32 protein-coding genes and 1 pseudogene are annotated in these 40,379 nt (G+C 39.6%); 23 read left to right on the plus strand and 10 right to left on the minus strand.

What is annotated here, in order from left to right; all coding sequences use genetic code 11:
• Positions 1-255: helix-turn-helix domain-containing protein (locus tag ACFIKX_RS02670; protein ID WP_375629149.1), on the minus strand; the 255-nt coding region annotated here is incomplete at its 3' end.
• A 1,021-nt stretch (positions 256-1,276) separates the two neighbouring features.
• Here ACFIKX_RS02670 and ACFIKX_RS02675 point away from each other — a divergent pair.
• The 3 genes from ACFIKX_RS02675 to ACFIKX_RS02685 all read left to right on the plus strand — a co-directional run bounded on the left by ACFIKX_RS02675 (position 1,277) and on the right by ACFIKX_RS02685 (position 4,181).
• Positions 1,277-1,432: a hypothetical protein gene (locus tag ACFIKX_RS02675; protein ID WP_375629151.1), complete on the plus strand. Its 156-nt coding sequence runs from the start codon at positions 1,277-1,279 to the stop codon at positions 1,430-1,432.
• A 465-nt stretch (positions 1,433-1,897) separates the two neighbouring features.
• On the plus strand, positions 1,898-3,133 hold the full coding sequence (locus tag ACFIKX_RS02680; RefSeq protein WP_375629214.1) for an MFS transporter: 1,236 nt from the start codon (positions 1,898-1,900) through the stop codon (positions 3,131-3,133).
• 652 nt (positions 3,134-3,785) lie between these two features.
• Entirely contained in the window at positions 3,786-4,181 is a 396-nt protein-coding gene (locus ACFIKX_RS02685) for a hypothetical protein (RefSeq protein WP_375629154.1), read from the plus strand.
• A gap of 1,872 nt (positions 4,182-6,053) precedes the next feature.
• On the opposite strand, the gene ACFIKX_RS02690 is transcribed toward ACFIKX_RS02685, so the two are convergent.
• Complete coding sequence (locus ACFIKX_RS02690; protein ID WP_375629156.1) at positions 6,054-6,422, minus strand: helix-turn-helix domain-containing protein; 369 nt, start codon at positions 6,420-6,422, stop codon at positions 6,054-6,056.
• Positions 6,423-7,387: 965 nt separating this feature from the next.
• A complete protein-coding gene (locus ACFIKX_RS02695; protein ID WP_375629159.1) occupies positions 7,388-7,759 on the minus strand; it encodes a helix-turn-helix domain-containing protein in 372 nt (123 codons plus the stop codon).
• Between the two features lie 1,119 nt (positions 7,760-8,878).
• Here ACFIKX_RS02695 and ACFIKX_RS02700 point away from each other — a divergent pair.
• The 15 genes from ACFIKX_RS02700 (at position 8,879) to ACFIKX_RS02770 (ending at position 24,131) form a co-directional block, all read left to right on the plus strand.
• Positions 8,879-9,205: a hypothetical protein gene (locus ACFIKX_RS02700; RefSeq protein WP_375629162.1), complete on the plus strand. Its 327-nt coding sequence runs from the start codon at positions 8,879-8,881 to the stop codon at positions 9,203-9,205.
• A gap of 155 nt (positions 9,206-9,360) precedes the next feature.
• On the plus strand, positions 9,361-9,522 hold the full coding sequence (locus ACFIKX_RS02705; protein WP_375629165.1) for a hypothetical protein: 162 nt from the start codon (positions 9,361-9,363) through the stop codon (positions 9,520-9,522).
• A 163-nt stretch (positions 9,523-9,685) separates the two neighbouring features.
• Entirely contained in the window at positions 9,686-9,937 is a 252-nt protein-coding gene (locus tag ACFIKX_RS02710; protein WP_375629168.1) for a hypothetical protein, read from the plus strand.
• A 729-nt stretch (positions 9,938-10,666) separates the two neighbouring features.
• A complete protein-coding gene (locus tag ACFIKX_RS02715) occupies positions 10,667-12,028 on the plus strand; it encodes a PBSX family phage terminase large subunit (RefSeq protein WP_375629170.1) in 1,362 nt (453 codons plus the stop codon).
• Complete coding sequence (locus ACFIKX_RS02720) at positions 12,013-13,863, plus strand: portal protein (protein WP_375629173.1); 1,851 nt, start codon at positions 12,013-12,015, stop codon at positions 13,861-13,863. Before ACFIKX_RS02715 ends, ACFIKX_RS02720 begins: the two co-directional genes overlap by 16 nt.
• A 109-nt stretch (positions 13,864-13,972) precedes the next feature.
• Positions 13,973-14,233, plus strand: a complete 261-nt coding sequence (locus ACFIKX_RS02725; RefSeq protein WP_375629175.1) for a hypothetical protein — start codon at positions 13,973-13,975, stop codon at positions 14,231-14,233.
• Between the two features lie 66 nt (positions 14,234-14,299).
• Positions 14,300-15,073, plus strand: a complete 774-nt coding sequence (locus ACFIKX_RS02730) for a hypothetical protein (RefSeq protein ID WP_375629178.1) — start codon at positions 14,300-14,302, stop codon at positions 15,071-15,073.
• A 393-nt stretch (positions 15,074-15,466) separates the two neighbouring features.
• On the plus strand, positions 15,467-16,585 hold the full coding sequence (locus ACFIKX_RS02735; RefSeq protein WP_375629180.1) for a N4-gp56 family major capsid protein: 1,119 nt from the start codon (positions 15,467-15,469) through the stop codon (positions 16,583-16,585).
• A gap of 83 nt (positions 16,586-16,668) precedes the next feature.
• The gene (locus ACFIKX_RS02740; protein WP_375629183.1) at positions 16,669-17,364 is read left to right on the plus strand and encodes a hypothetical protein; all 696 of its coding nucleotides are present in this window, start codon (positions 16,669-16,671) and stop codon (positions 17,362-17,364) included.
• A gap of 39 nt (positions 17,365-17,403) precedes the next feature.
• Positions 17,404-17,532: a hypothetical protein gene (locus ACFIKX_RS02745; RefSeq protein WP_375629185.1), complete on the plus strand. Its 129-nt coding sequence runs from the start codon at positions 17,404-17,406 to the stop codon at positions 17,530-17,532.
• 377 nt (positions 17,533-17,909) lie between these two features.
• Positions 17,910-19,373: a hypothetical protein gene (locus tag ACFIKX_RS02750; protein ID WP_375629191.1), complete on the plus strand. Its 1,464-nt coding sequence runs from the start codon at positions 17,910-17,912 to the stop codon at positions 19,371-19,373.
• Between the two features lie 350 nt (positions 19,374-19,723).
• Positions 19,724-20,176, plus strand: coding sequence for a hypothetical protein (locus tag ACFIKX_RS02755; protein ID WP_375629193.1), 453 nt, complete (start codon positions 19,724-19,726; stop codon positions 20,174-20,176).
• Entirely contained in the window at positions 20,173-21,312 is a 1,140-nt protein-coding gene (locus ACFIKX_RS02760) for a tail fiber domain-containing protein (RefSeq protein WP_375629196.1), read from the plus strand. Before ACFIKX_RS02755 ends, ACFIKX_RS02760 begins: the two co-directional genes overlap by 4 nt.
• A complete protein-coding gene (locus tag ACFIKX_RS02765; RefSeq protein WP_375629199.1) occupies positions 21,309-22,313 on the plus strand; it encodes a phage tail protein in 1,005 nt (334 codons plus the stop codon). The genes ACFIKX_RS02760 and ACFIKX_RS02765 overlap by 4 nt, the downstream gene beginning before the upstream one ends.
• A gap of 1,332 nt (positions 22,314-23,645) precedes the next feature.
• Complete coding sequence (locus ACFIKX_RS02770; RefSeq protein WP_375629202.1) at positions 23,646-24,131, plus strand: hypothetical protein; 486 nt, start codon at positions 23,646-23,648, stop codon at positions 24,129-24,131.
• Between the two features lie 1,162 nt (positions 24,132-25,293).
• Here the strand turns inward: ACFIKX_RS02770 and ACFIKX_RS02775 are convergent.
• Both ACFIKX_RS02775 and ACFIKX_RS02780 read right to left on the minus strand, forming a co-directional pair.
• Positions 25,294-25,587, minus strand: a complete 294-nt coding sequence (locus tag ACFIKX_RS02775) for a hypothetical protein (protein WP_375661199.1) — start codon at positions 25,585-25,587, stop codon at positions 25,294-25,296.
• A 184-nt stretch (positions 25,588-25,771) separates the two neighbouring features.
• A pseudogene (locus tag ACFIKX_RS02780) lies at positions 25,772-25,867 on the minus strand (DUF4102 domain-containing protein); the annotation flags it as partial.
• A gap of 492 nt (positions 25,868-26,359) precedes the next feature.
• On the opposite strand from ACFIKX_RS02780, the gene ACFIKX_RS02785 reads away from it, so the two are divergent.
• Both ACFIKX_RS02785 and ACFIKX_RS02790 read left to right on the plus strand, forming a co-directional pair.
• Positions 26,360-26,803, plus strand: coding sequence for a hypothetical protein (locus ACFIKX_RS02785; protein ID WP_375610680.1), 444 nt, complete (start codon positions 26,360-26,362; stop codon positions 26,801-26,803).
• 1,692 nt (positions 26,804-28,495) lie between these two features.
• A complete protein-coding gene (locus ACFIKX_RS02790; RefSeq protein WP_375611688.1) occupies positions 28,496-29,269 on the plus strand; it encodes a DUF4167 domain-containing protein in 774 nt (257 codons plus the stop codon).
• A 1,534-nt stretch (positions 29,270-30,803) separates the two neighbouring features.
• Here the strand turns inward: ACFIKX_RS02790 and ACFIKX_RS02795 are convergent.
• The 4 genes from ACFIKX_RS02795 to ACFIKX_RS02810 all read right to left on the minus strand — a co-directional run bounded on the left by ACFIKX_RS02795 (position 30,804) and on the right by ACFIKX_RS02810 (position 34,471).
• Complete coding sequence (locus tag ACFIKX_RS02795) at positions 30,804-31,253, minus strand: hypothetical protein (protein ID WP_375629205.1); 450 nt, start codon at positions 31,251-31,253, stop codon at positions 30,804-30,806.
• 44 nt (positions 31,254-31,297) lie between these two features.
• Positions 31,298-31,663, minus strand: coding sequence for a hypothetical protein (locus ACFIKX_RS02800; protein ID WP_375629217.1), 366 nt, complete (start codon positions 31,661-31,663; stop codon positions 31,298-31,300).
• A 977-nt stretch (positions 31,664-32,640) separates the two neighbouring features.
• Complete coding sequence (locus tag ACFIKX_RS02805) at positions 32,641-33,654, minus strand: sensor histidine kinase (protein ID WP_375618002.1); 1,014 nt, start codon at positions 33,652-33,654, stop codon at positions 32,641-32,643.
• Between the two features lie 22 nt (positions 33,655-33,676).
• Positions 33,677-34,471 (minus strand): response regulator, encoded by a 795-nt coding sequence (locus ACFIKX_RS02810; RefSeq protein ID WP_375607013.1) that lies wholly within the window; start codon positions 34,469-34,471, stop codon positions 33,677-33,679.
• A gap of 168 nt (positions 34,472-34,639) precedes the next feature.
• Here ACFIKX_RS02810 and ACFIKX_RS02815 point away from each other — a divergent pair, with 168 nt between their 5' ends.
• From ACFIKX_RS02815 to ACFIKX_RS02825, 3 genes are all read left to right on the plus strand, one after another.
• Positions 34,640-34,843 (plus strand): NepR family anti-sigma factor, encoded by a 204-nt coding sequence (locus ACFIKX_RS02815; protein WP_375610684.1) that lies wholly within the window; start codon positions 34,640-34,642, stop codon positions 34,841-34,843.
• A gap of 7 nt (positions 34,844-34,850) precedes the next feature.
• Positions 34,851-35,405, plus strand: a complete 555-nt coding sequence (locus ACFIKX_RS02820) for an RNA polymerase sigma factor (RefSeq protein WP_375611691.1) — start codon at positions 34,851-34,853, stop codon at positions 35,403-35,405.
• A gap of 224 nt (positions 35,406-35,629) precedes the next feature.
• Positions 35,630-37,060: a sensor histidine kinase gene (locus ACFIKX_RS02825; RefSeq protein WP_375611692.1), complete on the plus strand. Its 1,431-nt coding sequence runs from the start codon at positions 35,630-35,632 to the stop codon at positions 37,058-37,060.
• Positions 37,061-37,959: 899 nt separating this feature from the next.
• Here the strand turns inward: ACFIKX_RS02825 and ACFIKX_RS02830 are convergent.
• Positions 37,960-39,948, minus strand: a complete 1,989-nt coding sequence (locus ACFIKX_RS02830; RefSeq protein WP_375629211.1) for a M23 family metallopeptidase — start codon at positions 39,946-39,948, stop codon at positions 37,960-37,962.
• Positions 39,949-40,379: the final 431 nt, after the last annotated feature.

Below are 40,379 nucleotides of genomic sequence, written 5' to 3' on the forward strand. Positions count from 1 at the left end.
TTCTTTTGTGGGAAGATCTTCTTTTGTGGCAATGTCTGCATAAAAAAAGTTCATAGGAACTTCTAGTTTTTGAGCGATTTCCAGTAAACATTTGGCACTTACACGATTTAAGCCTTTTTCGTATTTTTGGATTTGTTGGAAACTGACGCCTAAATGGCTCCCTAATTCTTTTTGGGAAAGCCCTATTGAAATGCGTCTATGACGGATTCTTTTGCCTATCAAAATGTCGATAAAATGTGGATTTTTAGTTGGCACTTCAAGCCCCCCCTCCGGTTGCGAGCGCCCTCGCATTGGTATTCCGGGAGTTAAAGGTACTGAATCCGAGTCAGCTTTTTGCTTTTAGTGCTGAGAAGCACCTGGACATAGCAAAATCTCCCGGAATCCCGGGACACCCGCAAAGCGGGTTCATTTTTACGCTCGGATTTAGGACCTTTAATCCCTCTTGATCGGTGCGTAGACGATCAAAATTACACTTTAAGTGATAAAGTAATTTCAGAAGATTGGCAAGAAAAATCAATATGCTATAAAACGGCGTTATTTGGAGGGGGGATGATATCAAGTATATCAATTTCCACATTTAGGTGTTTTTTAGAGTGTGTGGTGAATATTTTTGGCTGGGCTTATCTTGTCTGGTCTGATGAAACATTTTCTTTTGAGGGGGGGCGTCTGAAGACTGTAAGGGGTACTAGGCAAAAAGCTGGATTCGTTTATAGACTATTGTTTATAGAGCTGTGCGGGGTGGTGAACCTTTCCTTTAGCTTTATTCTGTAAAGATGTAAAAGCGTAAAAATGTGAATCTGTAAAAGTGAAGTGGGGGGATTTGTGGATTATATATTGTGCGTGTTTTTGGTCATGATATGGAGGGGTGAGAAGGATTGGGGGGAAGTGTCTTCGTGAATGGAGGGAGACGTTTAGAGGAAGAATGCTGTTAAGTTGTTAAGTGTGTGATGGGAGAGAAAAAGGGGGAATGGAGGATGAAGAGAGTGTGCGCATGGATAGGGGGAGAGTGTGGGTAAGGCGTTGGTGCAAAGAGATGCGTGAAGGATGGCGAGGAGATAGGGCTTGATTTGTCAAGCCTGACGAAGTGCTGTCGTTTGAGGAGGGCGTCTGAAGACTGTAAGGGGTACTAGGCAAAAAGCTGGGTTCGTTTATAGACTATTGTTTATAGAGTGGTGCGGGGTGGTAAACCTTTCCTTGGCTTCGTTTTGTAAATGTGGAGAAGCGTAGAAATGTGAATCTGTAAAAGTGAAGTGGGGGGATTTGTGGATTATATATTGTGCGTGTTTTTGGTCACTTTGGGCTTTTGGGGGCGTGGAATGTGGTGCGAGAATTGGGGGGAAGTGTCTTCGTGAATGGAGGGAGACGTTTAGAGGAAGAGGGGTGTTCAGTTGTTAAGTGTGTGATGGGAGAGAAAAAGGGGAATGGAGAATGAAGAGAGTGCGCATGGATAGGAGGAGAGTGTGGGTAAGGCGGGTATTGCAAAGAGATGCGTGAAGGATGGCTTAAGAAGATAGGGCTTGATTTGTCGAGCCTGACGAAGTGCTGTCGTTTGAGAAGTGGTTGGGTGTAAGCTTTATTTTGTGGGGAAAGCTGCTTTTTGACGTGGGATTGTAGATTAGTGCTGGTTGGGAATTTTCATTCTTTGAAACGTGGGGCGGAGGTCAATGTACTAATATAGCAGATTGTGATCTCATAATTTTTACATTCTTTCTTTTTTAAAGATATTACTTGATATTAGAGTAAATGCTTATATCAAGAGGAGTATTTCTTTAAAAATTTTCACTTAACTTATTAAGCGATTTATTAGAATAAAAGACTCTTCTGAAGTTCATATCACCAATTGTATCGAAGGAAGTGTAACTTTAAGTGTAGAAAAGTTTAATATCGGATGGTTGATATGAATTTGTTTTTAAAAAAGAGTCCATTAGCTCTTTTTTGCTCTCTCTTTATTTCCAAAGTTGGTGATTATGCTTATGAAGTTGTTTTTATTTTACTGGTCTTAGAATTAACAGATAACACCTTTTTTACAGGTCTTGTGTATTTTTTTCGATTTATCCCTTTTCTCTTTTTTGGCCCTATAGGAGGTTGGTTAGCGGATAATTTTTCTTTGAAGAAAAATATGATCTTAAGTGAAGTTGTGAGATTATTAGCTTCATTGTTTGTTTTTATAACTTATATAACAGGTACGGCACATATCATTGTTCTTATTTTTGCAGCAATATGTACAACGATAGGAAGAAGTATTTTCCAACCAAGTTTTCAAGCTGCTATTCCCAGAATGTTTTCAATAAAAGATCTTACAAAGGCCAATAGCATTGCTCAAATTATCATGGAAACGGCAGCCGTCATTGGCCCTTTGGTTTGTTCCATACTGCTTTTTTTAGCAAATAAATCGGCAGTACTCATTTTTGATTTTTTTACCTATTTTATATCTATTATCGTGTTATTTAATCTCATGAATTTAAATTCAAGCGAGAATAAATCATTCAATTTTATAAAAATTTATCGAGAAACAGCTTCATATCTTAAATATATTTCTACAGAAAATAATAATTTATTTATTACGCTCGTTGGCTCGTCGTTTGCTATTCTCTTTACGGGTGCTATTTTAAGATTTTTAATTCCAGCTTTTGTTCTTTTTGTGGGGGGAGAGGAGAGCCTTGTGAGTTATATTTTTTCTCTCATGGCTGTTGGAACTATTGTTGGTGGTTTGTTATATAGTAAAATTATATTAAATATTACATCGTTGAAGCTCATGATATTTTGGCTTCTTTATGGGGTTATTCTGTTTGTTATGCCCTTAGCTGCAGAAATTTATTTAAAATTCCTTCTCGTGTTAGCATTTGTTCTAGGATTTATTGGTGCCTTTGTGGATATTGGTTTAGTCTCAGCTATTCAATTATATTCTCGTCGTGAAGATTTTGGTAAGAGCTTTGGAACCTTTTCAACTTTAGCAAACTCTGCGGAAGCAATGTCTGGCTTTATTGCTGGACTTTTGGCTCTCGTGGGATTGTTAAGCTCTTTTTTAGCTATGTCCGCATTAATTATTTCCACCGGAATTATTGGCGTTGTAAAAATTAAGAAAAATAAAGAGTTAACACCTCTTAACACGACAGTCGATGACGACCATTGATATATTTTATATCTCCATGCCGTTTCTTTTTTCTAAAGACGGTTCGCTCATTATCTTATTCATGAGGTAAAAACACAGCTCTTTGAAGGGGGTGATCTGAAACGAATGAGTGGTCAGTGGTGGAAATTTGCTAGGCAAGCATTTGAATTCTTTACAGACCTTTGTTTATAGAGTGGTACGGGGTGGTGAACCTTTCGTTGGCTTTGTTCTGTAAAGATGTAAAAACGTAAAAATGTGAATCTGTAAAAGTGAAGTGGGGATTTGTGGTTTATATATTGTGCGTGTTTTTGGTCATGATATGGAGGGGTGAGAAGGATTGGGGGGAAGTGTCTTCGTGAATGGAGGGGAAATGAAGGGTGCTGTGCGTTGGTTTATGTAATGCAACACACTATGAAAGTAAGTATACATATACTATATGTATACTATATGCTTTACATGTGTTTTTTCGTACTTTTAACATATATATTTTGTGTCTTAAACATAAGCTTTGAGTACTATGAGAGATAGTGGTCGTTTTTTTAACAAGCGAGAAAGTGATTAACTAATGCTTGATAGTAAAGCAGTATGTTGTTAAGGCTATTCTTTGAAAGGAGGCTCTTATTTCTGGTGTAGGAGCTTCTCAGAAGAGAATGCAATTAATAGGGGAGTTAAGATGTCAAAATATTTATTTCCGTTACCGCTTGTATTGGTGGCTGGTTGTGCATCTATCAGTAATTATTCATCAAGTTATGTCAGTCCAAATATTCCGAAAGATGATGTAAAATTAATTGCTAACGATTTTGTTCGTAATCTTAAAAAACCTTTACCGTCCGCTACAACAACACTTATTGTGAAAAAAAATAAAACAGAAGACAACTTTACTCCTGTATTTATTGATCTCTTGCGACGGAATGGATATAACGTGATCTATACAGATCAACCAAACAAACAGCAAAATGGTGTAATCTTGACTTATCAAATAACGCCAATAAAGACAGGTATCATGTCTATGGTTTCTTATGATGAGGTTGGAGTAACCCGTTATTATTTCCGTACTTATAATAGATGAAACCCCTTTGCCGGTTTGTCTCAAAAAAGTAGATAATGAAGAAATGTGTTTCAGGGGAAGTGTTGGGATTAAATTAATCAATAAAAATTTGCAGATATGAAAATTGCATATTCAGACGATAGTTATTCGTCGTCTCGTTTACAATTTCAGTGTTGTAACGAAGAAAGATGTCGTTTTATCTGTTTGCAATTCTTCATGTTCTGTCTCAGTTATATAGCGCTTTTATCGTTTCTGTCTTATAGAAAATTACTTTCTGTTCTACGGCTCTATATGCCAATCTAATAGTCAGATCTAAACAATCAAATTCATATGAACTCTTTACAGAAATCTGTTGTTTGAGATTGTTGGAAAGGTGTTTTGTTTTTATCAAATTGTCGCGTGGTGGTTTGGGAGTTTCCTTTGGCTGCATTCTGTGAAGATGTAAAAGCGTAAAAATGTGAATCTGTAAAATGAAGTGAGGGATTTGTGCTTTGTGTGGGCTTTTATCATGGCATGGAATGTGGTCAGAGAACTAGGGGACGCGTTTGTGAATGGAGCGGGGAAAGTTGGGATGAAGAGGGGTGTTAAGTGCGTTTTCTGGAGAAGAGTGTGTGGAGAATATTTGAGGGCAGGGCTTAATCAGTCTTGTCTGATGACACGGTATTCTTTGAGGTGTCGTGATAACCATATGAAATAATCAGCAGGGGAATTTGATAGACGAGAAATCAGATTGTTGCAGACCAGTGTTTGCAGAGCGGTGCGGAGTGGTGATGTGGAAATTTTATTTGGCTTACGTTCTGTAAAGATGTAAAAGCGTAAAAACGGTGATCTGTAAAATGATGCGGAGGATTTGTGCTTTGTGTATTGTGCATTTTTTTGTCATGGTATAATGATAGATCCATTGAGCACCCCTATCTTTACTCTTCATAAAAGAGCAAGCCGGCACTATCATTATATTTGTGCTAGCTCGTGGGTGTTGGCTACAGCCCTTGGCACTTGAGACGGTTCATAAGAGCCATTTTATTCCTTTCTTAATCGTTTTTTATCCATACGGGCTCTCCCCTGCTTTTGACGTGCAAGCGAGTGATTTTGATTGATTCAACATGGGAGGGATTTGAAATGAGAGAATCTTACGATGTTTGGAACTCTTAATCAGTATCAATAATGCTAAATTATTTCTTATAAATCAATATATTGTCATGGTGTCGAGGGGTGAGAAGGATTGGGGAGGTGAAGAGTGTGTGAATGGAGGGAAATGAAGAGTGCTGTTCGTGTGTTGGCTAGAGAGAAGAGTTTTGGAATAGCTGTGAACAGATTGCAGAGCTGATGTGTAAAGAGATGTGAAGAGATAAAAACTGTGGTTGGCTTTTATATTCTATGCGAAATTTAACAATTATATTTGCGTCTATATTTGTATGGGGGATATCCGTGAAATGGGTGTGAGAAGCATTGAGAGGTGTTTTTTTAATAAGTGGGTGAATGAGCAATACAATGAAAGCCTATTTAGAGGGGAAATCCTATTTTAGCTCTTGTTGTTTTGGACATTGTGTTTTTTATGAGAGACGTTTTGCTGGAAAAGTGTTTTGAGGGATGTGGCTCCCTTAAAGAAAAACACAAAAATATAAAAAGAAAAATATAAAAACTTGACAAGGTAAATGTAAAAAGGTATCATAATGATACAATCGGAATTGTGCGTTTAAATCAGAAGAGATCTCTTGATAAAATTCTGTGAGAGGGGTGGGATGTTTTTCCAAGGTTTTGGTATTTGTTATCCTATGATGTCGTAAACCGGTGCCGTAAACCGGTTTTTTTTTGAGGTGTGGTGATATCAGGCAGGCAAGGCTTTAGGCAGAGGGAGATATTGGCAAAGGATGTCGATGGGTGTGCTTTTGTCTAGTCAGAAATCAACCACAAGATTGCTTTTTGTTTTTTCGGCTGGAGCTCTCTAAAGTTTTTCAAAAGTGCGTGTTCTTTTTCGCTGTATGTGTCTTGATCGTGGTGTAAGAGAGTTTCTTTTGTGGGAATATCTGCTGTTAAAAGGTCCGCATAAAAAAAGTTCATAGGAACCTCTAGTTTTTTAGCAATTTCGAGCAAACACCCCGCGCTTACACGATTTAAACCTTTTTCGTATTTCTGGATTTGTTGGAAACTGACACCTAAATAGCTTCCTAACTCTTTTTGAGAAAGACCCATTGAAATGCGTCTGTGACGGATTTTTTTACCTATTGAAATGTCATTAAAATGTGGATTTTTTGTTTGCAATTCAAGCTCCCCTCCGGTTGCGAGCGCCCTCGCATGAGTATTCCGGGAGGTTGAAAGCACTGAACTCAAATCAGCTTTTTGCTTTTAGTGCTCATGGCACTTGGACATAGCAAAAACTCCCGGAACTCCGGGATACCCACAACGTGGGTTAAATTAACGTTTGAGTTTTCGGGCTTCAACTCCCTATTGATCGCTGCGTAGACGATCAAGGCACCTTTTGAGTGATAAAGTAATTTCAAGGGATTGGCAAGAACAATTAAAAGATTTGGAAAATGAGAGCATTTTTTTGTATCTTAAAAATTATCTCATTATCTTCTTATGCCTTATGCCTTATGCCTTATGCCTTATGCCTTATGCCTTATGCCTTATGCCTTATGCCTTATGCCGTAAAATATTGTCATTTGAGGTAGGGTGAGATGGGGGCATTAGAGGCAAGGATATGCCGTCGATGGACCTTCAAGCGTATCAATTTATACGCTGCTTTTTGTGAGAGTGTCTGGATATTGGAGGGTAGGGGTTATCTGTCCGTTTCTGGTGAAACAGCATTCTTTGAGGGGTGGTGAGAGGTGGTTGCCCAAATGCAATGTGCTCGATAAAAAGTGGGATTGTTAACAGACACTTGTTTATTGAATGGTGGGCTGGTTTGAAATTTTGTTTGGCTGCTTTCTGTAAAGATGGAAAAGCGTAAAAACGTGAATCCGTAAACGTGAAGTGAAGGATTTATACGTTGTAAGTTTTTGTCTTGACATGGAATGTGTTCAGAGAACTAAGGGGACGCATTTGTGAATGGAGCGAGGAAAGCTGGGATGAAGAGGGATGTTAAGCGCGGTTGACTGGAGAAAAGTGTGAGGGAATATTTTAGGGCAGGGTTTATCTATCATGTCTGATGAAACAGCATTCTTTGAGGTGTCGTGATCTGAAGCTTATATTTTAAGGGTGTTGGATGTCGATGGGTGTGCTTTTGTCTAGTCAGAAATTAACCACAAGATTGCTTTTTGTTTTTTCACTTTGAGTTCTCTAAAGTTTTTCAAAAGTGCGTGTTCTTTTTCGCTGTATGTGTCTTGATCGTGGTGTAAGGCATTTTCTTTTGTGGGAATAGCTTCTTCTGCAAAAATATCAGTATAAAAAAAGGTAATAGGAACTGCTAGTTTTTTAGCAATTTCGAGCAAACACCCCGCGCTTACACGATTGGAGCCTTTTTCATATTTCTGGATTTGTTGAAAACTGACACCTAAATGGCTTCCTAATTCCTTTTGAGAAAGCCCCATTGAAATGCGTCTGTGACGGATTCTTTTACCTATTGAAATGTCGTAGAAATGTGGATTTTTAGTTGGCACTTCAAGCCCCCCTCCGGTTGCGAGCGCCCTCGCATTGGTATTCCGGGAGGTTGAAAATACTGAACTCGAATCAGCTTTTTGCTTTTAGTGCTGACAAGCACTTGGACATAGCAAAAACTCCCGGAACTCCGGGATACCCGCAAAGCGGGATAAATTCATGTACGAGTTTTCGGGTCTTCAACTCCCTATTTGACCGTTGCGTGGACGATCAAAAACACAGATCAATTCATAAGGCAATTTCAGAAGATTGGCAAGAAAAATCAAAATAATTTCAAAGACTATAAGATTGGGTACTTTTTAAAAAAGTGCGAAATCTGGATTTTTAGTTGGCACTTCAAGCCCCCCTCCGGTTGCGAGCGCCCTCGCATTGGTATTCCGGGAGTAGTAAAGTACTGAGCTCTAGTCAGCATTTTTGCTTTTAGTGCTTATCACACCTGGACATAGCAAAAACTCCCGAAATCCCGGGACACCCACAAAGTGGGTTCATTCTTACGCTAGAGCTTAGGGCTTTTAACCCCTCTTGGTTGTTGCGTAGACGACCAAAATATCCTTTGAGTGATAAAGTAATTTCAAGGGATTGGCAAGAAAAATTAAAATGTTTGCTATACGGTTATATTGTAAAATAGGGATGCTTGGGGGCGGTAATCTGATGTTAGTAGGGGAGTTTATTGGGTAAGAGGTTGGATGATAGTTTAAAACCGGTGCGGGGTGGAAGCTTTATTCAGCAGAGGAAAATTTGCTTTTTGAAGTCGAATTGTAGATCAGAGCTTATCTGGCGTGTTTGATGAAACACCATTCTTTGAAGTGTGGGATAGCCATATGAAATAATTAGCAGGGAAATCTGATAGACGAGAAATCAGATTGTTGACAGACCCGTGTTTACAGAGGGGCGTGGGGATGGCGGTTTTTGAGTTTCGTTTGGCTGCGTTCTGTAATGATGTAAAAGCGTAAAAATGTGAATCTGTAAAATGAAGCGGAGGATTTGGGCTTTATATGGGCTCTTATCTTTTTGGGTGTGTCCCATTTTTAATTGTTGAATGCTTGGCAAATTTTGTTGCTGATTTTTATGTCATTTTTTGTGTTTGAGGTTTTGGTTTCTCTTTAGTTGGAAGGAACATGATGATGGTAGATGAACATTGTCTTCTCTTACGTCGAAGAGGGCGGAAAAAAGGGGCTTTAAATAAAACAACAAAGCGATTTAATGAAGCTCTTCTGACAGCGGCGGAGCAGGCTGGATATCACTATGGTGAAGATGGGCTGGTGTCTTATCTTCAATATCATGCGTTGAATAATCCTGTTCCTTTTTTTTCGCTGCTGGCAAAAGTGTTGCCTCTTCAGGGGACTGGAGAAGGGCAGGTTAAAACAGTTTCGCGTATCGAGATTGTGCCAGTGAATGCAAAAAATAGTGAACCGGAGAAGCATAATACCTCGATAACTGAGGCTTGAAGAAGGCGCTGTGATGTTTGGGCATTTACTGGAGAGCAGAATATTTCGGTGGGAGATATTTGGGCTTCCTATGTCGAGATGCCGGCTTTTATGGGCGATGACAGAGGGGTGTGTACTGAAGAGCTGATACCCGAGAGGTACAATGCTTAGGGGGCGTGGTTGTTATCTACTGTTTTGGATTTTTTGTAAAGGTTTGGTCTTTTCTCGTTATTGAAGGTGTGGAGATATTAAAAACAGTTTCGCGTATTGAGATTGTGCCAGTGAATGCAAAAAATAGTGAACCGGAGAAGCTTGATGCTTTGGTCACTGAGGCTTGAAGTTACGAGAAAATATTGGGTTGGGCATATGATGTTTAAGGGATATTGTCTTTGAACGGGAATGCTAGATGTTTGTCTGAAAGCTTATGATTAAAATTGCGGTGAGGGGCTGAGTGCTTTAGGCGTGTGAGCTGTGAAGTTGTTGGGCTTTGGTGGGGGATGCATGAGGACGTGGACTGGAGGAGACTTCGGTGCATATGGTGTTTTTTGGGGGGTACATGGTGTCTGGGGTGGTCTGTGTGAAGCGGGCAAGATGCTTTTATGGCGATGCGTGAGGGGCGCGATACCTGAAAGATGTTGGGGAGTGCTTGATGATATTTGTTGTTTTGGACCTCTGGTGAAGGTTTGGTCTTTTCTCGTTATTGAAATGGGGGAGATGTTAAAACAGTTTCGCGTATTGAGATTGTACCAGTGAATGCAAAAAATAGTGAACCGGAGAAGCATGATACCTCGATAACTGAGGCTTGTGATATTGAAAAATGTTAGGCTGAGGTGGGTGATGTGGGGTGATGTCTTGGAAGGGGGCTGCTTTGGTGATTGCCTATCTTGAGGGGCTTGAAGCGGAGGCTATCGTGCTTGTAGGCGCTCGTGATACTGGGAAGGGGCTTTGGTGAATGATGCCGTAAGGGCCCGTGTGCTTGGAGGGTTTGGTGCAGGGTATTTGTGTGGTGGATATGGAACAGTGTTTTGATGGTGAGGGGCATGAAACTTGAGAGAAGTGTTATGCTTGCGGGATGCATGTGTTTTGGGGGGGTATCTTGGGGGATAAAGTGTGAGGATTGGTGATGCTTGAGAGGCATGATCTTGGAGGATGTTGGGCTTTGGATATGTCTGAGAGCCATGTGCTGAGGCTATGATTTGGTTGGGGGGATACCTTGCTTGTGGTTGGGGGAATGACAGGCGCGGTGTTTGAGGGGGTGGGGCTTTTGTGCCTTGGGGGCTTGGGGCGCATAGGTGGGGTCAAGGGGACCTCATGCAAAAAAGTGAAATTTATTGAATATTAGGATGAAGAAAAGATAAAGCGCTGCTTTTGAGAAGGGCGTTTTTCGTTCAATTGCTCTTTTCATTCAATTGCTCTGGGATATTAAACTTGGGATAAGCAAAAGGGTGCAGCGCAATTATTGCTAAAGTATGAAAATTTATAATGACAACTGTTCAGAAAATTTCTCAAAAAATTGAGCAGAAAACGGCTCAAGTGGCTCTTATTCCAAAGCTTATTCCTGTCTTTACTGGAAATGCCGATGTGCGAGCCGCTTGGGGAGGACGCGGTTCTGGAAAAACACGTTCTTTTGCTTTGATGTCTGCTGTGGTGGGATATCGCCATGGAATGGCTGGAGAACGCGGGATTATTCTTTGTGCACGGCAATTTCAAAATTCTCTTAATGAAAGTTCTTTGGAGGAAATTAAACGCGCTATCGAGTCTTATCCTTTTTTACAAGACTATTATGAAATCGGCGATAAATATATTAAGTCAAAAGATGGACGGATCGTCTATGTGTTTGCTGGGCTTGATCGCAATATCGCAAGTATTAAATCAATGGGGCGCGTTTTCCTTTGTTGGGTCGATGAAGCCGAGCCCGTGACAGAAACTGCTTGGCAAACACTTATTCCAACTTTGCGCGAAGAAGGAAAAGATTGGAATGCAGAATTATGGGTGACATGGAACCCATGCCATGAAAATGCAGCCGTGGAAAAACGTTTCCGAAATGTCGATAATCCTCATATCAAAGGGGTGGAAATCAATTGGCGTGATAATCCGCAATTTCCTGAAAAACTCAATCGTGATCGAATGGACGATTTGCAGCAAAGACCAGAGCAGTATAACCATATTTGGGAAGGCGAATATCTCCAAGCTGTCCAAGGGGCTTATTATCAGAAATGTCTTCTCGAAGCCGAGATGGAAGGGCGGATTACCACTGTTCCACGGGACCCTTTGATGCAGGTGAGAATCTTTTGGGATATCGGGGGAACAGGCGCAAAGGCCGATGCTACCGCATTGTGGGTGGCGCAATTTGTTGGACGGGAAATCCGAGTGCTCGATTATTATGAAGCCCAAGGACAACCTCTCTCAGAGCATGTGGGCTGGGTCTTTCAAAGGGGATATGAAAAGGCTCTTATGGTTTTGCCTCATGATGGCGCAACAAAAGATCGTGTCTATAATGTGAGTTTTGAAAGTGCCCTTCAACAAGCCGGTTTTCAAACCAAAATAATTCCTAACCAAGGAACAGGCGCTGTGAAAATGCGTATCGAAGCCGTACGGCGGTTGTTTCCTGCACTATGGTTTAATCGTGAAACGACATGTGCGGGCAGAAAAGCGCTTGCTTGGTATCATGAAAAGCGTGATGAACAGCGCAATATCGGACTAGGCGCTGAACATGATTGGGCTAGCCATGGGGCCGATGCCTTTGGACTGATGTGTGTGGCTTATGAACAACCAAATGCTAAAGCGCGAAAAAAATCTTATCGCTCGTTTCACCATTCTCAAACTTCATGGATGGCTTTTTAATGAATATGTTTACAGATTCTTCTTTTAATCAAATCGAAACGCTTGAAAATCAAGCTCTCTTTAAAAAACTCGTGGGTTGGTATCAGGATGATATTGATCATGTCGAAAAATGGCGAAAAAATGCCCAGGAAGATTACGATTTTTATAATGGACGGCAATGGAATGAGCAAGACCTTGCCGTCTTGCACGAACAAAACAGACCCGTGATGACTTTTAACCGTATTGCGCCTTTAATTAATGCCGTGATTGGGGCTGAGCGCAATAATAAAAGGCAAGTGCAATTTATCCCACGACAAGAAGGGGCTGCCTTTGCAAACCAGATTTTGACAGGGGCGGCTGAGTGGTTTCGTGATGAAGCCGACGGTGAATACGAAGATTCCGATGCCTTTCAAGATGCAATTATTTGCGGCATGGGCTGGACAGATACACGCCTTGATTATGAACAAGATCCCCAAGGAAAACCAATCATTGCACGTTTAGACCCGATGAAAATGGTGTGGGATGCAAGTGCTGTTAAGTCTAATCTCATTGATGCACAACGCTTATGGTATATTGATGAAAAACCTCTTGCTGTAGCGCAGGAAATGTTTCCCAATGTTCATTGGAGCGATCTTCATGCTGATTGGGTTAAACATCAGAGTTTTTTACATTCAACCAGCGATGGGATGACACAAAGTTATCAGTCCGAGAGGGGGTATCAAGGAGAAGAGGGGAGCGGCTATCAACGTCCTAAAATGGTGACATTGGTAGAATGTCGCTGGTTTGAACGCGAGGTGGTTTATAAAGTTCTCGAGCCTCTAAGTGGAAGGTTTGTCGATTATTCAGAGCAGGATTTCCAAAATTTAAGCAAAACCTTTCCTCATGTTCAAGCAACAAGGTTGAACAGAAAAATTGTCAAACGGGCATTTTTAGGTAGAAAGCTGCTTGAAGCGCCTGATAAGCCCTTGGTTCCACCCAATCAATTGGGATGGGAGTGTATTACCGGTACTTTTGATAAGTTAAGTCGGCAATTTTACGGAATTGTGCGCCCTACAAAAGATCCGCAACGGTGGGCAAACAAATATTTTAGTCAAGTAATGCATTTGCTCAATAGCCAATCAAAAGGCGGCATTATGGCAGAACGCGATGCTTTTGATGATGATCGACAAGCCGTCGAGAGTTGGGCTAGAGCTGATAGTATTACTTGGTTGAAAAGTGGTGCTGTGTCTGGCGGAAGAATCCAGCCTAAACCAGTGGCGCAATTTCCGCAAGGGTTTTTCCAATTGTTTAATGAAGCAAAGAGCGCACTCGAACAGGTGACGGGGTTGTCTTCTGAATTTATTGGGACGCGAGCTGTCAATCAGCCTGGCATTCTTGAACAACAACGGCGACAATCGTCACTTAATCTTTTGGCTTCCTTTTTTGATGGGTTGCGTCGATATCGGCAACGACAGGGAAAAATTATTCTCTATCTTATTCAAAATTATCTGTCCGATGGGCGGTTGGTGCGTATTGCTGGTGATGAAAATGCCCAGTATGTGCCGCTGACACGCGAAATGGTGACAAGCTTGGAATATGATATTGTCGTGGATGATGCACCAACAAGTCTTAATGAAAAAGAGCGTACTTTTGCACTGATCATGCAATTGCTGCCTTTGATGCAAAATTTTACAACGCCTGAGATTATGCTCGATCTCTTACGCTATTCGCCTTTACCAGCTTCACTTATTCATAAAATTGCGATAAAGGCGCAAAACTCTTTTCAAGAAGAGCAAAATGCCTCAGCGCAGATGGGGGATAATGTGGGGACAGAGCAGATAATGCAGATGTTGCAGACAGTAAAGGCTCAACAATAGGGTGCTTTGTCATGCGTGACTTCTGATAAACGCCATATATCATAAATTGCTTATCGATACAATTTCCATAGCATAATGTCGTCTTCCTTTATCTTCGAAGAGCTGTTTTATGGGACTATTCCTGTTGGGGAAAACAGGGTGGAGAGGGAGTCTTGCCGTTATGTGGGGTGAACATGGTGGGGAATGGTGGGCGCAAAATGGGCTTATCGATTTCCGTAGTGCATGGGCTTCCTTTTCCCAAAAGAACTGTTTTATAGGGCTGGATTGTTGGGAAAAGCAAGGTGGAGAGAGGGAGTTTTGCCGTTATGTGGGGTGGAGAGCTTTGGGGGAATGCTGGAGCCCAAGTGATGGGAGAGCATTGAGGGAATAAATGCTCACAGGCTGTTTTATCTGAAAAATTTAATTTTATTGTTAAAAAAAAGAAAAGGCTAATGTCATGGATCAAGAACACTTAACGCCGGCAGAACAAAACCAATTGAAACAAGATTTTCTGGTCTCAACACAAGAGGGAGAAGATGGTGAAATTGCAAGAGAAGAAAAAACTCTTGAAGATAATTTCCAAGGGCAAGTGCATCAACAACAGGACTCTTCGCAAAAGGCTGGAAAAGAGGTTCAAGGGGGAGAAGATGTTCCACCAGATCCGCAAAAAGACTTTATGGGCTATATGCAATGGTTGGGAAAAACACTCCAAAAACAAGGGCTTGCACATGAAAAACAACAGCCTTCTCTGGCTCGCGAAGCAGAACAGTTGCATGCGTTTTTTCAGCAGTCTGTTGCCAGTGTTAAACAAAAGCATCATGATTTTGATCAAGCAGCTGATTTTATTTATGAAACGCGGGCTAAACAGTTGGCAGCTTGTGCTTCGCTCTATCCTGAGATGGCAGACCCCAAAAATATTGATGCGTTGATTGGTGATGAGTTGAAGCAGATCTTGCGCGATTGTGCGCAAAAAAATCAAAATCCAGCTGAAGTGATTTACTCTATTGCACAAAAAATTGGCTACACAAATGTTCCCAATAACATGGGTGAAAATTTACAGGAAAGACACAATTCTGCGCGTACTCTTGCTGCTTATAACGGCTTGACGCCAAATGGGCCGATTTCTTTGGATATGCTTGATAAAATGTCAGAAGCAGAGTTTAGCGCTTGGGTTGCTGATCCTAAAAATAAAGCCGCTTTTAATCGTTTAATGGGGGGAAGAGAATTTTAAAAACAAGAATGTGGCAGGTGTTTTTTGCGGGAATGTTAAGAGGCTTTTAGCGCAGGAGAATGCGGGGGGTGTTTTTTGCGGGTGTTAAGAGGCTTTTAGCGCAGGAGAATGCGGGAGTGTTTTTTGCGGGAACGTTAAGAGGCTTTTAGCGCAGGAGAATGCGGGGGAGTGTTTTTTGCGGGAATGTTAAGAGGCTTTTGGCGCAGGAGAATGCGGGGGGATTTCTCAAAGCACGGATGTGGTGAGGAGAGCTCTTATAAGGAGGAGGCAGACGCTAACAGAAATTAGATAAAACTCACGAACAACCTATTCACCATCTGAAATGAAATGTGGTGTTTTAACAACCGGCGCTTTGCCGGGTTTTTTATGTCAATAAAACTTTTAGAGGACAAAATGACTGTAACTTATATCGGACTTAATGACCCAATGGCAGTGCGCACATGGTCTAAATTACTAAACCAAGAAGTCTCAAAAGCACTTCCAATTGCACCGTTGATTGGAAATGATTCAAACAGTATCGTACAATTAAAAGATGAAACCACGAAAGCAAGTGGGGATGCTATTAGCTTTAATTTGCGTGTGCAGTTGCTAGGCGATGGGGTGAGCGAAGGGCAGACATTGGAAGGCAATGAAGAAGCTTTACAGTTTCTCAATGATCGCTTGGCAATTAATGAACTCGTTCATGCTGTGCGTGTCAAAAATGAGGGAACAATTGATCAGCAACGAATTCTCCATGATTTGCGCACCGAGGCAAAAAATGGTTTGGTTGATTGGTATGCAGATCGTCTGAGTATGATGTTCTTCATTCAAGTTTGCGGGTATACCGCAAAAACAATTAACTTTGAAGGACGCACGATTACCCTTAAACCAGTTCATTATGGGTTTAATGCGCCAACGGCACCAACCAATAAACGCGTGGTACGTCCTAATGATAAAGCAAAAGATGAGGACTTAAAAGAAGACGATGTTTTTGATCTCAGCTTGATTGATAAAGCTGTCGAAAGGGCTAAATTGGCAAATCCTAAAATTAGACCTGTGCGGCTCGATGGGGAAAATGTCTATGTGCTTTATCTACATCCAACCCAAGTGACACAATTGCGAACCAATACAGATGCGGGGCAATGGCTCGACATTACCAAGGCAATCTATAGTGGAAGTCGTATCAAAAATCCGCTCTATGATGGATCGTTGGGCATGTATAATGGTGTGGTTTTGCGCGAAGCTGAACATATTACCGAAGGGGTCGAAGCTGGAACCGCTAACAAAGCTGTACCAAATGTGCGGCGGGCTGTTCTGCTTGGTGCGCAGAGTGCTGTGATTGCTTTTGGTAAAGATCGAGGGGCGACACGCTATAAATTGGTGGAAGAACTCTTCGACTATGAAAGAGAATTCGGGGTTGCGGCAAAAACCATTATTGGTATGAAAAAAACTTGCTTTACCTTGCCAGGAAGTACGCAAGGGGCTCAGGATTTTGGCACTATTGTCATTCCAACTTATGGAGCACCCGCTTAAAGCGAACGCTTGCTCTCTTCCCCCAACAAGAGGGATCTGTTGGGGGAAAAATTTAAAATGCTTCCAGAAACAAGGACAGGCTTATGACCACTTTATCTACGGATCCCCAAAATCTAAACCTTACACATTCAGATCATTCTAAAACTTTTGCTTATATGGTCGCGCTTATTCAAGATGAAATTGATGATACAACAGCAGAATATTCCCTGCAAATTCAAGATTCAATTTTTACGGCTTTGCGTTTGTGTGAACGCGAACCCTTTTTCTTTAATGAAAAAAGAGAAAGGACGTTTAAAACACAAAGTGGTAAAACATGGTATGGGCAAGAAGAGGGGGTTTTTATTGAATCAGAAAAGAGTTTGGAGGGCGTCTTTTTAGTAACAAAGGATGCAACACCAACAAAGTTGTTCTTTAAGCCCTTGGAAGTGTTGCATCAACAATATGGTATGCATCCTGCGCTAGGAACGCCATTCTTTTATACCTACCTTGATCAAAAAATAGGACTCTTTCCAACACCAGAACATGTGGAAACTGTACAGCTTTCTTATGCTCTTGTTCATTTTGCTGATGAACAGCTGAAAGAGGATGATAACCCTTGGTTGATTTATGCTTTTGATCTTATTAAAGCACGAGCAAAATATGAACTTTATAAAAATATCCTTAAAGATCCTGAATATGCCGCCGTTTCTTTCAGAGATTTTCAAGAACAGCTTCAAGCTTTGCGCATTGAAACATCGCGCCGAAAAGGTTCTTCAAAGATTCGCCCAATGCGTTTTTAAAAGACTTTTTTCCAAATCGTTTATGGCTGGCGTTGAAGGTTGGTTTGGCACTGGTGGCTGGTTTGTCACTTATGGCTGGATTTGCGCGTTGGTGTTGATGGTGAAGGGCTGGTGGATGGCGTTGGGGTGGCCATTATTTATGGTATCGTTTTTTTTTTGGTGCGTTAAACAACCTAAGGTTGTTTATTTTGTTGAATTTTATGCCTTTAGAGTTTTAAGGGCTTTTGTGGTTTTTTATCCATAAGCCTTGGTATTTTGAATGGCACTGAGCTTTTCAAAGATTTTATGGGGGCTTTTGATGGCTCTTTCTCCCGTCATTGTGGGGGGGGGGATTGCGGGCAGTTGATTTTGGTTTGGCGCTGGTGGATGGCGTTGGGGTGGCTATTATTGATGGTATCGTTTTTTTGGTGCGTTAAACAATCTAAGGTTGTTTATTTTGTTGAATTTTATGCCTTTAGAGTTTTAAGGGCTTTTGTGGTTTTTTATCAATAAGCCTTGGTGTTTTGAATGGCACTGGGCTCTTCAAAGATTTTATGGGGGTCTTGATGGCTTTTTTCCCAATCGCTGATTATCGACCCGATGTGGCGGATATCAATGGAATTTTTACCGATGAACTTGTTAATGTGCTCCCGGCTGATGGCTCCTATATCCCTATGCCAAGTTTTGAGCCTTTATCAGAGCCTTGTCCGGAGCCAATTTTAGGCACTCTTGCGGTTAAAACAAAAAATGGGGTTTCTATTATTGTCGGGACAAGAGAAAAAATCTACTTGCTTGATAATACAACAATGAACTGGAAAGATATTAGCCAAAAAGGAAAACCTTATCTGGCTAATGTTGATGCTCCGTGGTCTTTTGCTTTGTTTGGTGATTCTATCATTGCGGTGAATGCCAATGATAAACCACAAGTGATTGATATTAACCATGATAAAACATTTAGAAATTTAGGAGGAAATCCACCACAGGCAGGGATTGTTCGAATCTGGGGAGATTTCGTTTGTTTGATGAAATTAACCGAGTATCCAAGACGGGTTCATTGGTCTGGATTAAATGATGCTGAATTTTGGACCGTGGGGAAAAAAAGTTGTGATTATCAAGATTTTCCTGATGGCGGATTCGTCCAAGGGGCAACGGAGACAACAAATCCAATTATCTTTATGCGTTCTGCAATCTATGCCGGTTCTTTTATCCCTGGCTCTAAGATTATTTTTAGTTTCCAAAAAATCCACGATAAACGAGGCGCAAAAAATGCTGAATCAATTGTTTGTAGAGGCGATTTAGCATTCTTTGCCGATGAGGGCGGGTTTTATCAAATAACAAATGAGGGACAGATTATACCCATTGGGTTCGAAAAAGTCGATCGAACGATGACCGCAAAATCAAGGAAGGATAATCTGTACACTCTGTCTGCTGCTATCGATGGGGTGTATAATCGTGTTTATTGGATGGTTGATTCTGATGAGAATCTTCATAAACGTATCTTGCTCATTTATGATTGGGGGTTGCAAAAATGGACAAAAGCTCTCGTCGATATCAAAATGATATTGCCTATTTTCTTAGCCGGAACAACCCTGGAAGGTCTTGATTTTGTGACTAAGAATATTGATGACTTGTCCTTTTCTCTTGATAGTAAAGCTTGGAAAAATGAATCGCCTATTCTGGGGGCATTTGATCAACAGGGGAGACTGGGTTCGTTTTCTGGGTGTCCTATGGCTTGTGTTGTGATATCACAAGAAATGGGGCAGACAAATGGCATGATAACACGGGTGAAAAATATTATGCCTCAAGTCAATAGTGGAAAGTTTTATTTGTCTGTGGGAATGCGCTTTCGACAATCTCTTGAAGAGGAAACTGTTTGGTTGCCAGAAAAACAGCCCTCTTATAATACTGGACAAATTCACTGTCGTGCAAGGGCACGGTTTTATCGCTTTAAATTGCGTATTCCTGAAGGGGTGAATTGGACTCATGTCACTGGGTTTGATGTGGAATTGACGCGGGCCGGCATGCGATAGGCATGCCCTTTTGTAATACCATGCGATAGGCTCAAGCCTCTATTATTAAAGAACAAATGCCCCATAGGCTTCCCAAGCCTTTATAAACAAAGGCACAATGCGATAAGCTGTGTCTTTAATAATATGAAGAACAAGGTGGTGCGTTATGTTTCATGCTTTTCTGCGATAAAGGAAAAATAGGCTGCACAATGGTTTATTTTTATAAAGAAAAAAGTTCCCCCTTTGTTATGACAAAGGGATGATGGGGCTTTTTTTCTTTTATTGTGCGGTAAGCATGGAATGCGTGAAGTATGCATGGGGATGCGTATTGCTCAAATGAGGGAAATGACAAAGCTAAAAGAGCTAAAATTATGATACAAGAGAGTCAAGATTTATATTCTGCTTATCTGACAGAGCAGTGGCCATGGGAAAAAATAGCTCCCTATCAAGAGGCTCTCAATGCTGCATTGAAAAAATATGTTCAGCGCTTTCCGGATGATGTTTGTCTGGAAAAAATTGCTGAAGAAATCGCTACAGGACAAGCACAATTGTGGCTGGTCTTAAAAAATAAAATCCAATTTAGTGCTTTTGCAATTACCAAAGTTGAAATAACCCATACGGGGAAAAAATGCGTTGTTCTCTCTGATCTTGCTGGAGAGGGAGGGCTGAAATTGGTCAAGTTGATTGATGAAGTCGAAAAATGGGCGCGAACAATCAATGCTGAAGAAATGCACATGTTTGGAAGAACTGGATGGGCGAAAAAGCTCGCTCATCACGGATATTCTCGTAATCTTATTCAATATAGAAAGGTTCTGAACCCATGAGTAGAAAAACCACACCTCAAGTGCAGACAACAACACAAACAAATGCTCCACCTGCTTGGGCGGCTGATATTCTTAAACAAGCCAGTGCTGATGCACTTGGACTTTATAATAAGGGAATTGGCGGAAACGTTTATCAGGGAGACAGAGTCGCTGGTCTTAGCAATATGACAAAAAATGCGCTGACCGGTTTACAACAAACAGCAGGGCTCTATAACAATCCAACGGTAACGCAATGGTTGAATGCCCCAACCAACAGCGCTACAAATCTTTCCGGTATGGCTAAGGGAAGCTGGATTGGAAGCAATAGCAAATTTAATACTGCATTGCAAAATGCTCTGAATAAAACGTCCGATGCAATTAATCAATCGATGTCGGGAGCGGGACGTTATGGTTCTGGGGCTCATACTGGTGTGCTGGCCGATGAGTTAGGCGCCTTGGCAACAAATGCTGCAGCACAGCAATATAATCAAGATATTAACAATATGATGAATGCAAACCAGATGATTGATCGCTCTCAGAACGATCAAGTTAATGCGGCAAATAGCTATTATCAAGGACAGAGTAACGTGCAAAGCAATGCTTTGAAAGGGGGTATGATTCAAGATATAAACCGCCAAAATGTCTTAGATGCTGAACGCCAAAAATGGTCAGAAAAAGATAATCAAGATTGGAACCGATTGCAAAGTTTGTTACAGGTAGGAACACAGGCTGCTGGAAATTACGGAACGACTTCAGGAAAATCCACGACAATGCCTTCTGTGACAAAAGATCCATTGCGTGATGCGCAGCAAGTACTTGGATTGGTCGGAGGAATTTTAGGGCTTTGTGATGTGAGAGCAAAAGAAAATATTATCCCTGTGGGGCAGAAAAAGGGATATCCACTTTATACCTTTAATTATAAGGGAAATCCACAACGTTATCAGGGCGTTATGGCGCAAGACGTGTTGCGTGTGAACCCTGAAGCTGTTTATGTCAATGCGAAAACAAAGTTATTGCATGTTGATTATGACAAAATAGGACTGAAAATGGAAAAAATGAAAATGGAGAAAATATCGGCATCTAAAAATAAAATTGCGGCTTTCTTTTCTTCATTTTTTGCTCGTTTTCCCTTTTTGAAAAAAGAGTATCTTCTATGAGTTCGATTTATGATTGGTCAATTGTTGCATCAGAAAATGCTTATGTCGACGAGAATATAAACTGGGCAGAAGGGCAACCACCAAGCACAGTCAATGATAGTGCTCGCGCTATGATGCAACGCATCAAAGAATATTTGTTGGATAATGGGGGCGGGATTGAAACACAGTTTACTGTCGATGTGAAAAATGAGACAACGTCACTTCGTTTGGCAACAAAGTCTTTTTTTGAGACTTATATGGATGGCATTGTTGTGCGCTTTAAAGCACAAGGCGTCAACAGAGGAATAACAAATATTTCTTTAAATCAATTGCTACCAAGACCAACTTATATGGCAACGCCAGAGGGTATTATGCCTTTAAAGGGCGGGGAAATTCAAAAAGGGGGGCTTTATGAAGTCGTCTATACGCGTGATATTGCCGGAAAAAATGCTGATGGCTGGTTTTTAACCAATCCTACTATAAAACTTCCTGAAATTCCGCCCTTTCCTCCTTTGCCTGAAACTTTTTCTTCTGGATTTATCGGGACTTTTGCTACAGAAAAAATACCCTCTGGATGGTTACTGTGTGATGGTAAAGAATATTCGCGAAGGAACTATGCCAATCTCTTTGCTGTTTTGGGAGAAACATGGGGAAAAGGAGACGGGAGAACAACATTCAATGTTCCCGATTTGCGTGGAATGTTTTTACGGGGGCTCGATAGTGGAAAAGAAATTGATAAAGGACGTCGCTTGGGAAGCCGACAAGAAGAGTCTTTTCAATCCCATACCCATGAGGGAAAAACAGATTCAACAGGTAACCACCAGCATAGTTATCCAAAGATTGAAAAAAAGATTCTATACTACAATAGCGGGACTTATACAGAGGATGTCGCTATGGTGTCTTGGACTGGTTGTTTGACAGCTCCTGCGGGAGAGCATGAACATAAGGTCTTGTTGCAAAAAACAGGGGGGGATGAAACACGCCCCGTCAATATGGCGGTAGTTTATGCTGTCAAAGTCTGAGAATGAAAGCTGTATGAGAGAAAGATAAAAATGCTAAAATGTTTGTTATGAAAAAAAGTCTTATTGAATATATTGTGTAGAAAGTTTTGATGCGCTTTAGAAAAAACTTAACTCTCTTTATTTTTTGTGCTGCCTTTGTTGAATGTCTAAAGGTAAGTTTGCCTATTGTTCTTTAGAGGATCAAGACAGTGATTATTGAAGGTAGGGGGAGAACAAAAAAACTTTCTTTATTCATGGCGTTTTTTGCTGAGGAATAAAGATTTTATCCCAAATGCCTCTCTCTTGTGGTGTCGTGATCCATTATTTCAAGTGCTGGGTTTAAACCGCTGCTGTGCGATGACAAAAAAACCATGGGTAAATTTTATCCTATTATACTGTAAAACATCGTCATTAAAACACTATTATTGAAGGTGGTGATATCAGTAAGATAGCTTAAAGTATTTAATACATTAGCAACTGTTCTGGGGAGGATTTGCTTGGTTAAGTATTATGCAAGTGAATCATATAAGTGAGCAGCAGACGGAATCCTTTCAGAGGAGTTGGATTGTTTACAAACCGATGTAGGGCTAAAATCTTCGTCCTTTGAGGTGGTGGGAAGAGGTCAACGGATATGTTTATTTAAAGCGAGAAAAGGCAAAATGGAGCGCTTTCTTTTTTTAGCGTGTAGGAAAAAAGCCACTCTTTGTTTTCAAAATGGACGCACTGTTGGCAAGAGCAGCAGGTTGGCGATGCGTTGTAACGTATGGTGAGGCATTGAACTCTCTGAGATGGCATTTTGTGCTTATCAGGCAACTTCTTGAAACAGGATGAGAGTGATACGAGAAAATCTATAAGACAATAGTTTATCCCGTTGTGTTGTAAAATACCATTGTTTGAGATGCGGTTAAAATTTTATGCATGGGGTGTTTTTCGTCTGTGCGTATTCCTAACGCAGCATTTTTTGTAGAGTAACTCTGGACAGGGGATACATTACAAGGATGCGTTTGAAGGGGGAAGCCAAGTCAAATCTGTTAGATAAGAAGCCAGATTGTTTACAAACCATTGTTTATTGATTGCCATTATTTAAAGACCGGTGTGGGCTTTGTCCTTTTGGGAAAGGTTGATACAGCATGCAAGGTGATATGCATTTCTCTTTGGTTTTAGGTGGTAAAATCATCATTTTAGGTGGAAAACAGAGTATAATCTAAAAAAATACCTTGTAAAAATTTTCGATGAGGAAATTTTTTTCAAAAGCTTTTCATATGGTTTTCTGAGAAATGCAAGAGCCGTACAACGAAAAAAGAGATGCAAATGCCTTAATAACGCGTTTAGCTTATCAAAAAGGGGGATATAATGGCACTTTTTCCATTTTCTATTGCTGATATTGATGATCCGGAATGTATTCGTGTGGTTCTTTATGCTAGCGGAAGAATGGGACATGCTCCTTTAAACGCATTGTTGAAGAAAGCATATGAAGATATTACAAAAATTGCAAAGCGCATGGATGCTTTAGAAAAAAAATTAAATGCTCTAGATCTTACCAATGTCGAACAGAAAAAAAATGAGAAAGAAGAGAAGCAAGACAGTATTAATAGTGTTGTGAGTGGTGGAATAACGACACCAAACAGTTTTGTGAGCGCACCAGAAATTAAAACAGAATCATCGTCCGCTGGAGACATATTTTTTTCTCCAATATACGAGGCGCCAAAAATAGACTACAGCTCTTTTATTTCAAAATTTACAGCACATAAACCGCTAGAAATACACAGTAGTGTTACTCAAAACATCAGTGTTGAGCATTCTAGAGAGATTTCTTCTTTGTTAGATAAGGAAAATTAGAATAGAGTGATCATAACAATATGTATGGGGTGAAGCTATAGATCAGATAAACCTAATTTATATCTTCGGTGGAGCCTGGAATTGCACTCTGTTTGAGATGTTAAAAAATGGTAAAAATTGATAGAGAAGCGTTGTTGCTGGATAAGTTGATCATGCGTTGTTGGGGAGAGTAGGGCGCATATTGAAATCTAAGGGTAAGTTTTTAAAGCCTACAGAGCAAGGAGCCATGCCCAAATAGAAACGCATGGCAAAAGAAGCTTTAAAAAGATAAAAAATCTTGCAATCATTTTAAAAAGCTTTTGGATAGAGCGTTTGATGATTTTAACTCTATAAATAATTTGCGGTTTTTACGCTTTTTTAAAAGAGAAAAAGTGCAGATCCTCGCAATTTTAATTTGTTAAAAATCCCATAAAAAGAAAATGTTAATTGCCAAAAGGACAAAAGCAGAAAAATGCCTATAAAAAAATCATGCGTATCGTTGTGTCTTTTCTTATAAAGAAGAGAAATGCTGTACTGTTGGAGCAGGCTTGAAGGCTAACGTTTTACTTGTTTTCTTATCAGACAAGATTGTACAAGCGGTTGTTGATTTGTCTTATCCTGTTTATGCTGTAAAGACTGTCCTTTCAGGTGTGATGATATAAGGCAAGTCTCTTTGTAAGAGCTTCCATGATACAAAAAGTGTTTTTTAAAGGGCGTGGCAAATATTTAAGGCAGGCTTATTTGTTGAGCTTTAAGTTTAAATCAATCACATGTGAGAAAGCCAAATGGACCCCACTGCAATCTGGGCTGTTGATAAATCAGATTGGGTGAAGAATCTTCATCTTTTGAAGTGGTGGATGCAAGTCAAGAAAAACCAGCTTTTACAAGCGTAAAAGAACGGGTCTTATTATAATTATGGACTTAAATCATGTGTGTTTTTTCATGGATTATATTGAAATAAAGCTACAAAGTATTTTGATTTATTTGATACGTTTTTATTTTAGAAAGTGTATTGTTATAAACAGCTCTCCTCAATACGAATGTATCATTATTTATACTCTTTTTGGATATTTTTATAAATATAATTAAAAAGCTTGCAATACTATACGTTTTGTGTATAAGTATTTATTATTGATTTCTTTTGTATTTTATTTAGTTATATCTCTATTCATAAGCCGCGCCTTTAAATGGTGCGGCTTTTTTTACTTTCTAATAACAGGGGCGCTATATATTTGTTATTGAGATGGCTTTGGATATTTTTCTCATTATTGTATTTTGTGATTTCATTTTGCAGTGAAATCTTTAAATTCTTGTGTGTTTTATCCCAATAGGGAAGATTCAAATAAAAATGCAGGCGTCTGGGTTTGGTTTCTTTGCTTTGGTTGGGGGGCGTTGAATAGTTAAAGAATCTTTGTGATTGTTTGACGGAGAATGATATGAGGTGAAGCATAAAATGGTGGCGCATTTGAAGGGCCATTATCATACATGCCAGCATGGTCAAAAATGCAAATGTGTCTTTAACAGTGTTTGTTGATCTCGATTAGAAAGTCCATTCTTTTTTGTTAGGAGTTTTACATCTATAATCTCTTATCTTGTTTTAGCGACTGCTTTTTGAGGGGGCGGTAATAGAAGGCGTATAAGATTTTATATATGAAGTGTTTGTGTGGTGAATAACGGTAAATCCATTGAGCACTCCCATCTTTACGCTTATGTAGAGGCAAGCCCGCACCATTATTGTATTTTCTAGCTCCCAATATTTACGACAGCCTTGGTTCGTGAGATGCTTCATAAGAGCCATATGCCTTTCTTATACAGTTTTTAATCCACATGCTAGCTCCGCTTGTAACTTGTAAGCAACATGGTTTTGATTGTTTCAATAGAAAACAAACTTCGGATGAGAGAATCCTATGGTGTTCGGGTTTCTCATTCAACATGTAAAACAATAAATATTCTTTATAAATCAATATGACATGTCTTAACAAAGACGAATTGTTTATAGATCCGCATGGATGAAGAATCTTCGTCTTTAAAAGTGGTGAGAGAAAATCATCAGCCCTATTTTTTCATAAAGGGCATGAGAAAAGTGTTTCATAAGAATTATATACGATAAGAATTATACGGTAAAAAAGAGAGTCTTTTGACATAAGAGTCTTGATCGTTTGCGGCTATAACCTGTATTGTGTACACAGATACTTCTATCATTTTTTGCTGTAAAAGCTTCTCTTGGGATATTAAAGGGTACAATCTTTATGGAAAAAAGAATCCGAGCAAGACAAAAGGCTTATTTCAAAAGATTATATCGCAAGATTGCTTTTGTTTGCATAATACTTTTTTGTATAGTGTTTTTGTGTTTTGTTGTTGCAAAGGTGGTTAGTTATTTTTCTTCTCATAAAAAAGTAACACAACAAGCACCCGTTGAATTGGTTATTCCTGTTTTTGATCTACGCGTATATTGCAAGGAAATTTCTGCCTCCGTTATGCCCGATATGAAAAGAGAGGTTTATCAGCATTGTCTTAATTTGGAAAGTGAGGCCTATTTTGCTATTCGTGAAATGTGGGATAAGCTTTCTGATAGTGCTAAAAAACAATGTTTGACGAGGGTCCGTCCTGGGGATGGAAATTATTTTCTCTTACGAGACTGTTTTCTGAATGAAAGAGAAAATAAAACAGGCAAAAGGCGCAATTACTTTTAAGTTTTTATATGGAAAGTTAAAAGGATGCGAATTTTGATAAAAAGATAAAAGCCTCTTAAATGACTATCTGCCTCAAAACCAATAGCAGCTTGATTTATTTATCTTGTTATATCGCACTTCTTATTTAAGGTGTGGCGACATAAGGTATGGATGGCCTCCTTGAAATGTTTAAGGGGGCGTGGTGGAGTTTCAGGAGGGTTTGTTGCGCTTTTTGAAGGGAAATAACGAGTGTGGGAAATCCATTTCGTAATGGTTTTGGTGAATGGTATAATGGTAAAACCCTCATGAATGTATAAAATTTATAGAGCATGTTCATCTTTATGGTTTAAAAAAGAGTAAGCTGGTACTATCTCACACTTTGCTCGCTCCCAATGGTGCCTCTCGACAGCCCTTTAGCCTTAGAGACGGTTCATAAGAGGCACTTTTAGTCTTTTTATCGTTTTTACTCCACGCAGGTTTTCCCACATGTAACATGCAAGAAAAAGAGATTGATTCAACAGCAAACAGATTGAGGATGAAAAATCCTACGATATTAATTTTCTTACTCAACACAAAAAATATGAATTATCATTACAAATCAATTCAGTGTATGAATTTTATAAGTATTTTCATTGTTGACAGACCAGTGTGATTTGAGAACCTTCCTTCTTTGAGGGTGTAAGTCAATAGACATGACAAAAATGAGTAAAAAAACATTCCTTTTATAAACATTTGCCGCTTCTTCATGCGTAAAGCGCTGTGCTGGGTTTAAAAATGTGCTTGTTTTATAATTCTAGTGTTCTTTATCAGAAAATTCCTTATCAGAAAAGATAAGTAAGGAAATACGTTAGGCCATTCTTATTGATAGGCTTTGAGGAGGGTATTTTTTTGAGAAGAAGCTGATTTTTAAAAAAGTGTGACATATTGGTCGTTTTTTTCATAATTTGATATTTTTTTGTATTTAAATATTTTGTTTTTAAGCTCAATTTGTTATAAATAAAAACTGTGATTAACTTAAAAACTCTATGGGTTAAAATAAAAATTGATAGTATCATTGACTTGTTTGGGAAAGAAGATTGATCTCTTGGTGATTATAGGGCTTGAATAATACTTCGTGTTAATCTATCTATAAAAGTTAAGAGGTTTTGTGAGGCGATCGTGGATTATCGCTCGCAAGGGGTTGCTTTAGCGATGAAGAGAGGCTATATTTATAAAATAAAGAGGTTCGCGCAGTGACTCGTTGGGATGGAAGTGCTTGTGAGTTAAATGCACGAGGGGGTAGAGAATATCGGCGTTTTTAGGAGCGGTGGTTTTAGAGCAAAAAAGGAAGCTTCTACTATTCTCTGGCAGGAATTTTTTCTTTGTCAGGTGTGTTATATGTGTGTTTTCCTTTTTGTTTTCCACAAGATAATTATTTTTTTAGTGAAATATGGTTTATTTTAAAAAAAACACTTGGCATTTTACGTGAACATCATTAGGTTTCTGCTGTTTGACAGAGAAAAAGGGAATTTTTGATTTACGATTTCCCTGCTGTTTTGTGATTTTCAAGAAAATATATGCTTTTATCAATATCAGTAGGGTTCGTTTGAGTGAAATAAACGCGGATAGCTTGATAATCGTATGTTAAACATGATCAGCATTATCAAAAGATAATGTAATGAGGAAGCGTCAATTAAGACACACATAAGACAAACACTCCAAAAAGGGATAAAGATGAGGCCACAACAAAATAGACGGGTACGCGGTCGCAATAATAACAATAATGGTAATAACAATAATAATCGTCGCGGTCCTAATCCGTTGTCTCGCAATTATGAAAGTAGCGGTCCGGATGTTAAAATTCGCGGGAATGCTCAGCAAATTGCCGATAAATACATAAGCCTTGCGCGTGATGCACAAGGTGCAGGCGATCGTGTTATGTCGGAAAATTATTTACAACATGCCGAGCACTATTTGCGTATTATTTTAGCAGCAGCTGGGCAAATGTCTCAATCGGTTCGGCGTGATGAAAATCGTGGTGATGAAAACGAAAATCGTGATGAAAACAATGGGCAAGAATGCGGTGAAATAAATCTTGATGGTGAAAAAAAGGATGCTGTCGAGGGTGATACAGATGTATTACAAATGTCGTCGCAAAAAAATGGCAATGGCCAATATGATAAAGCGCAAAATGGGGATGCGCGTGAAAACGCTTTAGAGGCTCTATCGGATGAAAAAACAGATCAAGAGCACTGCCTCTCTGAGAAAAATGTTGAACCTGTCAAAAAAATACGTCGTTCTCCTCGTCGACGTACTGTACGGACTCAAGATGAATCATCTCTTGAGCTTTCACTTACAACAGCAGAAAGCTCTAGCAATGGAGATGCATCAACAGCAACAAAAACAGCAACAAAAGAGGATTCTTCTTTGCCTGGATTAGGTGAGGGGATACAGAGAAAACCACGCCGTCGCCGAGTGGTCAATCTTGAGGCAGAGGAAAATGTTTAAACCTGAAGGGTGCTGTGTAAGCGCGCTTATGTGGTGATGTTATTGGTATCATGATAATAAATTATAATATGCTCAAGAAGCTTCTTGCGCTTTCCTTGAGTTTTCACGGGGCTGTATTGAGACTTAACGAAGGCTGTTGACAGAAAAGATTGCCTCTTTGCTGAGATTTAAGTAAGGGGATACAGGGGAAGATGCGTCGTCGCTCAAGTGGTCAATCTTGAAGCAGAGGGAAATGTTTAAACCTGAAGGGGGCTGTATAAGCGCTTGTGGTGATGTTCTTGGTATCATGATAGTAAATTATAATATGCTCAAGAAGCTTCTTGCGCTTTCCTTGAATGTTCACGCGCAGTATCAGGAACTTAACCAAAGGGTGTTGACAGAAAAGATTACCTCTTTGCTGAGATTTAAGTAAGGGGATACAGGGAAAGATGCGTCGTCGCTCAAGTGGTCAATCTTGAGGCAGAGGGAAATGTTTAAACCTGAAGGGTGCTGTATAAGCGCTTGTGGTGATGTTATTGGTATCATGATAGTAAATTGTATATACTCAAGAAGCTTCTTGCGCTTTCTTTGGATTTTCACCGGCAGTATTGAGACTTAACAAAGGGTGTTGACAGAAAAGATTGCTTCTTTGCTGGGATTTAAGTGAGGGAATACAGAGAAAACCACATCCGTGTATTTTAAGAGGCAGTTCTTTTATGAAGAACGCAATGTCGTTGTTTTATTTAATTCACACTTATATTCAATGTATTCATGCCCATTTCGCACTGGTGTTCATGAATTCTATCATGTGAAATCCATCGGTTATCTTTGCTTAATAAAAGATGTAAACTGGGCGTTATTGCTTTAATTTTCAATGTTGCAACAGTTCTTCTTTTGATACCTGATCATTCATAAGAGGTATTTTATTCATCCATTTCCTTGCTGGGATATGTAAAGAAATGATTTTGATTCAGTTTCTTACGAACAGATTTGAAAGGGAGAATCTTACAGTATTTGAGATTCTCGTTTGACATGCAAAATAAATCATCACTATAAATTAATATGTTGAATTTTTGCACTCAAGAAGAGGTATTTCTTGCACGTTTATTAGCTTTTCCCAAGTGATGTCATTTTCTTAAAATGGGAATGCGTTGACAGAAAGGTTTCTTCTTTTCCAAGATTTAAGTGAGGGGATACAGTAAAAAACGCGCCGTCGCCCGTGTGGTGAATATTTAATGCTTATCACATTGATTTATAATAATAATTCATTGTTTTGAATGTTGGGTGAGAGCCCCTAAACCCCTAGGATTCTCTCATTTCCAAATTTGTTCCATGTTGGATCAACAAAAACCATTCGCTTGCACGTTGCAAACGGGGAGAGCCCGTGTGGATAAATTTGTATAAGAAGGAATAAAAATGGCTCTTATGAACTCTCTCTAGGGCCAAGGATTGTGGGCAACATCCACGCGCTGGCAAAGCGTGTGATAATGCCGGCTTGCAGAAAATGTTTAAACCTTCAGGATGCTATGTTAAGCGCTTATTGATGTTAGTTTTCTTAATGGGGCATTATCTTCGCTCTCTCTTTTGTTGTTTCAACAGAAAGAATGGAGACAAGTGCACCGGTATGATAATTGTAAATCATAAATTTTGTTTGTCCGTCAGGGGTTAAAACTTTCAGTACAATATTGTGTTCTGAGAGGCTTTGCGACAAAATCTGTGTTTTTTCCGGTAGAGAGAGCGTATGATGGATAACGTGTGGGTTTTTGCTGAGAGAGGAAGATAGCTCTGTTTGTTTTGGCGCTGATCCGGTTTTTATCACTTTATAAACAATTAAAAACAGTACGGTTAGAATAAGGAAAAGCGTTATTAAAACGGAAATAATCATTAAACCCATAAGTTTTTTTCTCACTCGTTCTACGGCAGGGTCTAAAGGGAGATCTTGAGGCAGAGAATTTTGCTCTGTGTGATGGTCTTTTGAAGGTTGCATTCGCTTATTATCCATCATGTCTTTCATTGATTATTTTTTTGAGATCTGATGGGTTTATGCTTTTAAAGTTTTTTGTGCAAGAGGTTTGTGGAAGAAGAATGCAAAAGAGGAAGCGATGTTGGTAAAATATCTTCTTTGTGGACTGTAGACACCTTGTCCTTTACGTTTTGGCTTTTAAGAAGAAAATTTCCATGGTTTGTTACAGACCAGATCAAGTTTACTTCTTGTTGATGTAAACTGGGTTGTACGTTTATACATTGAGCAAAAATTTGTTGTCCATAAAGTGCAAACTTTTTTGTGGACGGGACCATGGCCTGTTCACAAGCTTGAGCCGTGGGATAGATTTTAACCATTGTATTGTTCGAATAGCAACTATTAAAATCATCTGTACATGAAACTAATAAGAGGATAAAAACAAGGGGATTCATCAATTATTTTCCAAATGACAGGTTGACAGAGCGGACTCCAATTTGTCAGCCTAGGGGCTTCTTCACTGTTAAACGCTTTCACAGTTTTTTAGTTCCCCTTTGAGATGCGGGTTCTATAGTGAATTAATCAAAGTCATTGGCTTGCACGTCATAAAAGGGTGTGTGTGGGGGCTCTATGTTGGTGAGTAATATTTGAAAAAAGACTGAAATGCCTCTTATGGACGCTCTCAAAGGTCAATGGCTGTTGTAACATGAGAGACAAATGGTATGATGATGCTCAGCTACTACTTTTATGAAGTGAAAAGGGGTATGAAGGTAAAGAAGGACGTGGCGTAACAAGGGGCGGTTTTGATGGTTCACTTTACGGGGGCTATTATATCTTATTTACAGATACTGTTTTGAAATGAGCGTGGATGCGCTGGGAAATATTAAAAAAGTGCGTGAATGAGGAACACAAGTGTATTCTGTTTTAGGATGCCCTATTGTAACTGAAGAGGATATCTCCATTAAAGAATGCGATAAATAAAAGCATAAAATGTGTAATTTACATCAATTAATTGTCGTTGTCGTGGATGCTTTAAGCCCGTAAAGCTGAAGAGTGATGATGGATATTAGCTTTACTCCTTGAAATTTCATATTCTGCCAAAATAAAATTATATACGCATTGCGAAAATTACACAAAAAGAGATGGGTAACAGGCTCGCTTTTATTTTGCATATAAAAGCTGAAACGGTTTGCTCTTTATCGTTTTGGTTTCTGTTTTAAAATATGTCGGTTATATGAGGGATGGAAGTTGATTGACAGCGGGAATGGATTTTATGTGGCTTTCAGTTTTTATCGTTAAAGTTTTGGGGAACTATTGGGGGATAATAGAGGTTGGTGTAAAGGGGTTGAAAATATCTTTGTGCTTAATAAACAGATGAGACATTTTGCTAAAAAAGGGGAAAATTCTCTTGTTCATTGTTTAAAATGCTCTTTTAAGAAAAAATATCAAAATAAGTATCAGGAACAGAGAGGCAATAGACAATTCCTTCTTGTGTCAATTTGAGAGAAGCTGAACCATTCACGGAAATGGGAACGATTTTTTCGAGAACGGCACTACCAAAACAGGCTTTTTTATTGTTTGTGGGAGGGATGCCGGATTCAAAATTTTCATGCCAAGTGATGATAAGTTGCGTTTTGCCATTCAGTTTTGTTTCGATTTCACAGCGTACACAGATGCTCCCCTTTTCTTGGGAAAGGGCTCCAAAAGAAAGAGAATTGACAATCAGTTCATGAAAAGCCAAACCGATATGCAAAGCGGCATTGGGAAAAAGATAAGGATCGACGCCTTCAAGTGAAAAACGTTCTGTTTCTTTCATAAAATAACCTAAAGCCTGCGTTTGGACCAATTCGCGAAATTGAGCACCGCGCCAATCGGAATCAGTGATCAGATCTTGAGAATGAGAAAGAGAATGAAGACGACCTTGAAATTTTCGTAAAAAAACCTGAAGAGATTCAGTATAGCGGGCGGTTTGGCTGGCAATACTTTGAATGATCGCTAGAAGGTTTTTAGAACGGTGACTGACTTCGCGAAGAAGGATTTTAAGCACTTGTTCACGGCGGCGTAAGCCGGAAATATTGACACCGGTGGTGATAATACCAATAATGTCTTCGTTATCATTGCGGTGGCAATCAATAGAAAATTTGTACCAAATCTCTTGTTTGTTTGTATCTTCAAAACGTGCTTCAACAGTTTGCATTTTGCCACTGGCTAAAACTTGCAGTTTGATGGTTTCCATATTGTCTGCAAGGTCAAGCGAAAAAAAGTCGCTGTCACGACACCCAACCCGCCATTTATTGTGCAAATGATGTGGCAAGTTTTCAGCCCATAAATAAACCAGATTTGTTGCCTGATAGAGAACGCAAATATCAGCACCACGAATCGCTTGCATGAGCGCACTCATATGAGATCTATCCATGGGAGGCTTTGAAAGAGGCGTAACGATCATAATTTTAAGATGTTACCCTGTTCTAAGCCGCTTTAGAAGCATTCTCTTGAAAAAATAAAGCTTGGGAAATAAGCGCTTTCACCATATCAGGGTTAAAAGGTTTGGTCACTAAAAAAGTTGGTTCTGGACGCTCGCCAGTGAGAAGCCTTTCGGGAAAAGCCGTGATGAAAATCACTGGTATACGGTCATTTTTCAAAATCTCGTTGACCGCATCAATCCCTGAACTGTTATCGGCTAATTGAATATCAGCCAAAATCAACCGTGGTTTTTTCTTATGATACATGATGACAGCTTCATCACGCGTGCGCGCTATTCCTACAACATGATGACCTAGGCTTTCTACCATTTGCTCAATATCAAGTGCAATAAGAGGTTCATCTTCAATAATCATTACTTCAGTGGCAATTTGTTGAGAAATATCAATGGATGCTTGGTTGAGAAGCTTGCGAAATTCTTTCGTATCCAGATTCATGATTTCGCTGGCGTCTTGTTCATGAAATCCTTCAACGGCAATGAGCAAAAATGCTTGGCGTGCACGGGGCGTGAGATAGGATAATTTGGCACTGGTTTTTTGTTCAAGACCAAATTGGGGCAGGGGTTCAGGGATGTTTGGTGTGGTTTGGTCAAAAAGATGGCAAAAAAGCCAATAGGTACCAATTCGGTCAGTGGAGGCTTTGGGAAAAATGGAGATGTCGGCAATGAGTGCTTCCAACATCGCTGAAACATAGGCATCGCCAGAGGATTGGCTACCGGTGACAGAGCGGGCAAAACGCCGAAGATAGGGAAGATGCGGGGCAATGCGCGTTGATAATGACATAATTTATAACTCCTTTGACCTTTCAAGCATTTTGTTGGTTGAAATTCTCAACCGATAAAAAAGTTCCTTGATTTGTATGGAACTTTTTACCGGCAGCTATATTTACAACCATAAGGCGAAAAATTCTTCGCGGTGCTACTAGTAATATATGGATTAGGGGGATGAAAAATGAACGACCGTGATGAAAAAAATCTCACCACACAATTTAGAGTTGGAGATGATCTTCTCGGGGTCAATAGCGAAATAGCACGGAAGTTACGTCAATTTTACATGGAAATTCAAGAAGAAGCACTGCCACGGTGTTTGCTTGAGCTTTTAGAAAAGTTGGAGCGCGCAGAGCAATTTGGCTTAAACAATGTGGAAAAGGTTTGAATCCTTTATGTCAAAGTGCGCGAAAAACTTTAAACAAGAACTCCTTTCTGTGTTGCCGGCTTTACGAGCTTTTGCTGTTTCTTTAAGTGGCAAGCACGATAAAGCCGAAGATTTGGTCCAAGATACTGTTATGAAGGCATGGGCTAAGCAAGATAGTTTTGAGATGGGAACTAATCTTAAAGCTTGGCTTTTTACCATTTTGCGCAATGAATTTTATAGTCAAATGCGTAAAAAGGGAAGAGAAGTTCAAGATACCGACGGCGTGTTTACTCAAAATGTCGCTGTTCATCCTGCTCAATATGGATCACTTGATTTGCAAGATTTCAAAAAAGCCTTAAATTTGCTTTCTGCCGATCAAAGAGAAGCCATTATTCTCATTGGCGCATCGGGGTTTTCTTATGAAGATGCTGCGGCTATTTGTGGTTGTGCTGTTGGAACCATTAAAAGCCGTGTGAGCAGGGCGCGTAATCGATTACAAGAACTTCTTAAAGTCAATGGTGAGTCTGATTATGGTCCTGATTCTTACTCAGCTGGAAGTACATTGTGTTCATTTAACGGCTAAAAAAGCATAATAATTATGATCGATAGCCTTGTTTTTTTTATTCCCGTTATAGCTATTACAGTAAAGTCAGTATCTGAGGGAATTCAGAAGTTTGGCGTGTATCTTTAAGAACACAAGAAAAGCCTGTATAAAACTTTCTCACGGGCTTTAGGTTTTATGTTCCATAAGGTTGCCTTCCTTTGTGCTGAAAAATGACGACTTTCAAGTTCGCCAATGGACATTCTATGACAACAAAAACAAATTTGATGCCTCAAATGCCTTCTTCTGATGCAACGATATCACGCTGGCGGTGGGGTGCGATTGTTGTTTCTCTTGTTATGGCTCTTTTGGCATCGGTTTTTATTATGTTGCTTTCAAATGCCGTTGATCGAGAAGTCGCACAGTTGAATACAAGTTCAGAATTGCGCGAACAGGCTGATTTGGTCCTTATTAGCCTGATTGATATGGCTGTTGCTGACCGCAGCTATGCAAAAACGCGCAAGGCGGAAGATAAAATACGTTTTGAAAATGCAGAGCGGGAGTTGGGGAATATTCTCGACTATATCGCACTTATTGTTTATGCGCATCCGCAGTGGTATAAATGGTTTACGGCTTTTAAAGAAGAGGTTGAAGCACGAAAAGCCTTTATGAATGCCCATATGCGTGCTCTTGATGCGATTCCTGAACAACCTTCTCAACCTTCTCATGCGGACTCTTTGGAAGTATCAAAGATTCCTGTAGCACGTTTAGCTCAATTGATGACAAGCTTTATTAATGGGGATGATGTGGTGCGACAAAAACAGCGTGAGGGTATCGCATTGATGCGGGCGGCTTTGACATTGGCGGCTATTGTTTCCGTTGTGAGTACCTTTATTTCTGCCTATTTTGTTATTAATCGTTTTCATCGTGATATGCGCTCTTTAAAATTGTATCAATTGCTGCTTCATAGTGAAAATATCGCTCTGGAAGCCCGCGTGAAAGAACGAACACAAGAATTAGAAAGAGCACGTAATCACGCTGAAAAAGAACGCCAACGGGTTGAAATATTGTTGCAGGATGCAAGCCATCGCATTGGCAATTCTCTTGGGACGGTGTCTTCTTTGTTGGGGCTCCAGTTAAACCGGAGCAAAAATGAAGAGGTCCGTGCTGTTCTAGGGGCTGCACGTGATCGTATTCAGACAATTTCTACAGCACATCGTCGTTTGCGCTTAAGTGATGATATGGAAACGACACTATTGGCAGAGTTTCTCAGCTCTGTTGTGCATGATGTCGAATTGGCAGTCCCTTTTGAATTGCGTGAAAACATCACCATTCACACCAACTTTAAAGATTGTCGCCTGTCTTCAAGAGATGCGACAACACTTGGAATTATCCTTGGCGAGTTGCTAACCAATTCCTTAAAACATGCCTTTCCTGATCAACGGTCTGGTCATATTTATATCTCCTTTGGTCCCCAGAAAGATGGACAATTGATGCTCATTGTAGAAGATGATGGCGTGGGAATGAAAAGCCAAACTTTAAAACAAAAAACAGGACTTGGTCGTGTGGTCGTGGAACAGCTCTGTATGCAATTTGGTGAAAAACCTCTGTTTGAAACTTCTGCTTTAGGAGGCACAAAGATTGTCATTCCTTTGCCAAAACTTAGCATGAATAGTTCAAAAAAAAGCTCTGACTGATTTTTTAAAAGGGTAAATTTTCTCTTTTCTCGTGGTAAGCTGCCTTTCATTCATCGTGAATGTATGGGGAGGGCATCTTTTCACAAGAAGAAGGAAAAATACGGCTTCAGTAGCGCGAACACAGCACCATTCATATCAGATTGTCAATTGCCTTCAAGAGAAACAACTTTGCTTCTTTATCTTTTGGTGTAATGTTTGATTTTCTCTCTTGTTGTTTTTTTGCTTTGTTGACTCCGATGATCGGCTTTCAAAGTTCTCCTTGTCTGAGAGCTTTGAAGTGCTTAAGTTAGCTTTTAAATTTATTTTGAATAAGTGCTCCTTTAAGCCAATAATACTTATATTCGTAAGCTCTATTGCTTTGCAAAGAGAGAGTTTTTTCAAGTTTTGTTATTTTTTGTAAGGCATGTGAAACTTTAAATATGGGGTGTTTTTGTAAAAGTGTGTAACGAATACTCTTAAGGTAAAACGTGCTCAGAAAGTTCATGAAACACCGTCCTTTAGGGCTATGAACAGCATACATTCAACAAGTGGAATCTATTCAACAAAAAGTCGGGTTGTTTATAGAATGATATGGATTTTAGAATCTTCATCCTTTAGCGGGCACCTCTTTGATTTGAGATTTTATTGCATGGCAAATAAGGACGGGCTATCGTTTTGATAAAATAAACAAAAAGAGTTAGCCTTTTGGGGTTTCATATTTTTCACTTTTCTATTGTGCGTAAACCTGAAAAGGGGAGGGCGTTTTATTTTTAATCATTGTGATGCGACCTTGGGTGGTGGCATCTTTCGGCGTATTCTTTAATAGATATTTAAAATGCGGAAATCTCTTTGAGAAAAGTAAGCGCTCAAGCATATTTTTTAGATGTTTTGAGTCGTAAAAATGCAGATGCTTTCATGCTTTAAGTCTCTTCGGAGGGTGCTATTGGGCTGTTGATCAAGGCATCAATGTTGTTTTTTTCTTGTAGGAATGTTTGTAGGTCTTGATTGGTTAAGGCTTTGCTATCCGGTATACGAATGCGCATGGGATCAACCTTGACGCCATTGACAATGATTTCAAAATGACAATGGGGTCCGGTTGCCATTCCTGTTGATCCAACATACCCAATAATTTGTCCTTGTCGTACTTTCACGCCTGGTTTGATGTCTGGTGCATAACGACTTTGGTGTGAATAACTGCTGACATATCCATTGGCATGTTGAATTTCCGTATGGTTTCCATAGCCGCCTGTTACGCCTACTCTTGTAACAATACCATCTCCTACAGCAATAATGGGTGATCCTTTAGGAGCAATCCAATCAACACCCGTATGCATGCGGACATAGCCTAAAATAGGATGTTTGCGTGGACCAAAGGGAGAGCCAAAAATGCCATTTGGTGTGGGTTTGCGCAACAAGAAAGGTTTTGAACTTTTCCCTTCAGAATCATAATAATCAACGCTTCCATCTTTTAATTGATAACGGTAATATTTATAAGTTGTATTCCCAAAAGTTGCACTAATATAACGAATTTCTGGATCAGCGTTCTTGGATGCTTCCTTTGCTTTCAAATTCTTTTTGCCGTTTTTGTTTTCTTTATCGCTTTGTGGTACAGCATAAAATATTTCGATCTGATCATTGGGTGTTATCGGACTTTTCATATCAATATTGGTGGCCAGCAGACGAATAAGACGATGAGAGAGAGATTGTGATATATTATGGCTTAGCAAAGCACTATAGAGTGCATCATAAGCCGTTGGTAATTGCGCGCTATTGATATAAGAATGTGGAATACCATTTTGAAAAGCCGTTTTAAGTGCTTTAGACATTTTAGGCTCTGTGCTTTCAATGAATTGGCCTTTATCATTCAGGGCAATGGTGAGAACATGATGCATCCCTTGATAGATACTTGCGCGTACGAGATGGTCTTCTTCACCAGCTTGTGTCACGATACCAATGCGTAAAAGGCTTCCCTCTTTAAGTGAATCGGAAAGGCTTATTTTTTCTAGCGTTTTTACAACCTGGTCAATTTGCTTTTTTGTATAACTGGTTTTTTTGAAAGCATCGGCTATCGTTTGTTTTTTACGAATAGGAATAATATCTTCAACATAGTTTTTCGTCAGATCGATACGGTGACTTTGAGGAGAAACGGTTACATTTTCTTGAACGATTCGAACTTCAGGGGATTCTGTGCCTTGGGAAGGGGAGGATACATCTTCTAATTTTAAAGGATCAATCAATGTGAGAACTGAAAGAAGTTCGGAGCTCTTTTCTAAAGTAAATCCAGCTTTTTGTACTTCTTGTTGTGCCTCTTCATCTGTCAATGTGTCGCTGTCATCAAAATCGAATTGATTTACCTTAAAATCATAGCTGCGTAAGGTGAGTTTTGTTTCAACCTTTGCTCCATAAATCTGCCCAGAATCTTCTTGTGGTGCGATATTTTGATTTTTCGTATCACTAGCAAGAATGCTTAAAGAATCAAATTTTGGATAGCTATATTTCTGGGGGCGATTTTCGGCTAAAGCCATACGAATCCATTCAAAATGTTGTGTTTGAATGACTTTTTCATCGCCTTTTTTTTGTAGAATCGATAGTTCAAATTGACGTTTTCTGTCAAAGCTTTGCCTTGCATGGGTGGGAGAAATACGATCACCTTTATAGCCATTGGCCTCAGGGTCTTGTGATTCTGATAGGTTTTCTTGCGTAAACCATTGTGGCGGTGTTACCAATCGCTGTTGTTCATCAAGAGCCGTAAAAAGTGCAATCCCCATAAGAATGCAGGAAGTGATTCCTGTCAGAATGGTTCCCGTAAGCCAACGAGCAGAGACCTGTCGGCGCGCAGGCCGCAAGCGCTTGACGACAAGAGCAGGGTCTTGTCCAGGATCGTTTTTTTGTTGTTCGTTATCCCACATAGATTTATAAGAGTACTTTTCAATATTAAATAAAGAAAGCTAGATAGATAGCTTAGCATGCTTCTACAGGAATTTGATTCTTTTTACAAATTACAGATCATGCGATTCTCTTTATACAGCAATGTCTTTATAAATCGTATCTGCGCAGAAAATTTTCTCTATTAAAGTAGCATAAAACAAGCGTTATTGTGATTAACTCATTCCTAGGCAACTTCCTATTTTTATGCATTGCAATGGGGTGCTATATTTTACTTTAAAGGCGCCATGCTCTCTTTGAACTCCTTGCTGTTTTCATGTTTTATTTTTATGAAGGCAGATTTTGCCTATAATTGCTTGTTTCCAATAATGTCTTGAAATAGGATTTTTTGTTCAATATTTTATTGGTAAAGTTTGGGTTATTTTATTTAAAAAAAATAAAAAATGATATTGAC

Origin of the sequence: Bartonella sp. CM86QHHN (assembly GCF_042194695.1) — a bacterium.
GTDB lineage: Bacteria > Pseudomonadota > Alphaproteobacteria > Rhizobiales > Rhizobiaceae > Bartonella.

What these genes read in the sequence shown, in the direction of transcription:
- ACFIKX_RS02700 (WP_375629162.1), top strand. Translation starts at nt 8,879, where the DNA reads ATGATGGTAGATGAACATTGTCTTCTCTTACGTCGAAGAGGGCGGAAA.
- ACFIKX_RS02820 (WP_375611691.1), top strand. Translation starts at nt 34,851, where the DNA reads ATGTCAAAGTGCGCGAAAAACTTTAAACAAGAACTCCTTTCTGTGTTG.
- ACFIKX_RS02760 (WP_375629196.1), top strand. Translation starts at nt 20,173, where the DNA reads ATGAGTAGAAAAACCACACCTCAAGTGCAGACAACAACACAAACAAAT.
- ACFIKX_RS02755 (WP_375629193.1), top strand. Translation starts at nt 19,724, where the DNA reads ATGATACAAGAGAGTCAAGATTTATATTCTGCTTATCTGACAGAGCAG.
- ACFIKX_RS02765 (WP_375629199.1), top strand. Translation starts at nt 21,309, where the DNA reads ATGAGTTCGATTTATGATTGGTCAATTGTTGCATCAGAAAATGCTTAT.
- ACFIKX_RS02730 (WP_375629178.1), top strand. Translation starts at nt 14,300, where the DNA reads ATGGATCAAGAACACTTAACGCCGGCAGAACAAAACCAATTGAAACAA.
- ACFIKX_RS02725 (WP_375629175.1), top strand. Translation starts at nt 13,973, where the DNA reads ATGGGACTATTCCTGTTGGGGAAAACAGGGTGGAGAGGGAGTCTTGCC.
- ACFIKX_RS02775 (WP_375661199.1), bottom strand. Translation starts at nt 25,587, where the DNA reads ATGGCCCTTCAAATGCGCCACCATTTTATGCTTCACCTCATATCATTC.
- ACFIKX_RS02750 (WP_375629191.1), top strand. Translation starts at nt 17,910, where the DNA reads ATGGCTTTTTTCCCAATCGCTGATTATCGACCCGATGTGGCGGATATC.
- ACFIKX_RS02740 (WP_375629183.1), top strand. Translation starts at nt 16,669, where the DNA reads ATGACCACTTTATCTACGGATCCCCAAAATCTAAACCTTACACATTCA.
- ACFIKX_RS02795 (WP_375629205.1), bottom strand. Translation starts at nt 31,253, where the DNA reads ATGATGGATAATAAGCGAATGCAACCTTCAAAAGACCATCACACAGAG.
- ACFIKX_RS02805 (WP_375618002.1), bottom strand. Translation starts at nt 33,654, where the DNA reads ATGATCGTTACGCCTCTTTCAAAGCCTCCCATGGATAGATCTCATATG.
- ACFIKX_RS02800 (WP_375629217.1), bottom strand. Translation starts at nt 31,663, where the DNA reads ATGAATCCCCTTGTTTTTATCCTCTTATTAGTTTCATGTACAGATGAT.
- ACFIKX_RS02735 (WP_375629180.1), top strand. Translation starts at nt 15,467, where the DNA reads ATGACTGTAACTTATATCGGACTTAATGACCCAATGGCAGTGCGCACA.
- ACFIKX_RS02770 (WP_375629202.1), top strand. Translation starts at nt 23,646, where the DNA reads ATGGCACTTTTTCCATTTTCTATTGCTGATATTGATGATCCGGAATGT.
- ACFIKX_RS02790 (WP_375611688.1), top strand. Translation starts at nt 28,496, where the DNA reads ATGAGGCCACAACAAAATAGACGGGTACGCGGTCGCAATAATAACAAT.
- ACFIKX_RS02815 (WP_375610684.1), top strand. Translation starts at nt 34,640, where the DNA reads ATGAACGACCGTGATGAAAAAAATCTCACCACACAATTTAGAGTTGGA.
- ACFIKX_RS02710 (WP_375629168.1), top strand. Translation starts at nt 9,686, where the DNA reads ATGAGGACGTGGACTGGAGGAGACTTCGGTGCATATGGTGTTTTTTGG.
- ACFIKX_RS02685 (WP_375629154.1), top strand. Translation starts at nt 3,786, where the DNA reads ATGTCAAAATATTTATTTCCGTTACCGCTTGTATTGGTGGCTGGTTGT.
- ACFIKX_RS02680 (WP_375629214.1), top strand. Translation starts at nt 1,898, where the DNA reads ATGAATTTGTTTTTAAAAAAGAGTCCATTAGCTCTTTTTTGCTCTCTC.
- ACFIKX_RS02785 (WP_375610680.1), top strand. Translation starts at nt 26,360, where the DNA reads ATGGAAAAAAGAATCCGAGCAAGACAAAAGGCTTATTTCAAAAGATTA.
- ACFIKX_RS02810 (WP_375607013.1), bottom strand. Translation starts at nt 34,471, where the DNA reads ATGTCATTATCAACGCGCATTGCCCCGCATCTTCCCTATCTTCGGCGT.
- ACFIKX_RS02720 (WP_375629173.1), top strand. Translation starts at nt 12,013, where the DNA reads ATGGATGGCTTTTTAATGAATATGTTTACAGATTCTTCTTTTAATCAA.
- ACFIKX_RS02825 (WP_375611692.1), top strand. Translation starts at nt 35,630, where the DNA reads ATGACAACAAAAACAAATTTGATGCCTCAAATGCCTTCTTCTGATGCA.
- ACFIKX_RS02715 (WP_375629170.1), top strand. Translation starts at nt 10,667, where the DNA reads ATGACAACTGTTCAGAAAATTTCTCAAAAAATTGAGCAGAAAACGGCT.
- ACFIKX_RS02830 (WP_375629211.1), bottom strand. Translation starts at nt 39,948, where the DNA reads ATGTGGGATAACGAACAACAAAAAAACGATCCTGGACAAGACCCTGCT.